Below are 56,783 nucleotides of genomic sequence, written 5' to 3'. Positions count from 1 at the left end.
CGTGATGTCCAGCTCCTCGCTGGCGATGTGGATGTAGCTGTAGCCCAGGTCGAAGGTGAAGCGCTCGCTGCTGGCGTAGCTGGCACCGAAGGAGAACCAGGTGCGGTCGCCATCCGGGGTGCGCGTGCTGCGCCCGTCGGTCTGCGTCGGGGTCTGGTCGTACTGGATGCCGCCACGCAGGGTCCAGCGCGAGTTCATCGCGTACTCGGCCCCCACCGCCAGGGCATAGCTGTTGCGGTAGTTCTGTTCCAGCACCTGTTCGTTGCCCTGGGGCAACTGGATCCGGATCTCGTCGAAGTTCGACCAGTTGAACCAGGTGTACTGGGCCAGGCCGGTCCAGCGGTCATTGAAGCGATGACGAATGCCAATCGAGGCGATATTGGGCAGCTTCAGGTCGGCCTGGCCACCTTGAACGATGGTGTCGCCTACTTGGGCGCGTAGGGGGTCGTTTGTCGATAGCGTTGCGGTGGCTGTGCCCTGGAGGGTATGCGTGACGCCTTCACGGTAATGGATGCCCAGGCGGGTCGCATCGCTCAGGTCGAACAGCATCCCGATGTTGAAGCCGACATCCCAGTTGTCGCCCTCGAGTTCGAATGTCCCGTCGGTGTCCGGATTGAGACCGGCCGGGTCTGGTGTCGCGCTGCGCAGGGTGGCATCGGCGTACTGCAGGTCGAGGCCGCCGCCGATGGAGATCCGGTCGGTCAGCTCGAACGCGATGCTCGGTTGCAGATTGAGCACGCGCAGGTCGGATTCCAGTGAGTCGTAGCGGGCGAAGAAGTCGTCGTTGTACTCATTCTTCAGGCCGAACGGGGCGCTGAGGCCGAAGCCCAGCCAGACTCGGTCGGAGTACTGCTGTGCCCAGTACAGGTTGGGCACCGGGGTCGGATCGTAGGGGTTGCTGCTGTCGCGCCCGGGGATCTGGGTGCTGCGCTGATTGACCTCGGAGTTGGGCATCAGCAGATGCACACCGGCCTGGAGTTCGTTGCCCTTCAGGCGGGTCATGCCGGCCGGGTTGAAGTAGATGGTGGAGGCATTTGAGGCGACGGCGACATCCCCCGCATGGGCCCGGCCGAGGCCGGACGCGCCCTGCGTCTGGATGTAGAAGCCGGCGGCCATCAGGGTTGCGGGGGCGGCAAACAGGGCGGAGCTAACGGCGATCGAGAGCGCCAGGCGGCGAGACGGTGTCAGAGTCATGCGGTCTCCCCTCGTTTTTTGTTCCAAGGGGGGCCGCAGCGATGCCGCGTCCGGTGTCGGTCGCAGGCTCCCCCGAGGCGGACCCTACCGCCTCGGGAAGATCACGCCAACCGCATCACATTTTCGAGGTCATCAGGATCAGGCCGATCAGCGCGGCCACGCCGCCACCGATAAGCAGCGCGAGGGTGCGCCGGGTGAAGCGGCCAAGGAACAGCCGCGCCGCGCGCTCGCGCATGCCGAAGGCGTCCTGAACACCGACCAGGGCGGCGATCAGGCCGCCAACCAGCAGGATGATGCCGAGGATCTGGATCATGAGAACTCCTTGGATCGGGTGGATCAGGCCTTTCGGATCAAGCCAAGCAGACCGAGCAGCAGCACGGCGCCCACGGTGGCGGCGGCAAGGCTGCCGATCAGTCCGGCTGCCTGCACCCCGAGCTGGGTGAACAGCCAGCCGCCGAGGAAGGCGCCGATCACGCCAACCACGATATTCAGCAGGATACCCTGCCCGGACCCGTGTACCAGCAGGCCTGCGAGCCAGCCGGCAATGCCGCCGATGAGCAGGAGGAGGAGAAGGGATTCCACGGGCATGTTGTCGCGCTCCTGGCAAGTGACGGGCGATTGGATCGCGCGGATGTCGAGGCGTTCCCCCAGGGAGGCACTGATCAACTCGAGCACGGGCGTGCGAATTGATCAGTGCCTCCCAGGCCTCAAGGATGCCCGCTGGGTTTGGCGGAGCCTTTGGCCTTGTTCCTGGCCGCGGTCGTTCGCTCGGCGATGGGCCGGACTTCGACTGTACAGGGCGTGTCTCCCTTGTGCCCACCGGCACGGGTGAGCCGAACATCCGTGAACGGATACTTGGTGATTCTGCAACCCCGCGAGTGTGGGTATTTTTGAGAACCATTCCGCAAAACCCTAGTCTCTGTATCGGACATTCATGGATCCGTCATGGAATCGGTTGGCGTTTGACGCCGGCTGCCGACGGGAAGGAAACCGGTATGACCGAACAATCGAAGCGCACGGGACGGGTCACTCGCTCCGCGCGCTGTGGGCGAGCCTTCCGGGCATTGATCCCGGCGGCCCTGCTGGCGTTACTGGCCGGGTGTGGTTCGGAGAACGGGCAATCCGGAACGATGGTTTCCAACGCGGCTGCGGGCGATCGCCTGGCCTCCGTGGATGAGACCGGCACGCTGCGCGTGGTGACCCGCAACGCACCCACCACCTGGTACTTTGACCAGCATCTGGAGACGTCCGGCACCGAGCACGACCTGGTCGAAGGCTTTGCCCTGGCGCATGGCTGGAAGGTGGAATGGGTCATGGCCGACTCGGTTTCCGGTGTCCTCGAGGCGCTCGAATCCGGCGCGGCGCACATGGCGGCAGCGGGTCTGACCCATCTGCCGTCGCGTGACGAGCGCTTTCGCCGCGGTCCGCACTACATGGAGGTGAGCGAGCAGGTCGTCTGCCATCGCGACTTGTCCGGCATGCCGGGTTCGACGGACGAGCTGGAGGGCGTCGATCTGGTCGTCTCGGCCGGCAGCAGCTACGTCGAAACCCTGGAGGAGGCGCTTCCGGAATCGGTCGATTTCGAGGTGCGCGAGATCGGCACCGAGCGCCTGATGGCGCAGGTCGCCCGGCAGGAGATCGGCTGCACCGTGGCTGATTCGCACATCGTGCGTTACAACCGCCGCTCCTTCCCGCATCTCGACATCGCCTTCGATCTGTCCGCGCCGCGCGCGCTGGGGTGGTATGTCGATCCGGAACACGCCGAGCTCGCCGAGCTGGCTGCGACCTGGATGCAGGGCGCCGGTGGCCGCGAGCTGCGCGACCTCGTGGACGAGCGCTATTACGCCTACATCAACCAGTTCGACTTCGTCGACCTGCGCGCACTGAACCGGCGCATAGAGGATCGCCTGCCCCAGTACCATCCCCACTTCGAGGAGGCGGCCGAGCGCACGGATTTGCCCGCGGATCTGCTGGCTGCACTGGCCTATCAGGAGTCGCACTGGGATCCGGAGGCGCGCAGCCCGACGGGCGTGCGCGGGCTGATGATGCTGACCCGTCGCACCGCCGAGTCGCTGGGCGTGGATCGCCTGGACCCGGTGGAGAGCATCGACGGCGGGGCCCGCTACCTGCAGCGTCAGCACGGGTTGCTGCCGGATGACATCGTCGAGCCGGATCGTACCTACCTGGCGCTGGCGGCCTACAACATCGGCCGGGGTCACTTGCTGGATGCGCGCCGCCTGGCGCGCGAGCTGGGACGGGACCCGGATCGCTGGGCCGACATGCGCGAGATCCTGCCGCTACTGACCGAGGAGCGTTACTACAAGGATCTGCGTTACGGCTATGCGCGCGGGTATCAGCCGGTGTACTACGTGCAGCGCATCCGCAATTACCGCGACGTGATCCGCCCGGTGTTCGTGGCCGAGGACGAGATGTCGGATCGGGTCGTCGTCAGCCGCGATTGACCCGTGATCCCTTGCGGTCGCCCATAACGAGGTCGTCCAGCATCCGTTTCCAGTCCGGCTCCAATCGCCCCGACGTCCACGCGCGGACGTCGGGTGCGGGCGGGGCGCCTTGTTGCAGCCATGCCTGCAGGCGCTGCGTCAGCGTGTCGACATCGCCTTGCGGGTAGCGACAGGCATCGGGGTATTGTTCGCGGTAGGCCAGGGCATCCGGGACCAGCGGTGTGGCACCAGCGGCGCTGGCCTCCAGCACTGCCAGGCCCTGGAACTCGTGCCGGGCGGTACTGACGACGATACCTGCGCGGCCCAGTAACGCGTCGTATTCACTGCGGGGCAGCTTGCCATCGGCGATGATCCGGTTCCCCAGGGCCTCGCGCAGCTTTTGCAGGGGTTCGGGGGCGTTCGCCGGCCGCGGTCCCAGCAGGGCAAGACGGAAATCCACGCCCGACCCGGCCAGCGTCAGCATGGCCTCGGCAAAGGCCTCCGGGGCCTTGTCGTATTCCCAACGGTGATTCCAGAGGATCAGGCCCGGATCGCGAGTGCCGCCGGCCACGGCCGTTGGCTGGATCGGCACCGGGAGGATCGCGCTGCGCTGCGTCAGTCGGTCCCGTATCCCGGGAGGTACCGCATCCGGCATGCGTCCGAGCAGGGTCGCCATCCCTTCCAGGAACGAGTCGCGGTTGAACGCCGAGTTGAAGGCGATGCGGTCCGCGGCCAGCGCCGCATAGATCTGCACCATCTGCGGGTCCACCGAATCCACCTGTTGCGGGCCCAGCGGATAGGCAAACTGGTTCTCGTGCACGTAGTAGAGCGTCGGCAGGGCGGCGAGATGCGGATGGAGTCCGCGCAGGGTGGCGAGATCCACCATCGAGGTGGCGATGACTGCGTCGGCTTCCGTGGTCGCCAGTTCGTCCAGCCAGGAGATCGGGTTGCCACGGATGCGCCAACGGAAGTGGCGCCCCGGCAGTTCCAGTAGCTGCCAGTCGAACGCATCGAAGGTGCTGGTTAACCAGTCCGCCCAGGCCGCGTGGCTGTCGGCGCGATAGGCAGACAGCAGGAGGATGCGCTTGCGATGGTCCGGCACGCCCCTGTACGCCTCCGGTCGGAGAGGGGCCACCGGTGCGGCCCCTCGGGTGATTACCAGGTCAGGACTTTGCCGGCCGACCCCAGCGAAGGCAAGGCCTGCGAGGGCGTAAGCAAGGGGAGGTCCGGGTAGGCCAGATCCGATTCATCCATTCCGTTCAGCTCAAGCGATTGCCGGCAGCCCATCATCTGGACGCCGTTGTCCATGGCGTTCTTCATGAAGTCGGCGATGCTCTTGCCGCCCTCCATGGGATGGATGTTCTCGGCGACGCCGGTTTTCAGCAGTTCCGTGGCCGGCCCGGTGAAGTACATGATGACGTTCTGTTCGCTTGCGGCGGCGGTGGCCGCCAGAAAGAAGGCCGACGGCAGACGGCGCTTGTTCTCCGGCCCGGTGATCATGATGACAACAAGATCGGCGGTTTCTTCGCTCATGTTGGTTTCTCCTTCGGGGACGTTGGGACGGCGCGGTTATGCGCCCGGTGCCGTCCAGCGCTCGCCGGCCATGGGCTCGTCGACCGGGGTGCCGGCGATGTGGTTGGTGTAGTTGGACAGGGTCTTCAGGCCGATCGCCAGGATCACCTCCAGCATCTGCGGGTGCGTGTAGCCGGCGTCCAGGAAGGCCTGCTGGGTGGCCTCGTTGACCCAGCCACGCTGTTCGATCATGGCGCGGGTGAACTGGCGCAGCGCCTCCAGCTTCGGGTCGTCGATCGGTCGGTCCTCGCGCAGCGCATCGACCACGCCGTCCGGAACGCCGGTCATGCGGCCGGTCATGCTGTGCGCGGCCATGCAGTAGTCGCATTCGTGATAGCGGCTGACCGTCAGCAGCAGGGTGCACTGCTCGGTCGGGCTCATGGAGGTCTGCTGCAGCAGGGTATTGAGGGACAGATAGGCCTCCGCCAGGGCTGGCGCGCTGGCCATCTTGCGGATCAGGTTGGGGACCATGCCGAAGGTCTGCTCGGCCTGCTCGAAGGCCGGCTTCGCGTCGGGGGCGCTGGCGGCGTCATGCAGGGGGAAGTGTTCATCGCTCATGGTGGACCTCCGGGGTCGGGTTGAGCAGGAGCGCCCCGAGCGCGGGGCCCAGGCGCAGGATCGTGGTCGGATCCTGATCGGCCTTGGCCATCACCAGGATCCCTTCCATCAGCGCCAGCCACTGTTCGGCGGCGGCCGCGGTGTCGGTTTCGGGCGGAAGCTCGCCGTTCTGTACGGCCGCGTCCAGCACGGCGCGAAAATGTGCGGTGACCGCATCCAGGTGCTTCCGGATCGCCTGGCGCAGGGCCGGGTTGTGGGTACCCATCTCCACCGCCAGGTTGCCGAAGGGGCAGCCGGGCAGCTGTCCGGATTCCGTCTGCATCCGCGCCTCGAAGGCATGGATCGCGTGGACGAACGCGTCGATGCGAGCGCGGAGCCCGTTGGCGCCCGACAGCCCGGGGATCAGCACGTCGCGCTCGAAGTCCGCGTAGAGCGCGTCCAGCATCGCCAGGGTGAGCGCCTCCTTCCCGGGGAAGAAGTGGTACAGACTGCCCTTGCGCACGCCCGCCTGCGCACAGATCTCGGCAATGCCGACGGAGGCGTAGCTGCGCGTGACAATGAGGTCGCGGGCGGCCTGCAGCAGGGCTTCGCGGCTTGCACCGCGGGTGTCGTTGGGTGTGATGGCTTCCATGTCTTTGCACACTAGTTGACCGGTCGGTAAAGTGCAAGAACGACACCTTGTACGGAGACGAGCCAATGACGCGCGAACGGGGTATACAGGATGGGGACGAGGGTGGCGTGGCCATCCCGGCGCACTACGCCGAATCCTGGGCGGATGGCTTTGGGGTGCGTGGCTGGAAGCTGGATCTGCCAGGACGCGGCGCGGACGTGATCGCGGCGACGCCCTTTGCCGGCGAGCGCATCCCGACGTCGGTGTTCGTGCACGACATCGTGGATCATCACTTGTGCGGGTTTGCCCTGTCCGGTTATCGCGACGAGGCCGGGGCATTGATCCAGCTGGCGCAGCGCACGGGTTCCGATCCGGTCCCGGACTTCGTTCAGATTATCGACGAGGATTTGATGCCGGGCGCTTTCGAGAGCGATGACTGGCGCGAGCTGTTGCCCGCATCGCTGGTCGCGACGGTGGAGGCCGCCGCGGATACGCGTTCCGGGATGGCGCAGTTGCGCCAGCAGTGGGGTGACGGGGTGCTGCGCGCGCTGTGGATTGCCGGGTTCGTCGAGACCGGCTGGAGACTGGCGGATGCGGCCCGTGCCGGATGGGAGTGCCACGGCCTGGAATACGCGGCCCGGGGTGCCACTGCGTTGGCGCTGCAGCGGCTGTTCGAGCGGGTCGACGCGAGCGTCCTGGAACAGGGCTGGATACAGGCGGAAGGCGAGTTCCGGGTCGCGACGGATGCCGTCGGCTTTCGTTTCGAGGGGGGTGGGGCGGAGCTCGTTGAGCGTGTCGAAGTGATGGACTGAGCCGCTTTCCGGAAAGGAACGCCGGTTCTATTCCGTGTCGCTCCGTTCGCGGGGGATCTCCAGGGATGGCCGGTGCAGGTGATAGCCCTGCGCCATGTCCACGCCCAGTTCGGCCAGCATCGTGAGGGTCGGGCCGTCTTCCACGCACTCGGCGACGGTGCGTTTGTCGAGACCGCGGGCGACATCGACCATCGCGCGGATGAAGGCCTGGTTGTCGCGGTTGTTGGGCAGATCGCGCACGAACATGCCGTCGATCTTGAGGATCTGCACGCCCAGGTACTTGAGATAGGCGAAGGTGGAGAAGCCGGAGCCGAAGTCGTCCAGGCACACCGTGCAGCCGGTGTGCTGCAGCGCCTCGATGAAGCGCTGGGCGTCCTGCATCTCGGACACCGCGGCGGTCTCGGTCAGCTCGATGATCAGCCGGCGGGGCTCGACCGCATGCTGTGCCAGCTGCTGGGCGATGTACTGCGGAAGGCTGGGTTCGTCGAAGCTGCGCCCGGAGATGTTGATCGCGATGCCGGCGATCGCCGGGTCGCCGGCCAGGCGGGCGATGCTCTCGCGGATCACCCAGCGGTCGATATCCAGGATCTGGCCGGTCTTCTCCGCGATCGGGATGAACTGGCCGGGCATGGCGATCTCGTCGGGTTTGGTCGGGTCGCGCATGCGCACCAGGGCCTCCAGGTGGTGCAGGTGGCCGTCATCGATGGCGTAGATCCCCTGGTAGTGCAGCTCCAGATGGCCCAGTTCCAGGGCCGAGGCGATGCGCTGGCTCCAGGACATCCGCTCCAGCATGTGCTCGGCGGTGTTGCGGCTGCGGTCGAATACCGCCCAGGTGTTCTTGCCCAGGTCCTTGGCCTGGTACATCGCGGTGTCCGCGTGGGCCACCAGGTCCTCCACGTTGTCACCGTGCTCGGGGTAGTGGGCGATGCCGATGCTGGCGGTGAGCCGGTAGTTCTGGCCGCGGAAGCGGAACGGGATCGAGGCGATCGCGCGGCCAACGCGTTCGGCCAGCTCGATCGGCTCGTGCTCCGAGTCGCGATCGACCAGGATGGCGAACTCGTCGCCGCCCAGGCGGGCGAAGATATCCTGGCTGCGAACCAGCGCGGCGATCTCGCCGGCCGCGCGTACCAGCACGGTGTCTCCGGCGCGGTGGCCGAAGGTGTCATTGATGGTCTTGAATTCGTCGAGATCGAAATACAGCAGGGCAAAGCGGCCGCTGCGGCGGCGTTCGCTGTGGATCATGTGTTCCAGGTGCTTCTGGAAGTGATGGCGGTTGTAGAGCCCGGTCAGGGCATCATGCTCGGCCAGATAGACCAGCTGCTGGGCGGTCTGGCGCTCGTGGGTCACGTCCTCGTACAGCCAAAGGCGGCCGATGGTGCGCTCGTCGGTATCGTGCACCGGGTAGGAGACCTGGGTCAGGATGCGCCCGTCGTACAGGTCGACCTCGAAGCGTTCGCTGATCTCGTGGGTATCCAGCACGTGCAGCACATGGCGCGAGGCGTGGTCCGGCCGGGCGAAGCGGTGGGTGGAGTGCTCCAGCACCTCGCGTGAGGCCCGTCCCACCAATTCCAGTTGGTTGTCGATGGCCCACATCCGGCGGAAGGCCGGGTTCACGTATTCCACGCGGCCGTCGCGGTCCTCGAACAGGATGCCGATGCTCATCGCGGAGAGCAGGGCGGCCATGCGCCCCTGTTCGCGCTGGGTCAGTTCCAGCAGGCGGGATTGTTCGTCGCGCGAGGTCTCCAGCTCGGCCAGGGCCTGCAGCAGCGCCTCTTCGTTGCGCTTGCGCTGGGTGATGTCGTGCGAGATCGCCACATACCGGGCCGTCTCGCCGCGGGGCGCCACCATCTGCAGGGAGATCTCGACCGGCACATCGAAGCCGTCGCGATTCCGGTGGCTGGTATCGAAGCGGAGCTGGTCGCGTACGCCCCGGCGCAGCGGCTCGATCAGCTGACGAAAGCGGCCTTCCGGGAAGTCCGGCTTGATATCAAAGGGGTGCAGGGTCAGCAGGTCCTCGCGCGCGATGCCGGTCTGGTCCACTGCTCCCTGGTTCACGTAGATGAAGCGCAGGGTCTCGACGTCGAACAGGAAGACCGCGTCCAGGGTCAGATCGAGGGTGGAGCGAAAGGCCTCCAGTTCGTCGGTCTTGGCGCGCAGGCTCTCGCTGGTGGTGACCAGTTCGTCGGCATCGATCACGTGGCCCTGGATGTACCGAAGCCGGCCCCGGTCGTCGTAGGTGCCGGCCCCGCGTTCGAATACCCAGCATACGCCCCCATCCTGCCGCATCATGCGCCACTGGATCTGAAACTGACCGGAGCGCTGAAGGCCCTCCGAGACCTCGCGCCATACCCGTTCGCGATCATCCGGGTGGATCAGGTCGCCGAACGTCATGCCGCCCTCGACAAAATCCCCGCGCGGGTACCCGGTGAATTCCTCGATTCCGCCCTCGGCATTGATCACGTCCCAGCTCGGGTTGTTGCGGCAGCGATAGACGAAGCCGTTGAGGGTGTCGAGGATGCGCAGCAGGTCGTCGCCCTGCTGGGTGCCCAGGGTGCGGGTCAGGCTCATCAGTGCGATGCCGGCGAGGAGGGCCGTGAACATGCGCAACATCTGTACTGGCAGCCCGGTCGCCTCGAGGAAGTCGCCATAGGTTGGCAGCCAGCCGGGCAGCCCCGGATCGACGGTCCCCGGGAACGGGGTCAGCAAGGCATAGCCGAGGAAGGCCAGTGCCAGGGTGGCTACGGCCGGATAGTGGCGGCCATGATCGCCGGGTTGCGGGGCGCGCAGGGCGGGGCGCCGCAACAGGAACCAGAAGGCCAGGCCGACGAGCAGCGCGCCGGGGAAGCCGACCAGGTAGCGCCCGCCATTGGCGAGGCCGCGGCCCGGATCCTCCGCCATCCCGATGACGAGCAGCAGTCCGGCGACGATGACCGGGTACAGCCACAGGGCATCCAGGCGGATGCGTGCGTGGCTGACGATCAGGGCGCGCCGTCCGAACTCCAGCAGCGGCACATAGGAGAGCAGTTGCCAGGTGGCGTTGAGCCACAGGTCCCGGGCGGGCGGATAGTGGAGGCCTGCGGCCTGCAGGAACTCGTAGGTGCCATGGACCAGACCGAACAGGGCCAGGAGCCAGAAATGCCGGGCAAATGGCAGCGTGCCATCGCCCCGCGGCAGGACCAGGGCGACCACACCCAGAGAGAAGAACGCCAGGCCGTAGACCAGGTAGAGGATGGTGAAAGCGGCGGGCGAGAGGTCCATCAGCGGCCGACTCGCGAGTCGGGGCGTGGGTCGCCGGAGGCGATGCGGCGAGACGGCCGGGATGAGTGGTCAGGCACGCACATTCCTTTCGGCCACGTTCGGCAAGGGTGAGGCCGGTTTACGGAATTGAGGGTCTAGCTTGCGGGGAGGTGTGGCGGGGATGCAAGTCGCAGCGGGGGAGCGCTGCGGGAGGCCAGTGTCCGGCCCGGACACCCGGACCGGACGGAGGTGTCAGGATCAGGCCCCGACGTACTCGTCACACCAGCCAGCGGCGTTCACCTGAACACCCTGGAAGTCGGCGTGGAAGCACTGGCCCCATTCGGCGTCACCGCTGCCCCAGAAGGCGCAGTTCTTGCACTTCTCGCCTTCCGAGTAGTCCTCGTGACCGGCAGCGTCTGCTGCATTGTTCACGTAGTCGTGGCGATGGCCGTCCTCGGCCTTGGGGTTGTCGGCCTTGGCCGTGGACATCCCAGCCATGCTGATCACCGGGATGGCCGCCACGGCCGCGGATGCCTGACGCAGGAACTTTCGACGATTTGCATTCGGTTGGTCGGACATGAGGTCCTCCGTTTGCTTCTGAGTGGATGGTTCTTCTTGTTGCTTGGAAGAGCGAACTTCGCCTTTTCGGGTTGGGCGGGTTCACCCCCTTCGAGGCCTTCGGCCGCCGAGGGTTCCCCTGAATTTTTCAGGGATCAGGAAAACCCGTCCGGGGTCGAGCTTCGGCTGAGAGATGCAACTGCGGGGAGGAAAATTCCATTCCGGGCCACGCGTTCCGTGAGCGCGTGATGAAGATCACGCCATGCTGGTCTACCATTAGCGTCTGCTTATTCATGTTGATCAGGAGGTGTGCGATGCAGCACAAGAAGACGATGTCGATGTTGGCCCTGGGTGCATTCGTGCTGGTGCCGTTCGCGCAGGCCAGCGCGGTCGAGCGCGGCATGGAGCCCAGTGTGGCCCTGCTGGGCGGGGTGGTTGCGCCGGATCTCTCCGATGCCAGTTCGGATGCGGCCTATGGAGTCGAGATCGGTGCCAACTGCCAGTTGTTTCAGCCGGCCACCGGGGTGCTGCGTCATCACTTCAGCGTGAGCCGCTACAGCGACGACCCACTGAAGATGACCAGCGCCGAGATCAACAGCCACTGGATGTTCGAACCGAACGAACGTCTGTCGCTGGGCTTCGGTCCGGGCATCGGTTACGTGCGGGCCGAACTGGACGACGAGACGAACGGCCTGTGGGCGGCCCAGGTGGGCGGCAGCCTGAAGTACCAGCTGGATCGCCAGTGGTTCCTGGGGCTGGAGGCGCGCTACCAGTTCACCGAGAACGACCGTTTCGACGGCCGCCGCGCGGATGCCGACAACATGCGCGTGATGGGCAAGGTCGGGATGCAGTTCTGATCCTTTCGCCGATGCGGCAGGCAGGCATCCAGGGATACACCGATCAGGGTTTCCCTGGGGCTTGCCGTTCCCCGGGTGCCGGGGGACGATAGGGCAGCGCTGACATGCGAATGGGTTGCCCATGGCCGAACTTTCCGACCCCCAGTCCCCCCGCACGGATCGCGATGTCCCGGCATGGCACAGCCAGAACGCGGATGCCGCGTTCGAACATTGGGGGACCTCGCGCGAGGGGCTGACGGCAGAACAGGCCGAGGAGCGCCTGGCGCACTACGGCCCCAATCAGTTGCGTCCGCCCGAACGGGCGGGTGTTCTCCGGCGCTTCCTGCGCCATTTCCACAATGTCCTGATCTACATCCTGCTGGTAGCCGCGCTGGGGACGGCGCTGCTGGGTCACTGGGTGGATACCGGTGTGATCCTGGCCGTGGTCCTGATCAACACGCTGATTGGGTTCGTCCAGGAGGGCAAGGCGGAGAAGGCCCTGGATGCCATCCGCCGCATGCTCTCCCCGCGCGCGCTGGTGGCGCGCGGCGGCGAGCGGCGCGAGATCCCCGCGGAGCAGCTGGTCCCGGGGGACATCGTGTACCTGCAGGCCGGGGACCGGGTACCTGCGGACCTGCGCCTGTTCGAGACCAAGAATCTGCGCCTGGAGGAGGCCGTGCTGACGGGCGAGTCAGTGGCGGTGGAGAAGGACACCGCCGCGGTAGAGTCGGAGGCGGATCTGGGGGATCGCCGCGGGATGGCCTTCTCCGGCACGCTGGTCGCCTTTGGCCGCGGTATGGGCGTAGTGGTGGCGTCCGGCGAGCACACCGAGATCGGGCGTATCTCCACCATGCTCGGCGAGGTCGAGGGGCTGGAGACGCCGCTGGTGCGCCAGATGGAGCAGTTCGGCCACTGGCTGGCCGCGGTGATCGTGGTGCTTGCGCTGGCCACCTTTGCCTTCGGCTACTGGGTGCGCAGCTATCCGCTGGACGAGATGTTTCTGGCTGCGGCCAGCCTGGCGGTGTCCACCATCCCCGAGGGATTGCCAGCGATCATGACCATTGCCCTGGCCATCGGGGTGCAGAAGATGGCGCGGTGCAATGCCATTATCCGCCGCCTGCCGGCGGTGGAGACCCTGGGTGCGGTCTCCGCGATCTGTTCCGACAAGACCGGCACGCTTACACGCAATGAGATGACCGCCCAGACCCTGCGTACGGCCACCCGCGAGATCCGCGTCAGTGGCGTGGGTTACGCGCCGGAGGGCCAGTTCTCCGAGGACGAGCGGGACATCGACCCGGACGACGACCCGCTCTTGAGCGAGGTGCTGCGCGCGGGTCTGTTATGCAACGACGCCCAGCTGTACGAAAAGGATGGCGACTGGGTGATGGAAGGCGACCCGACCGAGGGCGCGCTGGTGACGCTTGCGCGCAAGGCCGGGTTGGACGTGCCCCTAGAGAGCAAACGCCACCCGCGCATCGATGTGATCCCCTTCGAGTCGGATCACCGCTACATGGCCACCCTGCACCACGACCACGAGGGGCACGCGCGGATCTTCCTGAAGGGCGCGCCCGAGCGCGTGCTGGAGCTTTGCGACCAGCAGCAGGTGGATGGCGAGACCCGCGAGGCGCTGGATCCGGAACACTGGCACGCGGCGATGGAGGCGGTGGCGGCCCGTGGCCAGCGCCTGCTGGCGGTCGCGGTGCGCGAGGCCGAAGCGGACGGTGGCGAGCTGCGTTTCGACGATGTCGAGGCCGGTGGCTTCACCCTGCTGGCGCTGGTGGGCATCATCGACCCGCCGCGCGAGGAGGCCATCCGCGCGGTGGCTGACTGTCGCGCGGCGGGGATCGACGTGAAGATGATCACCGGGGACCACCTGGCCACTGCGCGGGCGATCGGTGAGCAGCTGGGGCTGGGGCGGGATGCCGAGGCGCGTGCCGGCCACGAGCTGGATGCGCTGGACGATGCCGCGCTGGCGGAGATCGCGGAGCGCACGGATGTCTTTGCGCGGACCTCGCCGGAGCACAAGCTGAGGCTGGTGAAGGCGCTGCAGACGGGCGGACGGATCGTCGCCATGACCGGCGATGGGGTGAACGACGCCCCGGCGTTGAAGCGCGCGGATGTGGGCGTGGCCATGGGCGGGAAGGGTACCGAAGCGGCCAAGGAGGCCTCGGAGATGGTGCTGGCGGACGACAACTTCGCGTCCATCGCCCATGCGGTCGAGGAGGGCCGCACGGTCTACGACAACATCCGCAAGGCGATCCTGCACATGCTGCCGACCAACGCCGGGCAGTCGCTGACCATCATGATGGCCATCCTGATGGGCCTGGCCCTGCCACTGACCCCGGTGCAGGTGCTGTGGGTCAACATGGTGACCTCGGTCACGCTGGCGATGGCGCTGGCCTTCGAGCGCGCCGAGCCGGGGGTGATGCAGCGCCCGCCCCGCGCGCCGAATGCCCCGCTGCTGTCCGGCTTCCTGCTGTGGCGCATCCCGTTCGTTGCCTTGCTGCTGTGGGCCGGCACCTTCGGGCACTTCGTCTACATGGAGAGTCTTGCCGGGGTCGCCGACGAGGTCGCGCGCACGGTGGCGATCAACACCCTGGTGGCCGGACAGGCGTTCTACCTGCTGAATCTGCGGCTGATTCACCAGCCGGTGCTACCGGGCGGGGAGCTGTTCCGCTCGCGCGCGATGTGGCTGGCGATCGGGGTGCTGGTGGTGCTGCAGCTGGCGTTCACCTATGTCCCGCTGATGCACACGCTGTTCGGGACTACCGCCATCGGTGCGGACGACTGGGCGCGCATCCTGGCTTTCGGGCTGGCGGTGTTCGTGATCGTGGAGCTGGAAAAGCTGGTGGTGCGTCAAGTGATCGCGCGCCGGCGCGGGGTGGCACCGCAGGCCGTGTGACACGCACCCCCATGCTTTTCCGAGTTCATGCAGCCGTCGGTCGTTCTACCGACAGCCCACCAGGACATCGCCGGAAAGCAGGGCCGTGGCGTTGGCGGCGTCCACCGGTGGGGAATAGTAGTAACCCTGGGCCAGGGTGCAGCCGAGGGCGCGCAGCGTCGCGGCGTGGGTATGGCTTTCGACGCCCTCGGCCACGGCCTCCAGACCCAGGTTGCGGGCCATGTGGATTACGGTCTGAACCAGGCGCTGGCTGTATTCGTCGTGGTCCAGCCCGGAGACGAAGCTGCGATCGATCTTGAGAATGTCCAGCGGTAGCCGGTGCAGGTAGCTGAGTGACGAGTAGCCGGTGCCGAAGTCGTCCATTGCCAGGCTGATGCCCAGGGCCTTGAGCTGGTGCAGGGTCTCGATCAGCTCGTCGAGATTGCCGAGCGTCGCGGTCTCGGTGATCTCCAGGCGCACCTGGGAGGCCGGCACCCCGGTGCCGGCAAGAATGGTCTGCACCTCGTCGACCAGTCCCGGGCGCGTGAGCTGCCGGGCGGAGAGGTTGGTGCTGATGGTCAGCGGCATCTCGGGGTGGTCGATCCCCCATTGCACCAGCTGACAGCAGGCCGTGTAGAGCACCTGCATATCGATCAGGTGGATTTGCCCGGTGTCCTCGGCGATGGGGATGAAGTCGTCCGGCGCGACCAGCGCGCCGTTGCGCTGCCAGCGCACCAGGCCCTCGAAGCCGGTGATGCAGTCCTCGCCGAGTGACACGATGGGCTGGAAGTGGACGATGAAGTCGCCGCGCTCCACCGCATGGCGCAGGTCGGTCTCGAGGGCCAGGCTTTGCAGCGCCTGGGTCTGCATGCCGGGGTCGCAGAATTCGCAGCGGGCCTTGCCCAGTGACTTCGCGCGGTACATCGCCATGTCTGCCTCGCGCATCAGGTCGTCCGGCGTGGCCGGGCGCGCGGGGTCGTCCGCCGCGTTGGTCTCGCGGGCGGGGCAGCTCTGGCCGTAAGGGCGGGTGGCAATGCCGATGCTGACGGTGACGTAGATATCCTGCCCGGCGATGGTGAACGGCTCGTGCAGCACGGCCTGCAGGCGTTCGGCCACGCGCAGGGCGTCCACCGGCTCGTGCAGGCCTTCCAGCAGGATGGTGAATTCGTCGCCGCCCAGGCGCGCGAGGGTGTCGTCCGGGCGGTTGGCCTCGTCCCCCTTGGGCCGCGAGACGGTGTCGTTCTGGCGCAGGGCGTTCAGCAGGCGCCGCCCGACCCGCACCAGCAGTTCGTCGCCGGCCGGGTGCCCGAGGCTGTCGTTGACGACCTTGAAACGGTCGATATCCACGAACAGCACGGCGAACAGGTTGAAGGGTTCGCGGGTGGCCCGGGCAATGGCATGGGCCAGGCGGTCGTGGAACAGGCGGCGGTTGGGGAGCCCGGTCAGCTGGTCATGGGAGGCGTTGTGGAGCAGGTGTTCTTCGTGGCGGTTGCGTTCGATCACGCGGCCCAGTTGCACGCCGATCTGCCACATCAGCCACAGCAAGTCGGGGTCGGTGGCGGTGGGTTCGGCGGCGAAGAACTCGAGGACGCAGGCGACCTCCTGGCCGACCATGACCGGGAACGCGAATCCGGACCGCAGGCCGCTGGCGGCGGCCTGCGGTGCCCGCGGGAAATTGTCGTCCGCGGCCAGGTCTTCGATCCATGCCGGTTCGCCGTGCGCCAGTACCCGGCCGGGTAGCCCGTGGCCACTGGCAAAGGGCATGTTGTCGGTGTTCTCGCGGAACTCGGTGAATGGCTCGGTGGCGGCGAGGTGCCAGATGCCGGTGGGGTTCAGCTCTCTGTAGTCGCTGTTTTCGTCGTGTCGGGTCAGATAGGCATGCCCCACCGGCCAGTCGAGGTACTGCCCGATGGCCGCGAGGGCCGAGCGCAGAACATGCGCGATGGAGTCCGACTGGTTGGCCGTCGAGGCAATGGTGTTGAGCAGCTCGATCTGTTTCTGCTTGGCGTAGACGTCCTGCAGCCGGGTCTCGGCCAGGGTCTCGGCGCGACGCCTTGCCTGGCGTTCCTGCTCGACCAGGCCTTGCAGACGGGCTTGTTCGCTAACCGCCGCGAAGTCGTTGGCGCGTCGATTCACGCGCACCCCCGGTGCTCGCTGTCACACGCGCGCTGTTTGGCATCATGCATGGGCCCCTCCCGGCCGTCCTTGTTTTACTGCATTCCCTGCCATGCGGTGACCGCGCAGCGTCTCATTCGAATGACGCCGGTACAGGCCGACTCATTCCGTGTGCATTGTATCGGGGCTGCGCGGCGGTGTGCGTATGGCTCGGCGTCGGGTTAGCCGTCGGGGTGGGTCACCCAGGGTTCGCCCATGGCCTCTTCCCAGTCGGCCTGGGTGGGGTGGTTGCGGTCGTAGCGTGTCCAGGCCTCGAAGATCTCGTCCGGCCAGTGCGACTGCAGCCAGGCGATGATCGCCTCGGCATCCGCCTCCGAGAGCGTGTCTTCGAAGCTGGGCATGGCGCCGCCACGCGCCTCGGCGCCAAAACGGATCATGTCCTTCAGTTGCCAGTACGGGTGGTGCCAGGTATGGGCGCTGCCATCCAGCGGCGGCGGGGGCAGGGTGCCGTCGGGGTTGCGCTGGCGCCAGTCCTCGGCGCCCTCGCGCTGCGCCCCGTGGCAGGCGACGCAGTGCTGCTGGTAGAGGCGCTCACCGCGCTGGAGGACCTCCGGATCGGTGGTACGCTCCAGGTGGTCGGGGGTCCCGGACGCGCCGCCGAACCCGTCGCAACCGGTCAGGCTGGCGGATGCGAGGATCAGCGCCGCGCTGCCGATCCAGGGGGTGAGCGATGGGTGTCGCCGCATCAGTCCTGAACGTCCGGCTCGCCCGCATTCCCGGCCGGTTCGTCGTCGCCGCGGAAGGCGTCACGCACCGAGCCCCAGGCCTTGCGCGAGCCGTCGCGCACGCCGCCCCAGGCGTCCTTTGCCCCGTCGCGAATACCGCCCCAGGCGCCGGAGGAGCGCTCGCGCATCTCGCTCGACCATTCGGCCAGGCGGTCACGTTCCTCGACCAGTCCGTCGTAGGCGCGTTCGCGGCGCTCGCGAGTCGCGTCGCTCAGGTCATCCCAGCCCTCGCGGAGGTTGTCGCCCAGGCGGCCGAGTTCGCGGTCCATCGCGTCCAGGGTCTCGCGGGTGCGCGAGCGGGTGGCCTCACCGGCCTCGGTGCTTTCTTCCTGGATCTCCTCGCGGGTCTCGGCCCAGGATTCGCGCAGTTCTTCCATCTCGCTGGCGGTGGTGTCGTCCTCTGCGGCGGGCGCATGCTCGTCGGAGTGGAGCGGGCTTGCGGCCAGCAACAGGGCGCAAAGGCTCGTCATCAGGATGTGGCGCAGCTTGAGCAGTTTCATGGTGTCTTCCTCCCGGTCCGCGCAGGGCGGCGGACTGATCTGGTCTTTCTGCCATGGTAGGACGTTTGGCGGTCCGGTATGTTCGAGCGCAGGGAAATTTTTGCGAGAGGAACCACGGGATGCGATGGGGATGGCGGGTTGCATGGGGGTGTCTGACGGTACTGCTGGCGGGCTGTGCCACGTCCGCTTCGGGCCCGGAGACGGGCACTGCGCCGGACGGCTGGGAGTCGGCGCCTACCGCCTTCGAGGCGCAGGCGGTGCCTTCGCAGGCGCCCACGGTGATGCCCGGTGCCGCGGTGATGGCGTGGCTGGCGGCCAGCCCCTGGCATTCTGGGCTGGCGGTTGACTACGCCGGGCTGGAGATCGACCAGCCGCGTCCGGAGCGCGCCGAGGTCCGCCTGACCGGGTTGCGCGACGATGCCGTCAGTGCCTACGAATTCCGCCTGGAGCTGGAAGAGGCCGAGGCGGGCTGGGTGGTGCAGTCAGTGGAGCGCCGTGCCATATGCCGCCGTGGCCTTGGCGACAGCGGCCTTTGCCGGTAAGGCTTCGTGGAGGATTCGCCCTTGACCAGGTCCTTCTCGATGCGCTCCGGAGGCTTTGTGGTGAATCCAGAGCAGCCTCTGCTTCAGCGGCGGCGGGCCAGGGTCAGGCCGTCGCCGATGGGGACCAGCGAGAGGTCGATGCGTTCGTCGTGATGCAGGGCGTCATTGAAGGCGCGGATCGCGCGGGTGTCGTCGCGCTGGTCGTCCGGGTCGGCGACGGTTCCGTGCCACAGGGTGTTGTCGGTCAGGATGAGGCCGCCGGGGCGTACCAGGCGCAGGCAGTGTTCGAAATAGTCGGGATAGCCGGTCTTGTCGGCATCGATGAAGGCCAGATCGAAGCGACCGGTCTCGCCGGCGGCCTCCAGCGCCTGCAGCGTGTTGCGCGCCTCGCCCAGCTCGAGCCGGATGCGTCCGGCGACCCCGGCGCGCTCCCAGTGACGCCGGGCCGTGGCGGTCCAATCCGCGCTCTTGTCCAGGGTGACGACCTCGCCGTCCTCTGGCAGGACGAGGGCGATGGCCAGCGCGCTGTAGCCGGTGAAGGTGCCGATCTCCAGATAGCGCTGTGCGCCCATGAGCTTCGCCAGCAGCGCCATGAACTGTCCCTGCTCCGGGGCGATCTGCATGTTCGCCTCGGGCAGGCTGGCCGTTTCGGCGCGCAGCTGCGCCAGCACGTCGGGCTCGCGCAGCGAGTGCTCCAGGAGGTAGTGGTACAGCGGTTCATCGAGTCCGATGGAACGATTGGACATTCACGCGCTCCGCGGGTGTGGGTGAGGGATCAGGCGGTCCAGCCACCGGCGCAGGACCGGTGTGGCCAGGACGATCAGGATGGCCAGGGCGCTCCACTCGAGCCAGGCGGGCAGCAACTCGCCGGCGGCGCCCATCTGGGTTGTGATGTCGACCCCGGTACGGGCCAGTCCGGCGTCCAGGGCGAGCCCCAGCGCGATGGTGGTGGCCGCGATTCCGGCCAGGTAGAGCACTAGCGCCGGGGTGCCGAGTTCGCGGCGGAATACGCCCAGCGTCGCCAGGCTGGTGATCGGCGCGGCCAGCAGGAACACCAGCACGGTGCCGGGCGAAACGCCGGCAGCGATCAGACCCACGGCGATGGGTGTGGCGGCGGTCGCGCAGAGGTACATCGGGATGCCGATGACGGCCATCACCAGCATCGCCGCCAGGCCCGAGCCCCAGGCGGCCAGAGTGGCCGGCGGGACCAGGGCGAGCAGGGCGCCGGCGACCAGCAGGCCGATCACCAGCCACAGGCGGATATCGTCGAGGACGTCGTGGAAGGCGTAGTGCAGTCCGCTGCGGAGCCGTGCGGAGAGGCGTTTTGGGGCTTCGGGCGTGGCGCAGTCCGTGTCGTTCGCGCAACATCCGCCGCAGGTGTCGGGTTCGGCCCCGGTCGCCTCCGGGTGGTCCGTCGCGGCGCGCGTGCGCCCCACCAGTAAACCTGTCGTGATGGCCGTGACGATGGCGCCAAGGGCGCGGGCCACGGCCATTACGGGGCCCAGCAGGGCGTAGCTGATGGCCAGCGAGTCCACGCCGACACCCGGCGTTCCGATCAGGAAGGCGGTGGTGGGCCCGCGTCCGGCACCGCCGCGATGCAGGGCCAGGGCGGTGGGGATGGCCCCGCAGGAACAAAGCGGCAACGGGGCCCCGACGACGGCGGCGCGCGCCGTGGCCGCCAGGCCGGCGCCGCCGAGCCAGCGTTGCAGGGCGGCCTCCGGGATCAGGGCCTTGACCGCGCCGGCGGCCAGCAGACCCAGCAACAACCAGGGCGCCGCGGTGAGCGCGACGCTTAGTGTTTCGTTGAGGATGTCGGCGATCATGCCTCGATCTTCCGTTGCGCACGGGGCGCCTGCAAGAAGCCCGCCCGGGGTGGCGGATCAGCGGGGGCGTTGCTGTCAGCCGCGCTGGCGCGAGATGCGCAGGACGTCGGACAGCCGCCGCAGGCCGCGCATGATCTGGGCCAGGTGCTGGCGGTCACGTACGGTCAGCAGGAAGGTCATCGCGGTGGAGTGGCCGTCCTGCTCGTTGAACGAGATGTGCTCGATGTTGGAGCCGTGATCCGCGATGACCGCGGCCATGTCGGCCAGCGCCCCGCGGCGGTTGGCGGTGCGGGTGCGTACGGCGGCGGTGAATTGCAGCTGGGGCTCATGCGACCACTCCAGCGCGATGGTGCGGTCGGACCGGTCGCGGCTCTCGTGCAGGACGTTGCGGCAGTTCTCGCGGTGAACCACCAGGCCGCGCCCGGCGCTCAACTGGCCAATGATCGGGTCGCCCGGGATCGGGTGGCAGCAACGGGCGTAATTCAGCACCAGCCCTTCGGTGCCGTTGACCGCGAGCGTGGTCGTAGTGGCGGGCTCTGTGGCGGTCGGGTCGGGGCTTTCCTTGCCGACCATCTGGCGGGCCACCAGCGAGGCCATGCGATTGCCCAGGCCGATATCGATCAACAGCGCGTCCAGGTCTTCCAGCTGCATTGCGTCCAGCATCTGGTCCAGGCGGGCCGGCGAGATGCGGGGCAGGCTGGTATCCATGGATTCCAGCGCCTTTTCCAGCATGCGCTCGCCGAGGGTGCGGGCCTCCTCGGACTGCATGGACTTGAGGCAGTGGCGGATGCCGGTGCGCGCCTTGCCGGTGACCACGAAGGACAGCCAGGCCGGGTTGGGGCGGGCGCCGGGCGAGGTGACGATCTCCACCGTCTGGCCGCTTTGCAGGCGTACTGACAACGGGGCGAGCTGGCGATCGATCTTGGCGGCCACGCAGCGGTTGCCGACGTCCGAGTGCACGGCGTAGGCGAAGTCGATCGGGGTGGCGTCGCGCGGGAGCACGAGGATGTCGCCCTCGGGGGTGAAGGTGTAGACCTCGTCGGGGAACAGGTCGACCTTGACGTTCTCCAGGAACTCGATGGAGTTGCCGACGCTGTTCTGGATCTCGAGGACATCCTTCAGCCATTCGCGTGCCCGGCTCTGGGCCGTGCGGCTGGATTCGCTGCCGGCCTTGTACTGCCAGTGTGCGGCGATCCCGCTCTCGGCCACGCGATCCATCTCGGTGGAACGGACTTGCACCTCGATCGGGGCGCCCTGCGGGCCGAACAGGATGGTGTGCAGCGACTGGTAGCCGTTGGACTTGGGGATCGCGATGTAGTCCTTGAAACGCCCCGGAACCGGCTTGTAGAGGTTGTGCACCACGCCCAGCGAACGGTAGCAGGTGTCCACGTCGTCGACGATGATGCGGATGGCAAAGACGTCGAACACGTCTTCGAACGAGTGGTGCTTGTCGCGCATCTTGCGGTAGATGCTGTACAGGCTCTTCTCGCGCCCGGAGATGCGCCCGATGATCCCGGAAGCCTCCATGCGCGAGCAGATCGCCTGTTCGATGTTCTTCATTGGCTCGCGGCGGTTGCCGCCGGCCCGGTGTACTGCGCGTTCCAGTACCGCGGCGCGCCAGGGGTGCTTGGCCGAGAAACCGAGTTCCTCCAGCTCGCGGCGCATGGCATTCATGCCCAGGCGCTGTGCGATCGGGGCATAGATCTCGAGGGTTTCCTTGGCGATGCGGCGGCGCTTGTCCGGGCGCATCACACCGAGGGTGCGCATGTTGTGCAGGCGGTCGGCCAGCTTGATCAGAATCACCCGGATGTCGCGGGTGATCGCCAGCATCATCTTGCGGAAGTTTTCCGCCTGCGCCTCGGCCTTGGACTGGAACTGCAGGTGGGTCAGTTTGGACACGCCGTCCACCAGCTCTGCGACCTCCTCGCCGAACTCGGCGCGGATACGGTCCTTGCTGGTGGCGGTGTCCTCCATCACGTCATGCAGGATGGCGGCGCTGATCGCCTGGTGGTCCATCCGCATCTCGGCCATGGTGCGAGCCACGGCGAGCGGGTGATAGATGTAGGGCTCCCCGGTCTTGCGGGTCTGGCCCTCGTGCGATTCCGCGCCCAGGAGATAGGCGCGATAGACCTCCTCGACCTCTTCCGGCTCGAGGTAGGACTCGAGCTCGGAACATAAATCGCTGATCAGGAATCGGGTCGAGTCGCCCGGTACCGAGGAGGGGGCCCCGGGCGAAGCTGGCTGCCCAGCGGCCATTCAGAAAATCTCCTAGCGCTCGTCGGCTTCCAGCTGTTCCAGATGACGGATGGTGCTGAAGTCCAGCATCTGGTTCTGGGGCCGTTCGTCGTGTTCGTCGAACACCTCGATACCCACCACGCCGGCGGCGATTTCGCGCAGGGCGATCACCGTGGGCTTGTCGTTGTCCTCGGGTACGCGGGCTTCCTTCCCGTGGGCAATGTGGCGGGCCCGGCGGGCAGCCATCAGCACCAGCTGGAAACGGTTTTCGACATTTTCGAGGCAGTCCTCGACGGTGACGCGTGCCATCGGATACTCCGGTCAGTAAATTCTTGAAACTTGCATGTTACGCCGACCCATGCGCGCCCGCCAACAGATTCCCGATCGTGGATGCGGATCGGATCTCCTGTTCCACGGTGCGCAGGCGGTTGGCGCGGAAGATACAGGCCAGATCGTGCACGGCCTGGTCGAAGTCGGCATTGACCACGGTGTAGTCGTACTCGCGGAAATGCGTGCAGTCGGATTCGGCATCCCGCAGACGGCGCTGGATCACGTCTTCCTCGTCCTGCCCGCGGCCGCGCAGGCGGCGTTCCAGCTCGTCGCGCGAGGGCGGCAGGATGAAGATGGAATGCGCATCCGGCACGGCGGCGCGCACCTGGCGCGCACCTTGCCAGTCGATCTCCAGGATCACGTCCACCCCGGCGTCCAGGCGCTCGTCGACACTGGCGAGCGCGGTGCCGTAGAAGTTGTCGAACACCTTGGCGTGTTCCAGCAGCTGGCCGTCCTCGATCATCCCGAGGAAGGTCTCGGCGCTGACGAAGTGGTAGTGCTGTCCGTCGACCTCGCTGGCGCGCGGCGTCCGTGTGGTATGCGAAACCGAGACCTCCACCGCCGTCACCGATTCAAGCAGGGCGGCGACCAGGCTGGTCTTGCCGGCACCCGAGGGCGCGGAAACGATATAGAGGGTGCCGCGAACGGCCGGGGTATTGGCGGTCATGGACGTGTCCGCAGGGCCTGAACGTGATCGGGATCTGGCCGCTTCCGGATGGGCCGCTTGAATCGGGCCACAGGCCGGAAGACCAGGGTCAAGAAGAAGGTTGGTCGGAGTGAAAGGATTCGAACCTTCGACCCCTGCCTCCCGAAGGCAGTGCTCTACCAAGCTGAGCTACACTCCGAACCGAGCCCGCTATTATGCCGAGCCTCCCGGGGCGTGTCCATGCCCCGGGCGCTGAAAATCCTATCGGTAACGGTCGACCCGCCATGCGGCGTGGGTCGCGCCGCGTCAGTGGTTGCGCCCGACGGCGAAACGGGCGAGATCGATCAGGGCCTGACGCTGGGGCGAATCGGGCAACGTGGAGATTGCCTCGATCGCGGCGTTGGTTTCGGCCTCGGCGCGAGAGCGGGTGTAGGCCAGTCCGTCGGTTCCGTGCACGGCCTGCAGCACGGCGACGACCTGATCGCGGCCGCCTTCTTCGATCGCCCGGCGCACGACGGCCTGCTGATCGGGGGAGCCCACGCGCAGCGCATGGATCAGCGGCAGCGTGGGCTTGCCCTCGGCGAGGTCGTCGCCCATGCGCTTGCCGGTCACCTCGTCATCGGAGGAGTAGTCCAGGACGTCGTCGATCAGCTGGAAGGCGGTGCCCAGGTGCATGCCGTAGCGGGCCAGCGCCTGCTCGTCGTGTTCCGGGCGTTCGCCCAGGATGGCGCCCAGCTGGCAGGCGGCCTCGAACAGCTTGGCGGTCTTCGACTGGATCACGTGCATGTAGCGCTGCTCGTCGACGTCGGCGTCGTGGCAGTTCATCAGCTGCATTACCTCGCCCTCGGCGATCACGTTGGTCGCGTGGGAGAGGATCTCCATGACCCGCATGGAGCCGACCTCGACCATCATCTCGAACGCGCGCGAGTAGAGGAAGTCGCCGACCAGGACGGCGGCCTCGTTGCCGAAGATGTGGTTGGCGGTCTCGTTGCCGCGGCGCAGCTCCGAGGCATCCACGACGTCGTCGTGCAGCAGGGTCGCGGTATGGATGAACTCCACCACCGCCGCCAGGGTCACCGGATCCTGGCCCTGCACATGGCAGGCCCGCGCTGACAGGGTGGCCAGCAGCGGTCGCAGGCGCTTGCCGCCCGAATGGATGATGTAGTGTCCGAGCTGGTTGATCAGCACCACCGGCGAGCTGAGGCGCTCGCGGATGCACTGGTCGACGGCCTGCATGTCGTCGGCCGCCAGTTCTCGGATTGCTTCAATGGGCATGGGGGTAGGCAAGCCGGGTCGTGAGGGGCGAAGGCATGCTAGGGAAACGCTGCCTAATGTACAAGTCCGGGCGCGCGCCGGAGCGGTTTGCGGGCCGGATGGGTCAAGGGCCGTTGTCGCGCGCCCCGGATCGAAAAACGGAGTGTTCGCGTGTGCCCGTCCATGAGCGTTCCCGCGGCCTGGCCGCTTCCCGGCATTGACCCGAGCGAGAAGCGCTGCTAGCATTTCCGCCCTTTCGCGAGACCAGCTCCCAGTCAGCTGGTCCACACAAGGTATCGCAACGGAGTCCCAGGGAAATGTACGCGATCATCGCAACAGGTGGTAAACAGTACCGCGTCGCCGAAGGCGACGTGATTCGCATCGAGAAGCTCGAGGCCGAGGCCGGTTCCGAGGTCGAGTTCGACCAGGTGCTGATGGTCGGTGCGGGTGACGATGTCCGCGTCGGGGCCCCGCTGGTGGACGGTGGCAAGGTCACCGCCAAGGTCGAAGACCATGGCCGCGCCAAGAAGATCCACATCATGAAATTCCGGCGGCGCAAGCACTCCCAGAAGCAGATGGGACACCGCCAGCATTACACCACCGTGCGCATCACCGGCATCGCCGGTTGATCGCCGCAGGCATTCAGGAGAGCTGAACCATGGCACATAAAAAGGCAGGCGGCAGTACCCGCAACGGGCGCGATTCCGAGAGCAAACGCCTGGGCGTGAAGCGCTTTGGCGGTCAGGTCGTGCGCGCCGGCAACATCCTCGTTCGTCAGCGCGGGACGCAGTATCATCCCGGCGAGGGCGTGGGTTGTGGCAAGGACCATACGCTGTTCGCCAAGGTTGACGGCCAGGTCGTCTTCAAGGTGGGTGGCCCGCACAACCGTCGTTTCGTGAGCATCCAGCCGCAGCAGTAAGCCGGCCGGACAGCGAAGCGTTCGCGAAAAGCCCCGTTCGACGGGGCTTTTTTTGTTCTGTACTTCGGGAAGCAAGCAATGAAGTTCATCGACGAGGCCACCATTACCGTAAAGGCCGGCGACGGCGGGAATGGCTGTGTCAGCTTCCGCCGCGAGAAATACATCCCCTTTGGCGGGCCCGACGGGGGTGACGGCGGAGATGGCGGCTCCGTATGGCTGGTGGGCGACGAAGGCCTTAACACCCTGGCTGATTTTCGCTACCAGCGCCGGTTTGATGCCGAGCGTGGCGAGAACGGCAAGGGGCGCAATCGTACGGGGTCTTCCGGCGAGGATCTGGAGATCGCAGTGCCGATCGGCACTCAGGTGCGCGATGCCGAGACCGACGAGATCCTGGGTGATGTGACCCACGAGGGTCAGCGTCTGCTGGTCGCTCAGGGTGGTTTCCACGGGCTCGGCAATACCCGGTACAAGTCCTCCACCAACCAGGCGCCCCGTCAGAGCAAGCCGGGCACCCCGGGCGACCTGCGCAAGCTGTCGCTGGAGCTGATGGTGCTGGCCGACGTCGGTTTGCTGGGCCTGCCGAATGCCGGCAAGTCCACGCTGCTGGCGCGGGCCTCGGCCGCGCGCCCGAAGATCGCCGACTACCCGTTCACCACCCTGATCCCGCAACTGGGCGTGGTGCGCATCGGGGTCAACCAGAGCTTCGTGATCGCCGACATCCCCGGGCTGATCGAGGGCGCGGCCGAGGGCGCGGGTCTGGGTACGCGTTTCCTCAAGCATCTGGCCCGCACCCGCTTGCTGCTGCACGTGGTGGACGTGTCCCCGCCGGACCCGGAGGCCGATCCGCTGGTGGACCTGCGCACCGCGATCACCGAACTGGAGCACCACAGCGACAAGCTGGCGGCCCTTCCGCGCTGGATCGTGCTGAACAAGAAGGAGCTGCTGGATGCCGACGAACTCGCGGCGCTGGTCGAGCGCGTGCGTGCGGACCAGGGCGAGGCGCATCCGGTGTTTACCATCTCCGCGGTGACCGGCGAGGGCGTGGACGCCCTGCTGCAGGCGGTGATGCGCCATGTCGAGGAGGCCGCGCAGGCGGCGGCCGAGGCCGATCGGCGGGGTGCGACAGGGACGCCGGAGGACAAGCCGGAGGACCCCGCGTGACAGCGTCTGCCACACGGGCGCTCCCCGCCATTCGCCGGGTCGTCGTCAAGATTGGCAGCGCGCTGATCACCGCCGATGGCGCCGGGCTCGACCGCCCGGCGCTGGAGTCCTGGGCGCACCAGATCGCGGCGCTGCGCCGGCGCGGGCTGGAGGTGATCCTGGTCTCCAGTGGCGCAGTGGCCGAAGGCATGCGCCGACTGGGCATGACCGAGCGCCCGCACCAGTTGCATCACGTGCAGGCCGCCGCCGCGGTCGGGCAGATGGGCCTGGTTCAGGCCTACGAGCGCGAGTTCGCCAGCCACGATCTGCATGCGGCGCAGGTCCTGCTGACCCACGATGACCTGGCCGACCGCTCGCGCTACCTGAATGCCCGCAGCACCATGCTGGCCCTGCTCGAGATGGGGACGATCCCGGTGGTCAACGAGAACGACACCGTGGCCTACGAAGAGATCCGGCTCGGCGACAACGACACCCTGGCCGCGCTGGTGGCCAACCTGGTGGTGGCCGACCTGCTGCTGATCCTGACCGACCAGGATGGCCTGTTCGACCGCGATCCGCGCAAGCATGCGGATGCCCGCTTGATCCAGGAGGGCCGGGCTTCGGATGCCGGGCTTCACCGCTATGTGGCAGCCGATTTCGGTCGCCTGGGGCGGGGTGGCATGGCAACCAAGCTGCTGGCTGCCGAACGCGCGGCCCGTTCCGGCACGCATACCGTGATTGCCTCCGGACGCGAAGCGCAGGTGATGGGGCGGGTACTGAAGGGCGAAGCACTGGGCACCTGGCTAAAGCCGGACCGCGAACCGCTGGCGGCGCGCAAGCGCTGGCTGGCGGACCAGCTGCACTCGCGCGGGCAGTTGCAGCTGGACGCCGGGGCCGCACGCGTGCTGCGCGAATCGGGCAGCAGCCTGCTACCGGTAGGTGTGGTCAGCGTCGAGGGGGATTTTCGCCGCGGCGAGGTCGTGACCTGCGTGGATCCGGACGGGACCGCCGTGGCACGGGGGCTTACGAACTACGCGGCCAGCGAGATTCAGCGTATCCGCGGCCAGCGTGCCGATCGCATCGAGGCCGAGCTCGGCTACCTGCTCGAGCCGGAGCTGATCCATCGGGACAATCTCGTCCTGCTCTCCTGACCGCCACCGGATGCTGCTGTCCTGCGTGGGTCTGTGGAACCACAGCTGTGGGAGCGTGCAAGCACGCTCCTACGGGATTTGGGGTGTGCTGACCAGGTATCCGGGTTCCCGGCGGTGGGGGCGGGCACGTTGGTGGGGGTGTGCGTGACGGAGGCCATCCCGGCTCTCCGCCGCGCTGCGGCCGGGATGGCCTTGCAGGTGCTGACCCCAGGCTACCCACTTCCTTCTTACCCCTTCGCGCGATTCCCGTCTTCCTGTTACACGCGATTGTCTGTGTGCCGTCGGTGGTTAAAGGCCGGGAGACCGCGGCTCAGTTGTCGCCGTGTGTGGCGGTGACTTCCAGGTCCAGGCGCCCGCGCGCCAGACGTGCATGCACGCATTCGCCGCTGGCGGTCTGATCCGCGGCGCGCAGGACTTCGCCCTCTGTGGTCTGCAGGATCGCGTAGCCGCGTTCCAGCACTGCCTCCGGGCCCAGTGAACGCAGCTGGCGCGCGGTGGCGTCAAGCTGCCGCTGGCGGGCGACGAGGGCCTGGTGGGTGGCCGTTTGCAGTTGGCGTTGCAGGCGGGCGAGGGCCTCGCGCCGCTGCAGGATGTCGTGGTCCGGGCGTACCCGCACCAGGCGCTGGCGCAGGTGATCCAGGCGCATGCGGGCGGATGCCAGGCGGGTGCCGGGCGAGGCGCCGGCCAGACGCAACCGGGCGTGTTGCAACCGCACCCGGGCGCGTTCCTCGAGGCGCGACCAGGCGCGCTGCAGGCGTTCGCGCTGGTCGTCCAGGCGTTGGGCATCGCGTTCCAGCATTTGCCGCGGGTGGCGGCGTTCCAGGCGCGTATGCAGGGCGGTCAGGGTCTGCTGGTGGCGCGCCACGCGCTGGCCTAGTAGCCCGCTCAGGCGTTCGCGGGCCCGCGCTAGCTGGTGGCGCAGGGTCGCGGCATCCGGGCTGACAGCCTCCGCCGCGGCGGTGGGCGTGGAGGCGCGCAGATCGGCGACGAAATCGGCGATGGTGGTGTCGGTCTCGTGCCCCACGCCGCTGACCACCGGGATCGGGCAGGCGGCGATGGCGCGCGCGACGCTCTCCTCGTTAAAGGCCTGTAGATCTTCCAGGGAGCCGCCGCCGCGGGCGAGGATGAGTACGTCGACCCGGCCCTCGGCCGCAGCCTGTTCCAGGGCTGCGACAATCTGGCCGGCGGCCTGGGCACCCTGCACCGCGGTGGGGTAAAGCGTGACCGGTAGCAACAGCGGGAAGCGCCGCGCCAGGGTGCGTTCGATGTCGTGGCGCACATCGCCCTGGGTGGAGGTGATCACGCCCAGGCGGTGGGTCCAGGCGGGCAGTGGCTGCTTGCGCTCGGCGTCGAACAGGCCCTCGGCGGCGAGCTTTTCCTTCAGGCGCTGGAAGGCGGCCAGCAGGCGGCCCTCGCCGGCCGGTTGCAGGGCCTCGACGATCAGCTGGAACTGCCCGCGGGCGCCGTAGATTCCGGCTCGCCCCTGGATCTGTACGGCGTCGCCGTCGGCAAAGCGGGCGGCCTGGCGGGAGCGCCCGCGGAACAGCACGCAGCTCACCGAGGCGTTCTCGTCCTTCAGCGAAAAGTACTGGTGCCCGGACGCGTATTGACGCAGGTTCGATACCTCGCCCTCCACGCGCACGAGGCCAAGCCCGTCACGCAGCAGGCCGTCGGCACACTGGTTGAGTTCGGTTACGGAAAAGACGGGGGCGTCGCTCATGGGGGGCTCGATGGTTACAGACGGGTGAAGACGCGCTGGAAGACATCGGTGCCGCGCCCGACGGGGTCGACCCGCAGGCGGGCCTCTTCTTCCGCGAGGGCGTGGAACAGGCCGTCCATGGTGTGGTCCAGCACATGCTCGGCCAGGTCCAGGCGGACGTTTGCCAGAAACGGGATGTCGCGCATCCGCGACTCCAGCTCGCGGTGGGTCGTCATGGCCTCCACGGCGTCCAGGCTGTGCTCGATCGCGGGACGCATGGCCTCAGTCAGGCGCGGCCGCATCTGTGTTTCCAGATGGCGGGTGGCGGCGTCCTCGGGCCCCAGCAGGATGCCGCGGGCATCGTCGAGATCGAGCGCGAAGATCGCCCGGATGAAGGGTTCCCGGGCCTGCCATACCGCATCCTCGGCCGCGCGGTTCATGCGCTCCTCCAGGGTGTCCAGCGGCGCGGCCATGCCGAGTCGGCCCAGCGATCGCCGTGTGGTGGCGAGCACCTCGGGCAGGGGGATGCGCACGTCCGGGTTGCCGTAGAAGCCGTTGCGCCGGCTGAGGGTCTCGGAGGCGGCGTGGGTCGCGATGACCAGGGCCTCGTGCACCGCCTCGATCAGCTCGGCGGTCGACAACCCGGCGAATTCCGGTGGCCGGGCGATCAGCGAGCGGAACATGTCCTGACCGAAGCGCCACCAGTCGGCGCGAGCGCTGGACGCAGTGGCCAGGCCGAGGCCGGGGGCCAGCAACAGGGCCAGCGCGGTGCGTCGGGTGATGCGGGCCGTAGGCGCGCGCTCGGGCATGGGTCTCGCCTGGCAGGGGGCTCGGGATGGATTCGCATCCTATCAGGGTGCTGTCCGGGCGTCTGCGCACGGCCCTTGCATGTGTGTCTGTGCTTGTCCCGGAAGGGCCCGAATTCTATACTGAACGGCTATTTATCCGCCCCCGGGATTTTCTCCCTTGCGTCCCGGCGGGCCTGGCCTGGAGTGGTGCATGCGGATACTCGGTGAAGCCCTTACCTTTGATGATGTACTGCTGATCCCGGGGCATTCGAATGTCGTTCCGCGTGATGTCGACCTGAGTACCCGGATTACCCGCGAGATCACGCTGTCCGCCCCGGTGGTGTCGGCCGCGATGGACACGGTCACCGAGGCCAATCTGGCGATCGCGATGGCCCAGGAGGGCGGGCTCGGGATCGTGCACAAGAACATGTCGGCGGAGGCCCAGGCCGCCGAGGTCCGGCAGGTCAAGAAATACGAAAGCGGTGTGATCAGCGAGCCGATCACCATCGGCCCGGATGCGAGCATCGGCGACGTGGTCGCGCTGACCGACGCCAATCACATCTCCGGCGTGCCGATCGTTTCCGGCAACGACCTGATGGGCATCGTGACCTCCCGCGATCTGCGCTTCGAGACCCGCATGAACGCCCCGGTCTCGGAGATCATGACCCCGCGCGAGCGCCTGGTTACCGTGCCCGAGGGGGCCGACCGCGAGCTGGTGCTGGAGCTGCTGCACAAGCACCGGATCGAAAAGGTGCTGGTCGTCAACGACGACTTCCAGCTGCGCGGGATGATCACGGTCAAGGACATCCAGAAGTCCACCGAGCACCCGCATGCCTCCAAGGACGAGCGGGGCCGTCTGCGCGTGGGTGCCGCGGTGGGTGTGGGTGAGGGCACCGATGAGCGCGTGGCCGCGCTGGTCGAGGCCGGGGTGGACGTGCTGGTGGTGGATACCGCGCACGGGCATTCCCAGGGCGTGCTGGATCGCGTCGCCTGGGTCAAGAAGCACTACCCGGACGTGCAGGTGATCGGTGGCAACATCGCCACCGCCGATGCGGCCAAGGCGCTGGTCGCGGCCGGGGCCGACGGCGTGAAGGTCGGAATCGGGCCGGGCTCGATCTGCACCACCCGCATCGTGGCCGGCGTCGGTGTGCCGCAGATCACGGCGATCTCCGATGTGTCCGAGGCGCTGAAGGGCACAGGTGTGCCGATGATCGCCGACGGGGGCGTGCGCTTTTCCGGGGACCTGGCCAAGGCGATCGCCGCGGGCGCCGATTGCGTGATGCTGGGCTCGATGTTCGCCGGGACCGAAGAGGCCCCGGGCGAGGTCGAGTTGTACCAGGGCCGCTCCTACAAGATCTATCGCGGCATGGGCTCTTTGGGCGCGATGCAGCAGGGCTCCTCGGATCGCTACTTCCAGGATCCGAACAGCTCGGCCGACAAGTTCGTGCCCGAGGGGATCGAGGGCCGGGTGCCGTACAAGGGCTCGATCGTCGCCATCATCTACCAGCTGATGGGCGGGCTGCGCTCGTCCATGGGCTATGTCGGCGCACACAACATCGAAGAGATGCGGACCAAGCCGCATTTCGTCCGCGTGACCGCCGCCGGCATGCGCGAGAGCCATGTGCACGACGTGGCGATCACCAAGGAAGCCCCGAACTACCGCATGGACTGACCCGGCCACGATGGCCGGGTATCCCTACCTGACATACTCCCGGCCCGCAGGCCGGGATACCGGATGACCTCATGACCCAGGATCTTCACGCCCACCGCATTCTGGTGCTGGACTTCGGTTCCCAGTACACCCAGCTGATCGCCCGCCGCGTGCGCGAGGCCAGGGTCTACTCCGAGGTGCATGCCTGGGACATGCCGGCGGCCGACATCCGTGCGTTCAATCCCACTGCGATCATCCTCTCCGGCGGCCCCGAGTCGGTGAATGTCGACCAGCCCCCGCGCGCCGAGGACGCGGTGTTCGAGCTGGGGGTTCCGGTACTGGGCATCTGCTACGGCATGCAGACCATGGCCGCGCAGTTGGGTGGTCGGGTCGAGCCGTCGGAGCGGCGCGAGTTTGGCTATGCCCAGGTGCGCGCCCGTGGCCATACGCCGCTGTTGCGTGACATCGAGGATCACACTACGCCGGAGGGCTATGGTCTGCTGGACGTGTGGATGTCGCACGGCGACCACGTGACCGAGCTGCCGCAGGGCTTCCGCTTGATGGCCTCCACCGATTCCGCACCGATCGCCGGCATGGCCGATCCGGATCGCGGCTTCTATGGCGTGCAGTTCCACCCCGAGGTGACCCACACCACCCAGGGCCAGCGCATCATCGAGCGCTTCCTGCACGATATCTGCGGCTGCGCGGCGTTGTGGACGGCCGACAACATCATCGACGACATGGCCGCGCGGGTGCGCGAGCAGGTCGGCGACGATCACGTGGTACTGGGCCTGTCCGGCGGGGTGGACTCCTCGGTGGTGGGCGCGCTGCTGCACAAGGCGATCGGCGACCAGCTGACCTGCGTGTTCGTGGATACCGGGCTGCTGCGCGAGGGCGAGGGTGACCAGGTCATGGCGACCTTCGCTCGCCACATGGGTGTGCAGGTGATCCGTGTGGATGCCGAGGAGCGCTTCATGAGCGCCCTGGCGGGCATCCAGGACCCGGAGGCCAAGCGCAAGATCATCGGCGGGCTGTTCATCGACGTGTTCGACGAACAGGCTGCAAAGCTCGACAACGTGCAGTGGCTGGCCCAGGGCACGATTTACCCGGACGTGATCGAGTCGGCCGACTCCAAGACCGGCAAGGCCCACGTGATCAAGTCGCACCACAACGTGGGCGGCCTGCCGGAGAACATGAAGCTGGGGCTGGTCGAGCCGCTGCGTGAGCTGTTCAAGGACGAGGTGCGCAAGATCGGTGTCGAGCTGGGCCTGCCCACCGAGATGGTCTATCGCCATCCGTTCCCCGGGCCGGGCCTGGGCGTGCGCATCCTCGGCGAGGTGAAGAAGGAATACGCCGACCTGCTGCGCCGCGCCGACGCGATCTTCATCGAGGAGCTGCGCAAGGCCGATCTCTATGACAAGACCTCGCAGGCGTTCGCGGTCTTCCTGCCGGTGAAGTCGGTGGGGGTGATGGGCGACGGCCGGCGCTACGACTACGTGGTGGCCCTGCGCGCGGTGGAGACCATCGACTTCATGACCGCCCGCTGGGCCCACCTGCCGTACGACTTCCTCGACCATGTCTCGCGGCGGATCATCAACGAGATCCCCGGCATCTCCCGCGTAACCTACGACATCTCCGGCAAGCCCCCCGCCACCATCGAGTGGGAGTGAGTGGAAAGACCCGCAATGGCGGGTGCTGACCGGCGTCATAGCGGAGGCTTCAGGATCCTGCTTAGCCCACGGCCGGTAGCACGACTACCGGCCGTGGGGCTACGCCTTGCCTCGGAAGACACGGTGCACTAACGCGAGCGTGTGCATTGATCGGCGGTTACCTAGACTGTGCCGAGGTGGACTTCCTGGAATAAACGGATCCCATGTTCAGACGCATCAGAGCGGGTGACTGGATTGTCGTGGTGTTGCTGCTGCTGCCGGTGCTGGTGGCGTGGCCGCGTTGGTGGCCGCGGCCGGGCGCCGGCGCGGCCGAGGTGCTCTCGGCGCTTGGTCACCTGGCCGGGGTGCTGGGTCTGAGCGCGCTGCTGGTCGGGGCAATGCTGAGCGTGCGCCTGCCGGCCCTGGATCGCTGGTTCGGCGGTTTGCCGCGTATCTGGGCCCTGCACCGGATACTGGGTTTCACGGCGTTCATCCTGATCATGCTGCACGTGGTGTGGCTGGCCTTCGGGGCGCTGCCCATTTCTCCGGCAGCGGCCGTCCGGGTGATCTTTCCGCCCCTTGAACACGGGGCGGTATGGATGGGCTGGGGCGCACTGGCGCTGATGGTGATCTTTCTCGCGCCCACCTTTCAGTTTTTCGGCAGGCCGCATTACCAGCGCTGGAAGCGTCTGCACCTGTTGTCGGTGCCCGCGTTCCTGCTGGCGTTCGCGCACGCGGTCATGCTCGTGGAGCATGCGCTGCTCTGGTGGGGGCTCGCGGCCCTGGCGGTTGCCGCAGTGCTCTGGCGCAAGGTGCTGTCGCCCCGGCTGGGGCGCCATGATTATACCGTCGATGCCGTGACCGCCCTTGCGTCCAACGTGGTGGAGATCACCCTCGCCCCGAGGGGCCGGGCCATGTCGCATGCCGCGGGACAGTTCATGTACCTCACCCCCCACGACCCGGGCCTGGAAGCCGGCCGGGGGGAAGAGCACCCCTACACCATCTCTTCGGCGCCAGGCGAGGACGTTGTCCGGGTGGGCATCAAGGCCCTGGGCGACGCCAGCCGGGCATTGCAGACGGTGACACCGGGAACCGCCGTGCAGATCGAGGGCCCCTACGGGCAGTTCTTCGAGCGATGCGAGCCGCAACGCCGGCAGCTCTGGTTCGGTGGCGGCATCGGCATTACGCCCCTCGTGTCCGGCGCCCGGGCCCTCCAGCGGGAGCCCGGGGCCGGGCCGGAGGTCACCCTGATCTACCTGGCCAATCGACCGGACCGCGCCTATTACATGGACGAGCTTCGGGAGATCGCGCAGGGGCACCCGCATTTCGATGCACAGATCCATTATTTCCAGGATCGCGGCCCCGTGGACGAAGCGTTCATCCGCTCGCATTGCCCGGACCTGGAGGAACGGGAGATCTACATCTGCGGGCCGCCCGGCATGGTGCATCACCTGATGGGGCTTCTAAGCCGCGCCGGTGTACCCAGGGGCCGCATTCATACGGAGGCGTTTGATTTCCTATGACCGTGAACAAGATTGCCTACACCGCGTTCGTGGCCTTCTGCACCGTGATCGTCACCCTTTGGGCCGTCAGCGCGCTGGTCGCGGAGACCCGCGAGACCCACGACGATCAGCGCCTGGTGACGGAACCCGAACTCGCGGCCCACGACAGTGCCGAGAGCTGCTGGAAGGCCATTGATGGCCAGGTGTACGAAGTGACGGACTATATTCCGCGTCACCCCACCTCCGAGGACGTGATACTGGAGTGGTGCGGCCGTGATGCCACCGAAGGCTGGTACAACAAGACGCCCGGGCGTCCGCACAGCCCCAGGGCCGCCGTCATGCTGGAACAGTACCGGGTAGGGCAACTGGCCGATGCACCGGCACCCCAGGCACGGCCCGAGGCTTCAGCGCCCACGCGGGAACCCGCCACCCATCCGCCGGGCCGGGTGCTGCTCGGCCTGTCGCCCGGGACGTACCTGGACGGGCGCTATCGAGGCGTGTTTTCGGACCGGGGCGCGATGCAGGTCAATATCCAGTTCGATCTGCGGGACCATCATTTCCACAACGTCCGGTTCCGGTACCTGAGCTACCAGGGAGTGGATTATCTGGCGCTTGAGGAGCACGAGGAACTTCATGCCGTGATGCGCCAGCACCGTCAGGCCATCGATTACCTCGAAGGGCGGCCGCTATCGGCCCTATTCGATCTCTACGCGCCGGAGGAGGTGGTGGACGACATTGACGCCTTTACCGGCGCGACGCTGAGAGGCAACAAGCTGATCTCGGCCATTCGTGATGCGCTCAACCGCGGCGTCTATCAGTGGCCGTGACATGGCCGAGCGGGTCCGCGAGCTGGGTGGCGATGGCCCTGTGGTGCTAGGTCTGCCCACCGGGAGGGTTTATCGCCACCGGTTCCCCGGGCCGGGCCTGGGCGTGCGCATCCGCGGCGAGGTCAAGAAGGCATACGCTGACCTGCTGCGCCGGGCCGATGCGACCTTCATCAGGGGGGCTCCGCAAGGCGGACCTGTACGACAAGACCTTGCAGGCCTTTGCGGTCTTCCTGCCGGTGAAGTCGGTGGGCGTGATAGGCGATGGCCCACGCTACGACTACGTGGTCGCACTGCGTGCGTCGAGACCATCGACTTCATGACCGCGCGCTGGGCGCACCTGCCGTATGACTTCCTCGACCACGTCTCGCGCCGCACCATCAACAAGATCCCCGGCATCTCGCGCGTCACCTACGACACCTCCGGCAAGCCCCCCGCCACCATCGAGTGGGAGTAAACATCCGCCTGGACACGAATGCAGTGTTTCCCTGGAAGTACCCAGTAGGGTGGCACATTACACCTGTTGGGATGGGGGGTGAGACGTGGCAGTATCGTGGTCTATCGACCCCTAACCACGGAAAACCCGGTTGAAAACGCCTCCCCGCCCCGGAAACGAACAGGAACGGTTGCGAGCGCTGTGGGCAAAGGGGCTCCTGGATACCCCGGACGAGGAGCGGTTTGATCGACTCACGCGTCTGGCCAGGCGGATGTTCGGGGTGTCGATCGCGTTGGTTTCGCTGGTCGACGAGGACCGGCAGTGGTTCAAGTCCCGGCAGGGGCTCGAGGCCCCGGAGACCGGGCGTGACATCTCCTTTTGCGGTCACGCGATTCTCGGGGACGATATCCTCGAAATCCGCGACGCGCGCGCGGACTCCCGGTTTGCCGACAACCCGCTGGTTACCGGGGAGCCGCAGATCCGGTTCTATGCCGGCGCGCCGCTTGTCACCTCTGATGGTTACCGCGTGGGCACCCTTTGCCTGATTGACGGCCAGCCGCGGCAGTTGAGCGAGGACGAGCGCCGATCCCTGCGTGACCTCGCCGATGCGGTCGAGGCGGAAATCGACTCCACTGAACAGCAGGCGCTAAGCGATGCCCTGGAAGGCCTGCGGCGGCTCGGCGAGGCCATCACCCGTGCCCAGTCGGAGTTCATTCGTGATACCGACGAGGACCGCAGGCAGGCCTTCGACGGACTGCTTGCGGACATCCTCGAGCTGACCCACAGCGAATACGGCTTTATCGGGGAAGTGCTGTACCACCCGGAAGGGCTTCCTTATCTCAAAACCTATGCCATCAGCAATATCGCCTGGGATGATGCGACCCGGGCCTTCTACGCGGCCAATGCGCCCCGGGGGATGGAGTTCCACAACCTGGAGACCCTGTTCGGTGCAGCCCTCACCAGCGGCGGGCCGGTGATCGCCAACGACCCCGCCCGCGACCGGCGCAGCGGGGGGCTGCCCGAGGGACATCCACCGCTCGAGGCCTTTCTCGGCATCCCGATCGAGCATGGCGGCGAGCGGGTCGCCATGCTGGGGATTGCCAACCGCCCCGGTGGCTACGACCAGAGCCTGGTGGCGTTTCTGCAGCCGCTGCTGGTCACTCTGGGGCAGTTGACCGATGCGGCCCGCATCCGGCGCCGGCACCGCGCCGACCAGGAAGAGCTGGCGCGGCTGTCGCGGGTGGCCAGCGAGGCCACCAATGGCGTGATCATCACCGATGCCGAGGGCCGGGTCGAATGGGTCAATGACGGTTTTACGCGGCTGAGCGGTTACACCCTGGACGAACTGCGCGGGCGCAAGCCGGGCAAGCTGCTGCAGGGCGAGGGGACGGATCCGCAGGTAGCGGCGCGGATCGGGGCGGCAGTGGCGCGGGGCGATCCCTTTCAGGTCGACATGCTGAACTACCATCGGGATAACCGACCGTACTGGGTTCGCATCCAGGGCAATCCGTTGCGCGACGAGCACGGCAGGTTGCAGGGCTTCATGGCGATCGAGTCCGATGTGACCCGAGAAAAGGAGGACGCGGAGCGCATTCGCGAAAGCGAGCAACAGTTTCGCTCGCTGGTCGACAATATCCCCGGCATTACCTATCGCTGCCTGCCGGACGACGACTGGACCATGCTCTACATGAGCGACCAGGTGGACCCGCTGTCAGGCTATCCCGCGAGTGAGTTCATCGACAACGCTGTTCGTAGCTACGCCAGCGTGATCCATGGCGACGACCTGGCACGGGTGAAGGGGGCGGTCGACCAGGCGCTGCGGGCCGGGACCGACTGGGTCGTCGAATACCGGATCCGGCATCGTGACGGCGGTATCCGCTGGGCCCAGGAGCGCGGCTCGGCGGTTCGCGACGACGCGGGGCGGGTGTGTTATCTCGATGGCTTCATCCTGGATGTGACCCGGGATCGGGAAAACCGCGAGCAGCGCCAGCGCCAGCTGGAGGCCTTTGCGGCCCTCAACGACATCGCGTCGATGACCACGCTGGGGCTCGGCGAACAGCTCGAGCGGGCATTGCAGCTGGGAACGGATTTCCTTGGGCTGGAACTGGGTATCGTCAGCCGCATCCGGGGTGACGATTACGAGGTGCACGCCTGTGTCGCACCTCCCGGTACCGCTCTGGAGCCTGGACAGCACTTTTCCCGGAGCAGGACCTATTGCGACCTGATCTTCGCAAAAGGGGAACTGGTGGCCATCGACCACATGGCGGCCTCCGGGCATCGTGGGCATCCGTGTTACGAGCAATTCGGGCTGGAGGCCTACATTGGCGTGATTGTGGAGGTGCAGGGTGAACGCTATGGCACCCTGAATTTCTCGTCGGTGCAGCCGCGTCCGGTTGGGTTCAGTGATGGCGAGCGCATGTTCGTGCGTCTGCTGGCGCGCTGGATCGGTTCGGCGATCGAACGCGACGCGGCGGCGCGCGCGCTGAGACTCAGCGAGACCCGTCTGCGCGGGTTGTTCGAGCTATCGCCGGTCGGCATTGCCCTGAACGATTACGCGACCGGGGCCTTCGTGGACCTCAACCAAGCCCTGTTGCACCCGACCGGTTATACCCGCGAGGAATTTATTGCCCTGAGCTACTGGGACGTCACCCCGCTGGAGTACGAGCCAATGGAGCGCCAGCAATTGGAGCGCATGGAGGCGACCGGTCGTTACGGCCCGTTCGAAAAGGAATACATCCGCAAGGATGGCAGCCGCTATCCGGTGGTCCTCAACGGGATGGTGGTCCACGACAACACCGGGCGCAAACTGATCTGGTCGATCATCGAGGATATCTCGGAGCGCAAGCGCATCGAGCGCATGAAAAACGAGTTCATCTCCACGGTCAGCCATGAGTTGCGCACGCCGCTCACCTCGATCTCCGGTTCCCTGGGCCTTGTGACGGGTGGAGCGGCAGGGGCGTTGCCGGAGCGGATGCAGGCGATGCTGGAGATCGCTCACAAGAACAGCAAGCGCCTGGAACTGCTGATCAACGATCTGCTGGACATGGAAAAGCTGGTGGCCGGCAAGATGCGCTTCGAGAGGCGCGAGCAGCCGCTGTTCCCGTTGCTGGAGCAAGGCGTGCGCGACAACCAGGGATATGCCGAGCGTTACCAGGTGCGCCTGGTGCTGGACGCGGAGGACGATGGGGCCCGGGTGGTGGTGGACGCCGACCGTCTGCAGCAGGTACTGGCCAATCTCCTCTCCAATGCGGCCAAGTTCTCGCCGGAGGGCAGCGAGGTGAGGCTGGCGGTGGATCGGGACGGGGAGCGGGTGCGTGTCTCGGTGAGCGATCACGGCCCGGGGATTCCGGAGGCGTTCCGCGAACGCATCTTCCAGAAGTTTTCCCAGGCCGATTCCTCCGACAGCCGCCAGAAGGGCGGCAGTGGTCTGGGGCTCGCGATTACCCGGGAACTGGTGGAGCGCATGGACGGCGAGGTCGGGTTCGACTCCGTCCCTGACGAGGGGGCGACCTTCTGGTTCGAGCTGGGATGCCACCTTGATGAGGCCCGCGGATGAGGCCTTTGTGGTCAGAGCCGGTGGGCCGTGGGCTTGCGACGTTGGCGCTGGCCCTGCTGGCGGTGGCCGGCAATTACTTCCATCTGCCGCTGCTGTTCGGTCTGGACTTCATCTTCGGTTCGATCGCTGTGATGCTAGCGGTGCTGCTGCTGGGGACGCTGCCAGCGGTGATTGTCGCGATCGCCGGGGGGCTCTACACCCTGGTCCTGTGGGGCGTTCCGTATCCGATGGTGGTGTTTGTGATCGAGGCGTTGGTGGTGGGCCTCGTTTACCGGCGCTGGCTGCACAATGTGGTTGTGGCGGACCTGCTGTACTGGCTGGTGATCGGCGTTCCACTGGTATTGCTGTCCTATCGCGGCCTGATCGGGATGGACTGGGAACCCACCACCATGATCGCCCTGAAGCAGGCGGTGAATGCGCTGTTCAACACACTGATCGCCAGCTTGCTGGTGATGCTGTGGCGGTTGTCGGGTCGCGGCGCGCAGGCCTCCCGGCTGGGCAGGCCGTCGCTCGCGAGTCTGTTGTTCCACGCGATGCTGCCGGTCACCCTGCTGGCGGGCCTGGTCCCTATCCTGCACGAGGGCTATCAGCAGCGCGACGGGCACGAGGCCTTCATGGTCGAGCGCCTGCAGGAACGCGCCGAGAATCTGTCCGAGCGGCTCGCAACCGATTACCGCGAGGGACGGGTCCGCTATGACTACCATCTGGGGCGGGTGCAGACGCGCGAGGACCTGGGGCTTGCGATTGTGTCCCCGGAAGGTCGGGTGCTGGCCAGTCGGGGCGACGTCCGCAGCGTGCTGGAGGCGTCGGACGGCCAGGTGGAGCCCCGGGACCGGGAGCTTTCGATCTGGTTGCCGGGCGGTTCGATGTCGGCCGTGGGTCGCTGGGGACAGGGTTCCTACTTCGTTGACGCGCCGGTGGGCCCAGTGCCGGATGTCGGGCAGGTGTATGCGGAGATGCCGGCGGCGCCGGTGGTCCGGGCGCTGGAGCAGCAGCGCGTCGAGCTGTTTGCTCTGCTGACGATAATCGTGGCCCTGGCCATCCTGGTCTCGGCCGCCTTGAGTTATGCCATCAGCCGTCCATTGCGCAAGCTGGATGCGGTCAGTGCAGGACTGAGTTCGGACATTGCCGCGGGGCGTTCGCCGGTACTGCCGGAAAGCCGGATTCTCGAATACGACGGCCTGGCCGGGACCCTGCGGGAGATGTCGCGGCAGCTGGTGGCCAGTTTCCGCCAGCAGGCACAGGCACGTAGTGAACTCGAGTCCGAGGTGTGCGCGCGCACCTCGGAGCTTGCGCAGACAGCCGATCAGTTGCAGGCGGTTCTGGCGGCCGCGTCGGAATTCGCCATTGTGGTGACCGACCGCGATGGTCTGATCACCCTGTTCAATCCGGGTGCGGAGAAGATGACGGGCTATGCTGCCGACGAAATGGTTGGCAAGCAGTCACCCGCCCTGTTCCATGTGCCCGAGGAAATCGCCGCGCGCGTGGCGCAACTGAGCGCCGCCAGTGAACGGCCGATCGAAGGCTTCCGGGTCTTTACCGAGGTCGCGGATCGCGACGGTGCAGAAACCCGGGAGTGGACCTTTGTGCGCAAGGACGGCGTGCGCATCCCTGTTTCCCTGACGGTGACACCCCAGACCGACAAAAAGGGAAATATCAACGGCTACCTGGGTATCGCCGAGGACATCACCGAGCGCAAGGCGGCCGAACAGGCCCTGCGCGAGAGCGAAAAACGTTTCCGGGATGCCACTCAGCAGTTGACGCTGGCCACCGAGGCGGCGCATCTGGGTGTGTGGGATTTGAACCTCACCACTGGACGACTTGACTGGGATTCCGGAATGTTCCGTCTTTACGGCGTGTTACCCCGCGATTTCGGTCACCATGCCGATGACTGGAGGCGCGCATTGCTGCCCGAAGACATGGGGCACGCAGAAGCCAGCCTCGAAACGATCCTTACCCGTCCCGGGACACCCCGCGAGTTCACGTTCCGAATTCGTCGGGGCGATGGGGCGATACGTCATATTCGCGTTATGGCACAGGCGGTAACCGATGCGGCAGGTGTTGTCGTGCGGGCGATTGGCGTGAATGAAGACGTTACCGAGCGTATGGAGGCGGAGCGGGCCCTGGCGGAGCAGGCGCTTCGTACCCAGACGATTATCGATAACATCGTGGACGGGATCATCACGATCGATCGCGATGGGTTGATCCAGTCGTTCAACCCGGGTGCAAGTCGAATCTTCGGCTATGCGCCCCTTGAGGTTGTCGGACGCAATGTGAGCGTGTTGATGCCCGAGTCTGATCATGAGCGTCATGACTCTTACCTGCGTAATTACCAGGCCACGGGGAACCGGCGGGTGATTGACACCACCAGGGAACTGCAGGGGCGCCGCAAGGATGGGACCGTGTTCCCGATGGAACTCGCCGTATCGGAGGTCACGCAACACGGTGAGCCCCTTTATGTCGGTATGGTGCGTGACATCACCGAACGCAAGCGGGTGGAGCGCATGAAGAACGAATTTGTCTCCACCGTCAGCCATGAACTGCGTACCCCCCTGACATCGATTTCGGGGTCGCTGGGTATGCTGGCCAGCGGCGCCCTCGGCGAACTGTCGGGAAAAGCAAACGAAATGGTGACGATTGCCCAGCGCAACAGCCAGCGTCTGACGCTGTTGATCAACGATCTTCTCGATATGGAGAAGATCGCGGCGGGCAAGCTGCACTTCGAGATGCGCGCACAGCCGCTCCAGCCGCTGCTCGAGCAGGCGCTCGAGAGTCATCGGGGCCATGGTGCGCAGCACGACGTTAAACTGGTGCTCGATGGTGACGCGTCCGGGGGCGCGGTTCGGGTGGATGACCAGCGCCTGCTGCAGGTGATCGCTAATCTGCTGTCGAACGCGGTGAAGTTCTCGCCCCCGGGCGGGACCGTGCGGGTGTCGGCGCAGTCAGTGAGCGCGCCGACCGAAGGCGTCCGGGTCAGTGTGGCGGATGACGGGCCGGGTGTTCCGGACGATTTTCGCGAGCGCATCTTCGGGAAATTCGCGCAGGCGGATGCCTCCGACAGCCGAGCGAAGGGCGGGACGGGGCTTGGCCTCGCGATTAGCCGGGAACTGGTAGAGCATATGGGCGGGCGTATAGGCTTTGACTCCGTGGAGGGCGCGGGAGCGACGTTCTGGGTCGAGTTGCCGCTTGCCCGCGACGCGAATGTCAATCCATCCGGTTCAGAACCAGGGTCTGCCGCCGGCCGTTACGCCACGGGCCCGTAGCGGTTCACCCCAGGGGAGTAGAAAGTGTCCGAGTTGCAACGCATTCTCTATGTCGAAGACGAGCCGGATATTCAGGCGGTTGCCGAACTGGCCCTGGAGACGGTGGGTGGTTACACCGTGAAGACCTGTGCTTCGGGCGAGGAGGCTGTACGCGATGCCGAGGCCTTTGCACCGGACCTGATCCTGCTGGATGTGATGATGCCCGGGATGGATGGTCCCACGACCCTGGAGGCCCTGCGCGGGATTCCGGCGCTGGCCGGGGTGCCGGTGGCCTTCATGACCGCCAAGGTGCAGCCCTCCGAGATCGAACACTACAAGTCACTGGGGGCGCGTGACGTGATTGCCAAGCCGTTCGACCCCATGACGCTCTCCGATGAGGTGCGGCGGATATGGCAGGGGGCGGCATGACGCCGGATACCACCGAGCAGGCCCTTCAGGCCCGTCTGGAACAGCTGCGTGCCCGGTACCTGGAGCGGCTTCCGGAGGAGCTGGCCGGGCTGAACACGCTTCAGGGCAGCCTGACCGGACAGGAACAGGATCGCGAGGTGCTCGACGAGCTGCAGCAGCGTCTGCACAAACTGGCGGGGTCCGGGGGGAGCTTCGGCTGCGCGTCGCTGAGCACGGCGGCCCGTGTGCTGGAGCAGCGGATCGGGGGCTGGCTGCAGGCGAAGGGTTCGTCGCTGGATGCGCCGACCCGGCGGTCCCTGGCGGACGAGCTGGCGGCCCTCGCGCGTACGGTGCCCGAAAGCCCGGAGCGCTCGGCGGTCCGGCGGATGCCGGATGCACGGAGTGCCTCCGACAACGCCATGGCCATCTGGCTCGTCGAGGACGACGCGGAACTGGCCCGCCAACTCAAGCAGCAGCTGGATTCCTTCAACTACGAGGTTCGGGTGTTCAAGGGCATCGACGCGCTCCGGCGTGCGGTGGAAGATCAGCAGCCGGATCTGCTGCTCGTGGACGTGATGCTGGAAGATGGTCGCGAAAATGCGACCGAGCGACTGGTGGACTGTCCGCAGGTCCAGGCGCTGGATTGCCCGCTGATCTTCCTCTCCGCGAATGATGACTTCCCGTCGCGTGTGCGCGCGGTACAACTGGGCGCGCAGGGGTATTTCCTGAAACCGTTGGATGTACCCCGCCTGGTAAGCCGCATCTCGCAGATCTTCCAGGAGCGCCACGCGCCGGCGCAGCGAGTGCTGATCGTGGACGATGATGCCGATCTTGCCGAGCATATGCGGCTGGTACTGACCGCGGCCGGGATGGAGGCCTGGGTGCTGGACGCGCCGCGCGAGATCATGGAGACGATCGCCGCGTTCCGGCCGGAACTGGTGCTGATGGATCTGTACATGCCCGAATACGCGGGCACCGACCTGGCGGGGGTGATCCGCCAGCACGAGGCCTACACCCATCTGCCGATTGTCTATTTGTCCGCGGAAACCGATATCGAGCGCCAGATCGACGCCATGGGCCGGGGCGCGGACGACTTTCTGACCAAGCCGATCTCCGACCTGCAGCTGGTGGCGGCCGCGCGTGCGCGGGTCGCGCGGGCTCGCCAGCTGGAGGAGCGGATCAACAAGGACAGCCTGACCGGGTTGCTCAAGCACGCCAGTATCAAGGAGGCCGCCAACCGGGAGGTGCTGCGCGCCCGCCGGATCGGTCGGCCGGTCACGCTGGCGATGCTCGATATTGACCACTTCAAGGTGGTTAATGACACATACGGGCACGCCGTAGGGGACGTGGTGATCAGCTCGATCGCAACCTTGCTGCGTCAGCGCCTGCGTCAGTCCGATATCATCGGCCGCTACGGCGGGGAAGAGTTCGTCGCGGTGCTGCCGGAATGCGAAGCGGAGCATGCCCGGCGGGTGCTGGAGGATATCCGCCGGAACTTTGCGTCACTGGATTTCGGCCGCAAGGGCGAGCGCTTCGGTTGCACCATCTCCATCGGCATGGTGTGTTCGGCCGACTACCCAGACCAGGACGGCCCCGAACTGCTGGTCGCCGCCGACGAGGCGCTCTACAAGGCCAAGCGCGGTGGTCGTAATCAGGTCCAGCAGGCGTTCCCGGGGTCCGCACCCGACGTCACGGATTGTTGAAGGCGGCGGGCCGGGCTGCCGGTATGTCCCGAGGTCTCTACGACGTGACGAGCAGGTAGGTCGCGGCTCCGGTCACGCCGAGCACGATCGCCACCGTGACCAGGCCGACCCCGAGCAGGGCACGGCTTGCGCCAGGGGTGGCATCTCCCGGGTTGGAAGCGGTGGAGCTCGCAGCTACGCCGTGGGCGGTATCGCGGCCCTGGCGCAGCAGGTCCAGCATCGCGTCGATGCGGTCGTTGTCGAAGGCGAAGGGGTCGAACTGGCGCTGGCCGAAACGTTGCAGCAGCTGCCGGACGTCCACGGCCGCTGGAACGTATTTCATCGACCATTCCCCGAAGCCGGGGTCGTCCAGTGACTGTTCGCGCAGCACACGGACCTCCTCGTGGCGTTCGTCGCGGCGGATGCGGTCGAGGGTTTCCCGTACCGCATCCGGCTCGCCCTCCAGGCACTGGAAGAAGTGGCCATCCCCGTAATACAGCGCGCCGACGATGCCTTTGCGCGGGTTGTTCTGGCGCGACTGCATCAGGATGCGACCGACCTCGGGTTCGATGCCCTGATTGGACGTGTTTTCGCGAAACGTGGCGCGCGAGGCGTAGACGAGCTGGAGAATGGCGGGCATCGGGCGTCCTTCCTCGGGAGGTAAGGAGAAGACCGCCCTCACCGCGCGGGGTTCATTCAATCATCTGGTTGACGTGTTCCAGACCGATCGCGTCGTCTTCCCAGTTCAGGCGGGTGGTGCCGGGCTTGGCGGCCAGGCGGCGGATGGCCGCGACCGAACTGCGGTCGATATGGGCCAGTCGATGTCGGGTGGCGCTGTGGCTCTCGATGTTGGCGGCCTGCAGGATGTCGCTGTAGTTGACCGGTTCGCCTTCCTCGGGCTCGCGCTTGAGGTTCTCGTGGTCGGCCACCGCACGGATGATCTCCGGCTCGAAGTTCCAGTTCTTCAGCATGGCGCGGCCAATGGCCACGTGCGCGGCGTCGGCCGCGGCCTGCAGGGCGCGCGGGTCCTCGTAGATCTCCGGGGTCTTTTCCGCGCGGCGCAGGATCGGGATCATGCCGATGTCGTGGACGAGGCCGGCGAGCAGGGCGGTGTCGGGGTCCAGGTGCGGGTGGCGGCGGGCCAGCAGGTAGCTGATGATCGCCACCTCCAGGCTGTGGTTCCACAGCTCCTCCATACGCACGCGGATCATCTCGTTCCCGCTCTGGAAGACCTCCTTCATGGACAGCGCAATGATCGTCTGGCGGGCGCGTTCCATACCCAGGCGCGTGACCGCGGAGCGGATGGTCGCGCAACGGGTCAAACCACGGTAGGCCGGGCTGTTGGCATGGCGCACCAGGCGCGAGGCCAGGGCCGTGTCGCGCGAGATCAGGTTGACCAGATCCGCGATGGAGCTGGATTCGTCCTGGGTGATGAACAGGGCCTGCACCGAGACATCGGGCAGGGTCGGGATCTCGATCTGGTGACGTTCGAGATCCTCGCGCAGGCGTTCCAGGAATTTTTCGACTTCCGCTCGGGTGGCCAAGGGCAATCCGTGTCCGGCTGGGAAATGACGCTCCGATTATGCCATACCGCGCCCTCGCGGACGGGGGATCCGCGCCGGTTGACGGGCCGCTGGCCCCTGCCGATGATGAAGGGAGCCGACAGGAGGTCGTGATGCGCCGATTCGTGCTGGATACCAGTGTCTTTACCAACCCGCATGTGGCCGGGCAGTTCGGCGAGGATGCCGAAGACATCCTGCGGACCTTCCTCACCCTGGCGCGCCATTGCCCCGCCGAGTTCTACATGCCGTTGTCGGTGTACGAGGAGTTTCGTGGCATGCGCGACCTCGAGGCCATGGCGGCCGATTTCGAGACCGTGGTCTGGGTGCGCTCGCCGCGACGCTTCGCCCTGATGCTGCCGAGCGACATCCTCTACGAATTCATCGACGAGGTGCGTACGCGGATTGACCGCGGCCTGCGCATTGCCGAGGAGCATACCCGCCAGGCGGGGGCGGCCGAATCGCTCAAGCCCGAGCTGATCACCCAGCTACGCGAGCGTTTCCGCGAGGCGATGCGCAAGGGGCTGGTGGATTCGCGCGAGGACGTCGATGCCGTGCTGCTGGCGATGGAGCTGGACGCCGAGCTGGCCAGCGCCGACGAGGGCATGCGCAAGCTGGGCAACCGTATGGGCATCAAGCTGGTCACCGCCGACTACCTGCGTCGGGTGATGGAGAACCTGGCCGAGTCCGGCGGCCACTCGCGCGAGCTCTGAGCGCTTCCCGGGTTCAGTCGTACTGCCGGTCACCGGCCAGGGCCGAGGCCAGGGTGCCGGTGATCCGGTCGAACAGGCGCTCGAACTCCAGCAGCCAGTAGCCGTTCGCCTCCTGGCGCGGCGTGTCCGGCAGGAAGCGCACATGGCGTCCGCCGGTGGCCTGCATGTGATCGATGAAGCGCTGGGCCCCGGCACGCTCGCGGAACCGACAGCGGTAGGTGTGGCCGACGCGTCCCTCGCGGCGGCTCTTGTCCACCGCGGACGCGAGCCCGGACAGCAGGGCCGCGCCCAACTCTCGTTCCACGGCGACGCGATCCTTGGGCGGATGTTCGGCGAGGAAGATGGCCAGGCGGGTCAGACGGTTGGTGAAGTACTCCGGCGGCAGGTCCAGTAGCTGCTCGGAACACACGCGGATGTCGTTGATGCAGGAACCCCCGGCCACGTACTTGGCGCGGTGCTCGCCATCCGCGGTCTTCAGTACTAGGCCCTCGGCACCCTCGGCATCCAGTTGCCGGATCAAGCGGCCCAGGGCCTCGGTGTCTGCGGGCGTGAACCGTCCATGCAGCGGCGCCGGTGGCAGGTCATGGCGCTCCATCAGTGCAAACTTTTCGTCCTGCGGCACAAAGCCCGGCTGGCCGAGCCGCATCAGGTCGAACACGAACAAGCCGACGTCGTCCGCGACGCGCGGGGTGGAGCCCTCCAGATAGGGCGTGTCCGGCCCGGCGATTTCCGTGCAGAGCACCAGATCGGGTTCCGCCTCGAACACCGCGAGGTCCACGAAATCCGGCACCCGGTCGGTACTGAATGCACAGACAAACCCGCCCCGGCTGAAGGCGACGACCCGGCCTTCCCAGCGCAGGATGCGCACGTTGAAGCCGTCGATCTTCTCCTCCGCCCAGAACGGCTGATCGAACTGGCGCGGCAGGCCAGCCTCCAGCGACTGGATGCGCCCGATGGCCGGGTAGCCGGGGACCACCGAGCCATCCGGAAGCACCACGGAACCGCGCGGGTAGTGATTCACCGGCTCCAGCAGCCGGGCGTATTCCAGCCCGTCGAACGTCAGGGCCTCGGCCCGGTGGTTCGCGATGGCGTCCTGCAGGGTTTCGCCGTCGATCATGCGTTCTCCGGTTCCAGCGTCTTGCGCAGCCCCTGGATCTGGTCCTCCAGGGCCTCGGTGTGGCGGCGGGCCTTGTCGGCCTGGGTGACCAGGCGTCGCGCCATACTGATGATGCGGAGTTGGCGTTCCATCTCGGTCATGCTCAGCGAGCCGAAGGTGCCTTCGCGCAGCAGGGCTGCCTTCAGTTCGGCATAGGCCGTCTCCACCGTGCTTACGGCCTCGGTGGCCGCCAGGTCTCTGCCGTTCTCGCTTTCCAGGTTGGCGAGATCCAGGGCGCGGATCGCTTGCTCCTGCCAGGCGCGGCGCTGTTCGCTGACGATCGGGCGTTCCTCGCCGGTCGAGTGGCGGCGAAGCTCGGCGATCTGGTCGGCCAGCACCGCAGTCTCGCGATGATAGCGGGCGATACGTACCGCCTCGGCGATGCCGTGCCCGACCGCCTCGGGCATCGGGTGGTTGGCCGTGCGGGCGGCGAAATCGCTGATGGCAGTGGTCAGCTGTTCCACGGCGGCGCGCCGTGCGTCCAGGGTGCCCGCGGCCGGCGGGTCCGGGCGCAGGGCCTCGCGCGCCATGGAGTGGCTGATGTCGGCCAGGCGCTCGGTTTCCTGCAACAACGACTGCAGCGCCAGATCGGGGACGCCCCCGCTGTGCTTGTCGAGAAAGCGCGGCTGGGCGATGTCTTCCTCCCGGGTACGGAAGCGCGTCTGCAGAAAGCGGATCATCGGCGGGGCGACCGGAACCATCAGCGCCACGCCCAGCAGGTTAAAGGCGGTGTGGAACAGCGCCAGCAGCACCGCGGGGGCCGGGGCCTCGCCGGTGCTGCCCCAGATCCAGGCGATCGCGGCCAGGAACCACGGCAGGATCAGCAGCGCAACGAGCGCGGTCAGGCCGTTGAACATCACGTGCGCGGCGGCCACGCGTTTGGCGTTCGGGGTGGCACCGATGACCACCAGCAGGGCCTTCACCGTGGTGCCGAGGTTGGCGCCGATCACTGCGGCGGCCGCGGCTTCCAGCGGTACCGCGCCGCTCATCGCGGCGGTCAGGGCCATCGCCATTGACGCGGACGAGCTCTGCATCAGCACGGTCAGCAGCGCACCGATGCCGACCATGATCAACAGCCCGACAAAGCCCGGTCGCGCCAGGGCGGAGAGGTCGAAGGTCGCGCTCAGGCCCTCGAAGGCCTCGCGCAGCACGTCGATCCCGAAGAACAGCAGGCCGAAACCGGCCAGGGCCAGACCCAGGTAGCGCGGGCGTGCGGCCTTCATGAACAGGTAGAGCAGGGCGCCGATGCCGATGGCCGGCAGGGCGAAGGCCTCGATCCGGATATTGAAGCCAATCAGGGCGACCAGCCAGCCGGTCATGGTGGTGCCGACGTTGGAGCCGAAGATCACCCAGACCGACTGGCCGAGGGTCAAAAGCCCCGCGTTGGCGAAGCCGATGGTGGCGACGGTGACCGCGCTGGAGGACTGGACCAGCGCGGTCACGCCCATGCCGGAAGCGAGCGCGCGCGGGCGAGTCCGCGTCCAGACGCCAAGAATATGCTGCAGGGCCTTGCCGCCGGCGGTCTTCAGGCCGTCGGTCAGCAGCGTCATGCCGAGCAGGAACAGCCCGAGACCGCCGAGGAAGCCGGCGATCAGGGCGTAGGTGCTGACGGCTTCGGCCTCCGGCATGCGAGCGGATTACAGCGTGATGGTCTCGCCAAAGGCCGGCACATGGGCCTCGGCGCCCAGCTCGTCGCGCAGGCCGGCGGCCAGCGCCTCGCGGGCCTCCGGCTCGCCGTGAACCAGGTGGAACACCGGCTGATCGCGAAAGCCACGTGCCCAGTCCAGTAGCTGAGTGCGCCCGGCATGGGCGGAGAAGCCGCCCAGAGTGTGGACCTTCGCGTTGACCGCGACCTCGTCGCCCAGCAGCTTGACCCGCTCGGCGCCATCGACCAGCCGCCGTCCCAGCGTCCCCGAGGCCTGGAAGCCGACGATGACCAGGTGCGCCTCGCGCCGCCACAGGTTGTATTTCATGTGATGACGGATGCGCCCGCCGTTGCACATGCCGGCCCCGGCGATGATGATCGCGCCGCCAGTGATGCGGTTGATCGCCATGGATTCCTCGACCGTGCGACAGACCTGCAGCCCGGGAAGGTAGCCACTCGGGTCGCCGTTTGCGGCCTTGTGCAGGCGCTCCATATCCTCGCTTTTCAGGGACTTGTGAAGCCGGGCGTAGAGTTCGGTCACCTTGATCGCCATCGGGCTGTCGAGGAATACCTTTTGCTGCGGCAGACGCCCGGCGTGGTGCAGCATGCCCAGGTGGTAGAGGATCTCCTGGGTGCGCCCGACCGCGAAGGCCGGGATCATCACGTTGCCACCGCTGGCGGCGGCCTCCGCGAGGATCTGCGCGAATTCCTCGATGGTCTCGTCCATGGGCCGGTGGTCGCGATCGCCGTAGGTGCTTTCCAGCAGCACGTGATCCGCGTGTTCCATCCGCGCGGGTTCGTGCATCAGCACGGCGTCGGGGTTGCCGAGGTCGCCGGAGAAGACCAGGTGCCGGTCGCGCCCGCCGGACGGCACGATCAGGTCGACGATCGCGGAGCCGAGGATGTGCCCGGCATCCCGGAAGGTCAGCCGGATGTCGCCGGCAATGGTTTGCGTGTCACCGTAGGGCACGGCCTTGCAGAGTCCCAGAGTGGTCGCGACGTCGTCGATGTCGTAGACCGGCTCGACCAGGGGCTTGTCCGCGCGCCGGCGCCACTTGTTCTCCCACTCGATGTCCTTGCTCATCACGAAGGCGGCGTCCTCGAGCATGATCTCGAGCAGCTCCTCGGTCCCCGGTGTGCAGTAGATCGGGCCGCGGTAGCCGTCGCGAACCAGCTTGGGCAGGAGCCCCGAGTGATCCAGGTGGCCGTGGGACAGGACGACGGCGTCGAGTTGCCCGGCGAGTTCCGCGAGCGATTCGCGGTTGGCCTCGTCGGCGTCATTGCCGCCCTGATGCAGGCCGCATTCCAGCAGGATGCGGGCGTCGTCGGTCTCGAGGAGATAGCGCGACCCGGTGACCTCGCCGGTCGCGCCCTTGAAGGTGAGCTGTGCCATGTCTCGAAGTGTACGCACGGAGCGGGCTCTGTGTGCAACCGTGCGGGGGTGGTTCGTTGACCGGGATCAATTCCGGTTGCGATCCGGTCTCGCGGCGGTTGACCCGCTGGCGGCGGCGGGGGAGGCTGAGGATCTGTGGATACAGGAGACGAGGGGATGCGGCTGATCAGTCCTGCCTTCCGTGACGGCGAAGTGATGCCGGTCGAGGTGTCGGCCCGCGATGCCAACGAGCTGCCACCACTGGAGATTCATGAGGTTCCGGATGGCGCACAGAGCCTCGCGCTGATCCTCGAGGACCTGGATTCGCCGCTGGGCGAGGTGACGCACTGGCTGGTCTGGAACCTGCCGCCAGACACGCATCGGGTGGACTCGCTGCATCTGCCGAGTCAGGGGCGCGTGGGCCTGGATGCCTTCGGCAAGGCCGGGTATCTGGGCCCGATCCCGCCGGAGGGCTGCCACCACTATCGTTTCCGCCTGCTCGCCCTGGATGAGGCGCTGGATCTGGCGCCGGGTGCGACGCGCACGCAGTTCGACGTCGCGGCCGAGGGGCATGTGCTGGCCAAGGCCGATCTGACCGGCGGGCTTTGTGCGGGCACCCCGGACTCCGACGCGTCGAACTGATGCCCATCCCCGGACTGAAGCCAGGCCGTTCATCATGAGCCAGTACCGCCCGGAAGCCTTCTTCTCCACGGTCAACCCCACCGTGTTTACCGCCTCCGCGATCATGGTGGTGGTGTTCGTTGCCTTCGGGGTGGCCTTGCCGTCCACCGCCAGCATGGTGTTCGATGGCATCCACGGATTCATTACCGAATACCTCGGCTGGGGCTACCTGCTGGTGGTCACGTTCTTCCTCGGGTTCCTGGTCTGGCTGGGGTTCAGCCGCTACGGCGCGATCCGGCTGGGGCAGCCGGACGACCGGCCGGAATTCGGGTTTGCCGCCTGGTTCGCGATGCTGTTCTCGGCCGGCATGGGCATTGGCCTGGTGTTCTGGAGCGTGGCCGAGCCGGTCCTGCACTATCAGAACCCGCCGATCGGTGATGGCGAGACCGCTGAGGCCGCGCGCCAGGCGATGGTCTACACCTTCTTCCACTGGGGGCTGCATGCCTGGGCGGTGTACGTGGTACTGGGGCTGTCGGTGGCGTATTTCAGCTTTCGCCACCGCCTGCCGCTGACCATCCGCTCGATCTTCTACCCGCTGCTGGGGGATCGCATCTACGGCCCGATCGGGCACGTGATCGACATCCTCGCGGTGTTCGGCACACTGTTCGGGCTGGCCACCTCGCTGGGTTTCGGGGCGATGCAGCTCAACACCGGGCTCAACGTGCTCGTCGACATGCCGGTCTCGCACTGGTACCAGGTCGGCATCATCACCGCGATCACGGCGGTGGCCGTCTTGTCGGTGCTCTCCGGACTGGATCGCGGGCTCAAGTGGGTCAGTGTGTTCAACCTGGTGCTGGCGATCAGCTTCATGCTGTTCGTGCTGTTCGCCGGCCCGACGCTGTTCATCCTGCGCTTCCTGCTCGACTCCACCGGCGGCTACTTCCAGCAGCTGATCGAGCTGAGCCTGCATACCGACGCGATCGGCGGCTCCGAGTGGCAGAAGGACTGGACCATGTTCTACTGGGCCTGGTGGATCGCCTGGTCGCCGTTTGTGGGCATATTCATCGCGCGCATCTCGCGCGGGCGTACCATCCGCGAGTTCATCGTCGGCGTGCTCGCGCTGCCCACACTGTTCGTGTTCGCCTGGATGGCGATCTTCGGCGGCACCGCGCTGCACATGGAGCTATTCGACGAGGGCGCGGGCATCGCCGCTGCGGTCGCCGAGGACACCACCGTGGCCCTCTACGCGACCCTGGCCCAGCTGCCGTGGACGACCTTCGCCTCCGGGATCGCCACGCTGCTGATCGCGACCTACTTCATCACCTCCTCGGCTTCGGGCACCTACGTGGTGGATGCGCTGATCTCGCGCGGGTCGAAGCACTCGCCGAAGCGCCAGCGCGTGATCTGGGGCATCACCGAGGGGGCGGTGGCCGCCACGCTGCTGATCGTCGGCGGCGAACGCGCGCTGGACAGCCTGCAGACCGGCTCGCTGACCGCCGGGCTGCCGGTCGCGATCATCCTGGTCTTCTGCTGCTTCAGCCTGATGCGCGCCCTGCGCCGCGAATACCGCGTCGAGGGCGTGGAGCCGCCCTGGCGCTGAAGGCTACGCGTGGCCGTCCGGGAGCGTGCGGAGCAGGTGTTCGATCTGCTCCGGCTTGATCCCGGCGATGTCCTTGATGGGCAGAGTGACGGCAAAGCCGTTGCCCAACTGGCTCAAGTCCAGTTCCGTGTCCAGCTGCTCCAGCATGCGTCGGGCCAGTCCGGCCTCCAGGACCATCAGTAACACCTTGCGGCCGGACGAGTCTTTCAGGTCCATCACCGGGTTGCGCCGCAGCTGGGCGATGCCCTGACCGTCCAGCAGGGTCAGTCCGGCGGCTCCGACACGCTGAACAATCTCGATGGCGCGATCGGCCTGACTGCGAGGGACTACGGCGACGAGCAGAACGAATTGCATGGCGAAGTCTCCGGCGTTCGGAACGTGTCAGGGCGTATGCGTCAGGTGGCCGACGAATTCCATGCCCTGCAGCGCGGCGGTATCCAGGGTAAAGGCCAGTCCGTTGTAGGGCTGAAACAAGTCCATCTCCAGGTTCAGACGGCGGGCGATGCGTTCGGCCTGCTCGGTCTCCAGTTGCCATACACAGACCGATTCGTTGCCCTGGTAGGTCACACCGAGGAAGGTCATATGCTCGGGGAAGCCGAGGCCCGAGCCGTGCAACACCGTGCCGTCCGCGCCGCCTTCTTCGTTGGCGATGGCCAGGGCCTGTTCTTCGCGGTCCTGGTCGATGATGGCCACCAGAAAGGTCTCCGCCATGAGGCGTCTCTCCCTGCTGCGGTTCGCGTCAATTACCGAGGTAGCGGCGCAGCACCCGCTGCCACTCGTCGGATTCCAGAATCTCGAGGATAGCCACGTTCATCGGGGCGCGCAGCGGCGAGCCCTGGGGCAGGGCCAGGGCATAGTCCTGGCGCAGGAACTCGACGGGTAGCACCTCCAGTTGACCGGCGAAGTGTTCGCGCACCTGGTAACGAAGCAGCGGGGCGTCATAGACCATCGCGTCGGCGTGCCCGTTGGCGACCGCGTCGAGGGCGGACCTCAGGTCCGCGTGGTCGCGGTAGGCGAAGCCCTGGTCGTCCAGCCAGGCGGCGGCACTGGAGCCGCCGATGGTGGCGATGCGCTGGCCCTCCAGGTCGGAGACATTCTGGATGCCGGTATCCAGTGAGCTGACGGTCAAGGTGGTGGCGATTGCGGCGGTGAAGGTGGAAACCAGGATCAGGGCCGCGAACATCCAGACCAGCGCGATCGCGCGGCCGGGCAGGGTGCGCGGGGCCTTGTCGCCGTAGCCGACCGTGGTCATGGTGACGGCGGCCCACCAGAAGGCCGAGCCCAGCCCCTGTGCGGAGCTGCCGCCGAACTCGTCGGCGTTGCGGTGACGCTCGAACAGCCATAGCAGTGCGCCGACCAGCAGGAGCAGGCCGGCGAGCGCCAGTATGATCATCAGGAATGGCACCGAGATGAATGCCCGCAGGGCGCCGGCGACCGGGTTGCCCTGCTGGGGCACGGCAATGGACAGCCCGGTGCTGTAGTACGGATGGGTGAAGTCGACGCGCTCGGCGCGCTCGGCGGTCGCGGTGAGGGCCGCGACCGAGACATCGATGCGGTCGTCCCCCAGGCCTGTGATCAATTCCTCGAGGCTGACCTCCTGGTACCCGTAGTCCAGTTCCAGGCGTTCCGCTACCCGTTCCCAAAGCTCGATCGCGATACCGGTCGGGGTCGCGTCGGCCGCGTCCGGGGCGATCACGAACGGCGACACAAAGCGGGTGCCCACGCGCACGCTGGAATCGAGGTCTGCGGCGCTGGCCCCCGTCTCCTGGGCCTGGGCGGCGGGGATTGCCAGCAAGGCGGCGAGCAACCAAAGGGCCGTGGCGAGCAGTGCGGAGGGCGCGATCAGGGAGCGGGGCATGCGAGCTTCCGGTGGGGGCTTGGTCGTACCATAACCGGTACGCTGTCACCGTGGCAGTCCGCGTTGCCGCGTCAGGAGATAAGCCCATGCGGGACCCGTTTGCCAACTGGATCGAGGCGCCATCCCGGTCGAATCCGGGCGACGCAGCGGATATCGGGTTCATGCTGGACTGGGCGAGTGCCGAGGCCCGTCACCGCGAATGTCTGTTTCTGCCGAGGCTGTTGCCGGAACGGGACCACTGGCCGGGTGATCTGGGCACAGCCCTGCACGCGCTGGGAGTGGGGGCGGTACACGAGGCCTCGCGGGCGTCAGCCGCGGTCCTGGTCCCGCCGTCCGAGATGGATCGGGTGCGGGAGCTCCCGGGGTCGGCGTTCAATCGCGGCCTGCGCAGGCATCGCCGGGTGGAGCCCCGTGCGGGTCGTTTTTATCCGAGGGCGTTCATTGCCGGCCATGCGGGCGTCGAGGCCGGCGATCGCGAGCTGTTCCGGGTCGGGGCGCTGGAGGAGGACCGCCTGGTGGCGGATCTGAACCATCCACTGGCGGACCATGAGCTGCGGTTGCAGGCGCGGGTCATGGCCCGCCACGCCCACGGGCGTGATGACGACCACTCGGTGGATGTGGCCCGGCTGCTGACGGCCCGCGGGCCGGGCATGCAGGCGCGCTGGCGCGGACGGCCGACCGAC

Annotated in this window: 49 protein-coding genes, 1 tRNA gene and 1 pseudogene (2 of these 51 cut by a window edge); 22 read left to right on the top strand and 29 right to left on the bottom strand. The window is 66.9% G+C overall.

The genetic code is table 11. From position 1 onward, the window contains the following. The 3 genes from D579_RS0105535 to D579_RS0105525 all read right to left on the bottom strand — a co-directional run. A protein-coding gene (locus D579_RS0105535; protein ID WP_018951339.1) for an OmpP1/FadL family transporter crosses the window boundary here: on the bottom strand, positions 1-1,194 show its 5' portion. 78 nt of this gene lie to the left of the window's left edge; only the first 1,194 of its 1,272 coding nucleotides appear in the window; the start codon lies at positions 1,192-1,194; its stop codon lies beyond the left edge, outside the window. 115 nt (positions 1,195-1,309) lie between these two features. After that, positions 1,310-1,507 carry a DUF3185 family protein gene (locus D579_RS0105530; protein WP_018146324.1) on the bottom strand — a complete coding sequence of 66 codons (198 nt, stop codon included), beginning with the start codon at positions 1,505-1,507 and terminating at the stop codon, positions 1,310-1,312. Positions 1,508-1,530: 23 nt separating this feature from the next. After that, complete coding sequence (locus D579_RS0105525) at positions 1,531-1,782, bottom strand: GlsB/YeaQ/YmgE family stress response membrane protein (protein ID WP_018938007.1); 252 nt, start codon at positions 1,780-1,782, stop codon at positions 1,531-1,533. Between the two features lie 407 nt (positions 1,783-2,189). On the opposite strand from D579_RS0105525, the gene mltF reads away from it, so the two are divergent. Beyond that, positions 2,190-3,656: a membrane-bound lytic murein transglycosylase MltF gene (gene mltF / locus D579_RS0105520; RefSeq protein WP_018951337.1), complete on the top strand. Its 1,467-nt coding sequence runs from the start codon at positions 2,190-2,192 to the stop codon at positions 3,654-3,656. Here the strand turns inward: mltF and D579_RS0105515 are convergent. Genes D579_RS0105515 through D579_RS0105500 form a run of 4 tightly spaced genes read right to left on the bottom strand, consistent with a single transcriptional unit; the run spans position 3,643 to position 6,396 of the window. Beyond that, entirely contained in the window at positions 3,643-4,737 is a 1,095-nt protein-coding gene (locus D579_RS0105515) for a DUF3524 domain-containing protein (RefSeq protein WP_018951336.1), read from the bottom strand. The genes mltF and D579_RS0105515 overlap by 14 nt on opposite strands. Positions 4,738-4,790: 53 nt before the next feature. Continuing rightward, on the bottom strand, positions 4,791-5,168 hold the full coding sequence (locus D579_RS0105510; RefSeq protein WP_018176524.1) for a DsrE family protein: 378 nt from the start codon (positions 5,166-5,168) through the stop codon (positions 4,791-4,793). Positions 5,169-5,204: 36 nt separating this feature from the next. Then, positions 5,205-5,765 (bottom strand): carboxymuconolactone decarboxylase family protein, encoded by a 561-nt coding sequence (locus D579_RS0105505; RefSeq protein ID WP_018938004.1) that lies wholly within the window; start codon positions 5,763-5,765, stop codon positions 5,205-5,207. Further along, positions 5,755-6,396, bottom strand: coding sequence for a TetR/AcrR family transcriptional regulator (locus D579_RS0105500; RefSeq protein ID WP_018938003.1), 642 nt, complete (start codon positions 6,394-6,396; stop codon positions 5,755-5,757). Before D579_RS0105500 ends, D579_RS0105505 begins: the two co-directional genes overlap by 11 nt. 65 nt (positions 6,397-6,461) lie before the next feature. Between D579_RS0105500 and D579_RS0105495 the strand changes: the two genes are divergently transcribed. Beyond that, positions 6,462-7,187: a hypothetical protein gene (locus tag D579_RS0105495; protein WP_018938002.1), complete on the top strand. Its 726-nt coding sequence runs from the start codon at positions 6,462-6,464 to the stop codon at positions 7,185-7,187. A 27-nt stretch (positions 7,188-7,214) separates the two neighbouring features. On the opposite strand, the gene D579_RS0105490 is transcribed toward D579_RS0105495, so the two are convergent. After that, positions 7,215-10,445, bottom strand: coding sequence for an EAL domain-containing protein (locus tag D579_RS0105490; RefSeq protein WP_018951335.1), 3,231 nt, complete (start codon positions 10,443-10,445; stop codon positions 7,215-7,217). A 237-nt stretch (positions 10,446-10,682) separates the two neighbouring features. After that, on the bottom strand, positions 10,683-11,003 hold the full coding sequence (locus D579_RS0105485; RefSeq protein ID WP_018938000.1) for a high-potential iron-sulfur protein: 321 nt from the start codon (positions 11,001-11,003) through the stop codon (positions 10,683-10,685). 293 nt (positions 11,004-11,296) lie between these two features. Here D579_RS0105485 and D579_RS0105480 point away from each other — a divergent pair, with 293 nt between their 5' ends. Beyond that, positions 11,297-11,839, top strand: a complete 543-nt coding sequence (locus tag D579_RS0105480; RefSeq protein WP_018937999.1) for a hypothetical protein — start codon at positions 11,297-11,299, stop codon at positions 11,837-11,839. A 121-nt stretch (positions 11,840-11,960) separates the two neighbouring features. Beyond that, positions 11,961-14,720: a cation-transporting P-type ATPase gene (locus D579_RS0105475; RefSeq protein ID WP_018951334.1), complete on the top strand. Its 2,760-nt coding sequence runs from the start codon at positions 11,961-11,963 to the stop codon at positions 14,718-14,720. A 45-nt stretch (positions 14,721-14,765) separates the two neighbouring features. Here D579_RS0105475 and D579_RS0105470 read toward each other — a convergent pair whose 3' ends face one another. The 3 genes from D579_RS0105470 to D579_RS0105460 form a co-directional block, all read right to left on the bottom strand. Further along, positions 14,766-16,841 carry a bifunctional diguanylate cyclase/phosphodiesterase gene (locus D579_RS0105470; RefSeq protein WP_018951333.1) on the bottom strand — a complete coding sequence of 692 codons (2,076 nt, stop codon included), beginning with the start codon at positions 16,839-16,841 and terminating at the stop codon, positions 14,766-14,768. A gap of 194 nt (positions 16,842-17,035) precedes the next feature. Continuing rightward, a complete protein-coding gene (locus tag D579_RS0105465; protein WP_018951332.1) occupies positions 17,036-17,560 on the bottom strand; it encodes a cytochrome c in 525 nt (174 codons plus the stop codon). Next, positions 17,560-18,099 (bottom strand): hypothetical protein, encoded by a 540-nt coding sequence (locus tag D579_RS0105460; RefSeq protein ID WP_018951331.1) that lies wholly within the window; start codon positions 18,097-18,099, stop codon positions 17,560-17,562. The genes D579_RS0105465 and D579_RS0105460 overlap by 1 nt, the downstream gene beginning before the upstream one ends. 281 nt (positions 18,100-18,380) lie before the next feature. On the opposite strand from D579_RS0105460, the gene D579_RS0105455 reads away from it, so the two are divergent. Continuing rightward, positions 18,381-18,641 carry a hypothetical protein gene (locus tag D579_RS0105455; protein ID WP_018951330.1) on the top strand — a complete coding sequence of 87 codons (261 nt, stop codon included), beginning with the start codon at positions 18,381-18,383 and terminating at the stop codon, positions 18,639-18,641. An 83-nt stretch (positions 18,642-18,724) separates the two neighbouring features. On the opposite strand, the gene D579_RS0105450 is transcribed toward D579_RS0105455, so the two are convergent. The 7 genes from D579_RS0105450 to ispB all read right to left on the bottom strand — a co-directional run bounded on the left by D579_RS0105450 (position 18,725) and on the right by ispB (position 24,950). Beyond that, complete coding sequence (locus D579_RS0105450; protein WP_018951329.1) at positions 18,725-19,387, bottom strand: O-methyltransferase; 663 nt, start codon at positions 19,385-19,387, stop codon at positions 18,725-18,727. After that, positions 19,388-20,464: an SO_0444 family Cu/Zn efflux transporter gene (locus D579_RS0105445; protein ID WP_018951328.1), complete on the bottom strand. Its 1,077-nt coding sequence runs from the start codon at positions 20,462-20,464 to the stop codon at positions 19,388-19,390. Positions 20,465-20,539: 75 nt separating this feature from the next. Continuing rightward, complete coding sequence (spoT, locus tag D579_RS0105440; protein WP_018146306.1) at positions 20,540-22,720, bottom strand: bifunctional GTP diphosphokinase/guanosine-3',5'-bis pyrophosphate 3'-pyrophosphohydrolase; 2,181 nt, start codon at positions 22,718-22,720, stop codon at positions 20,540-20,542. Between the two features lie 12 nt (positions 22,721-22,732). Continuing rightward, entirely contained in the window at positions 22,733-23,008 is a 276-nt protein-coding gene (rpoZ, locus tag D579_RS0105435) for a DNA-directed RNA polymerase subunit omega (RefSeq protein WP_018146305.1), read from the bottom strand. Positions 23,009-23,045: 37 nt separating this feature from the next. Continuing rightward, complete coding sequence (gene gmk / locus D579_RS0105430) at positions 23,046-23,696, bottom strand: guanylate kinase (RefSeq protein WP_018951327.1); 651 nt, start codon at positions 23,694-23,696, stop codon at positions 23,046-23,048. 101 nt (positions 23,697-23,797) lie between these two features. After that, a tRNA-Pro gene (locus D579_RS0105425) sits at positions 23,798-23,874 on the bottom strand. A gap of 107 nt (positions 23,875-23,981) precedes the next feature. Beyond that, positions 23,982-24,950, bottom strand: a complete 969-nt coding sequence (ispB, locus tag D579_RS0105420; protein ID WP_018951326.1) for an octaprenyl diphosphate synthase — start codon at positions 24,948-24,950, stop codon at positions 23,982-23,984. 296 nt (positions 24,951-25,246) lie between these two features. Between ispB and rplU the strand changes: the two genes are divergently transcribed. The 4 genes from rplU (at position 25,247) to proB (ending at position 28,139) form a co-directional block, all read left to right on the top strand. Then, positions 25,247-25,558 (top strand): 50S ribosomal protein L21, encoded by a 312-nt coding sequence (rplU, locus tag D579_RS0105415; protein WP_018146302.1) that lies wholly within the window; start codon positions 25,247-25,249, stop codon positions 25,556-25,558. Positions 25,559-25,587: 29 nt separating this feature from the next. Continuing rightward, on the top strand, positions 25,588-25,848 hold the full coding sequence (rpmA, locus tag D579_RS0105410) for a 50S ribosomal protein L27 (protein WP_017941884.1): 261 nt from the start codon (positions 25,588-25,590) through the stop codon (positions 25,846-25,848). Positions 25,849-25,926: 78 nt separating this feature from the next. Then, positions 25,927-27,009: an Obg family GTPase CgtA gene (gene cgtA, locus D579_RS0105405; RefSeq protein ID WP_018650435.1), complete on the top strand. Its 1,083-nt coding sequence runs from the start codon at positions 25,927-25,929 to the stop codon at positions 27,007-27,009. Further along, complete coding sequence (gene proB / locus D579_RS0105400; protein ID WP_018176510.1) at positions 27,006-28,139, top strand: glutamate 5-kinase; 1,134 nt, start codon at positions 27,006-27,008, stop codon at positions 28,137-28,139. Before cgtA ends, proB begins: the two co-directional genes overlap by 4 nt. A 310-nt stretch (positions 28,140-28,449) precedes the next feature. On the opposite strand, the gene xseA is transcribed toward proB, so the two are convergent. Both xseA and D579_RS0105390 read right to left on the bottom strand, forming a co-directional pair. Next, positions 28,450-29,859 carry an exodeoxyribonuclease VII large subunit gene (gene xseA / locus D579_RS0105395; RefSeq protein ID WP_018951325.1) on the bottom strand — a complete coding sequence of 470 codons (1,410 nt, stop codon included), beginning with the start codon at positions 29,857-29,859 and terminating at the stop codon, positions 28,450-28,452. Between the two features lie 14 nt (positions 29,860-29,873). After that, positions 29,874-30,647, bottom strand: coding sequence for a DUF4197 domain-containing protein (locus D579_RS0105390; RefSeq protein WP_018951324.1), 774 nt, complete (start codon positions 30,645-30,647; stop codon positions 29,874-29,876). Between the two features lie 190 nt (positions 30,648-30,837). On the opposite strand from D579_RS0105390, the gene guaB reads away from it, so the two are divergent. The 9 genes and pseudogenes from guaB to D579_RS0105345 all read left to right on the top strand — a co-directional run bounded on the left by guaB (position 30,838) and on the right by D579_RS0105345 (position 45,597). Further along, entirely contained in the window at positions 30,838-32,298 is a 1,461-nt protein-coding gene (guaB, locus tag D579_RS0105385; RefSeq protein WP_018650432.1) for an IMP dehydrogenase, read from the top strand. A 71-nt stretch (positions 32,299-32,369) separates the two neighbouring features. Beyond that, positions 32,370-33,947 (top strand): glutamine-hydrolyzing GMP synthase, encoded by a 1,578-nt coding sequence (gene guaA, locus D579_RS0105380; protein WP_018650431.1) that lies wholly within the window; start codon positions 32,370-32,372, stop codon positions 33,945-33,947. Between the two features lie 203 nt (positions 33,948-34,150). After that, complete coding sequence (locus D579_RS0105375) at positions 34,151-35,449, top strand: ferric reductase-like transmembrane domain-containing protein (RefSeq protein ID WP_018650430.1); 1,299 nt, start codon at positions 34,151-34,153, stop codon at positions 35,447-35,449. Continuing rightward, positions 35,446-36,255, top strand: coding sequence for a cytochrome b5 domain-containing protein (locus tag D579_RS0105370; protein WP_018951323.1), 810 nt, complete (start codon positions 35,446-35,448; stop codon positions 36,253-36,255). Before D579_RS0105375 ends, D579_RS0105370 begins: the two co-directional genes overlap by 4 nt. 7 nt (positions 36,256-36,262) lie before the next feature. Beyond that, positions 36,263-36,709, top strand: a pseudogene (locus D579_RS14630) (GMP synthase (glutamine-hydrolyzing)); the annotation flags it as partial. Between the two features lie 196 nt (positions 36,710-36,905). Then, positions 36,906-40,244: a PAS domain S-box protein gene (locus tag D579_RS0105360; protein ID WP_081621391.1), complete on the top strand. Its 3,339-nt coding sequence runs from the start codon at positions 36,906-36,908 to the stop codon at positions 40,242-40,244. Between the two features lie 20 nt (positions 40,245-40,264). After that, positions 40,265-43,507 carry a PAS domain S-box protein gene (locus tag D579_RS0105355; protein WP_018951321.1) on the top strand — a complete coding sequence of 1,081 codons (3,243 nt, stop codon included), beginning with the start codon at positions 40,265-40,267 and terminating at the stop codon, positions 43,505-43,507. 24 nt (positions 43,508-43,531) lie between these two features. Beyond that, a complete protein-coding gene (locus D579_RS0105350) occupies positions 43,532-43,915 on the top strand; it encodes a response regulator (RefSeq protein WP_018951320.1) in 384 nt (127 codons plus the stop codon). Next, on the top strand, positions 43,912-45,597 hold the full coding sequence (locus D579_RS0105345; protein ID WP_018951319.1) for a diguanylate cyclase: 1,686 nt from the start codon (positions 43,912-43,914) through the stop codon (positions 45,595-45,597). The genes D579_RS0105350 and D579_RS0105345 overlap by 4 nt, the downstream gene beginning before the upstream one ends. A gap of 37 nt (positions 45,598-45,634) precedes the next feature. Here the strand turns inward: D579_RS0105345 and D579_RS0105340 are convergent, their stop codons facing one another. Both D579_RS0105340 and D579_RS0105335 read right to left on the bottom strand, forming a co-directional pair. Next, the gene (locus D579_RS0105340; protein ID WP_018937981.1) at positions 45,635-46,216 is read right to left on the bottom strand and encodes a BLUF domain-containing protein; all 582 of its coding nucleotides are present in this window, start codon (positions 46,214-46,216) and stop codon (positions 45,635-45,637) included. A 52-nt stretch (positions 46,217-46,268) separates the two neighbouring features. Continuing rightward, a complete protein-coding gene (locus D579_RS0105335) occupies positions 46,269-47,120 on the bottom strand; it encodes an HDOD domain-containing protein (protein WP_018937980.1) in 852 nt (283 codons plus the stop codon). Positions 47,121-47,251: 131 nt separating this feature from the next. Here D579_RS0105335 and D579_RS0105330 point away from each other — a divergent pair, with 131 nt between their 5' ends. Next, complete coding sequence (locus D579_RS0105330; protein ID WP_018937979.1) at positions 47,252-47,848, top strand: RNA ligase partner protein; 597 nt, start codon at positions 47,252-47,254, stop codon at positions 47,846-47,848. 13 nt (positions 47,849-47,861) lie between these two features. Here D579_RS0105330 and D579_RS0105325 read toward each other — a convergent pair whose 3' ends face one another. The 3 genes from D579_RS0105325 to D579_RS0105315 are packed head-to-tail and all read right to left on the bottom strand — an operon-like array spanning position 47,862 to position 52,042. Next, positions 47,862-48,965: an RNA ligase gene (locus tag D579_RS0105325; protein ID WP_018951318.1), complete on the bottom strand. Its 1,104-nt coding sequence runs from the start codon at positions 48,963-48,965 to the stop codon at positions 47,862-47,864. Continuing rightward, a complete protein-coding gene (locus tag D579_RS0105320) occupies positions 48,962-50,632 on the bottom strand; it encodes a Na/Pi cotransporter family protein (RefSeq protein ID WP_018951317.1) in 1,671 nt (556 codons plus the stop codon). Before D579_RS0105320 ends, D579_RS0105325 begins: the two co-directional genes overlap by 4 nt. A gap of 9 nt (positions 50,633-50,641) precedes the next feature. Next, positions 50,642-52,042 (bottom strand): MBL fold metallo-hydrolase RNA specificity domain-containing protein, encoded by a 1,401-nt coding sequence (locus D579_RS0105315; RefSeq protein WP_018951316.1) that lies wholly within the window; start codon positions 52,040-52,042, stop codon positions 50,642-50,644. Between the two features lie 156 nt (positions 52,043-52,198). On the opposite strand from D579_RS0105315, the gene D579_RS0105310 reads away from it, so the two are divergent. Together D579_RS0105310 and D579_RS0105305 are read left to right on the top strand one after the other, a co-directional pair. Next, entirely contained in the window at positions 52,199-52,663 is a 465-nt protein-coding gene (locus D579_RS0105310) for a YbhB/YbcL family Raf kinase inhibitor-like protein (protein ID WP_018650412.1), read from the top strand. 34 nt (positions 52,664-52,697) lie between these two features. Beyond that, a complete protein-coding gene (locus tag D579_RS0105305; protein ID WP_018937975.1) occupies positions 52,698-54,242 on the top strand; it encodes a BCCT family transporter in 1,545 nt (514 codons plus the stop codon). A 3-nt stretch (positions 54,243-54,245) separates the two neighbouring features. On the opposite strand, the gene D579_RS0105300 is transcribed toward D579_RS0105305, so the two are convergent. From D579_RS0105300 to D579_RS0105290, 3 genes are read right to left on the bottom strand one after another with little or no spacing between them, the layout of a single operon-like run. Then, positions 54,246-54,596, bottom strand: coding sequence for a hypothetical protein (locus tag D579_RS0105300; RefSeq protein WP_018937974.1), 351 nt, complete (start codon positions 54,594-54,596; stop codon positions 54,246-54,248). Between the two features lie 27 nt (positions 54,597-54,623). Continuing rightward, positions 54,624-54,953 (bottom strand): hypothetical protein, encoded by a 330-nt coding sequence (locus D579_RS0105295; RefSeq protein WP_018650411.1) that lies wholly within the window; start codon positions 54,951-54,953, stop codon positions 54,624-54,626. A gap of 28 nt (positions 54,954-54,981) precedes the next feature. Then, positions 54,982-56,100: a transporter substrate-binding domain-containing protein gene (locus tag D579_RS0105290; protein ID WP_018951315.1), complete on the bottom strand. Its 1,119-nt coding sequence runs from the start codon at positions 56,098-56,100 to the stop codon at positions 54,982-54,984. A gap of 86 nt (positions 56,101-56,186) precedes the next feature. Here D579_RS0105290 and D579_RS0105285 point away from each other — a divergent pair, with 86 nt between their 5' ends. Continuing rightward, on the top strand, positions 56,187-56,783 hold the start of the coding sequence (locus D579_RS0105285; RefSeq protein WP_018951314.1) for a methyltransferase domain-containing protein. 648 nt of this gene lie beyond the right edge of the window; the window shows 597 of its 1,245 coding nt (coding positions 1-597); the start codon lies at positions 56,187-56,189; its stop codon lies off the right edge, out of view.

This window comes from Thioalkalivibrio sp. AKL12, assembly GCF_000377925.1.
GTDB classification, from domain to species: Bacteria; Pseudomonadota; Gammaproteobacteria; order Ectothiorhodospirales; family Ectothiorhodospiraceae; genus Thioalkalivibrio; species Thioalkalivibrio versutus.
This window is presented reverse-complemented; position numbering and strand designations above follow the sequence as displayed.

Excerpts from the sequence above, each read along its gene's own strand:
- D579_RS0105375 (WP_018650430.1), top strand. The coding sequence starts at position 34,151 with ATGTTCAGACGCATCAGAGCGGGTGACTGGATTGTCGTGGTGTTGCTG.
- D579_RS0105455 (WP_018951330.1), top strand. The coding sequence starts at position 18,381 with ATGCCCGGTGCCGCGGTGATGGCGTGGCTGGCGGCCAGCCCCTGGCAT.
- D579_RS0105325 (WP_018951318.1), bottom strand. The coding sequence starts at position 48,965 with ATGATCGACGGCGAAACCCTGCAGGACGCCATCGCGAACCACCGGGCC.
- D579_RS0105460 (WP_018951331.1), bottom strand. The coding sequence starts at position 18,099 with ATGAAACTGCTCAAGCTGCGCCACATCCTGATGACGAGCCTTTGCGCC.
- guaA (WP_018650431.1), top strand. The coding sequence starts at position 32,370 with ATGACCCAGGATCTTCACGCCCACCGCATTCTGGTGCTGGACTTCGGT.
- D579_RS0105315 (WP_018951316.1), bottom strand. The coding sequence starts at position 52,042 with ATGGCACAGCTCACCTTCAAGGGCGCGACCGGCGAGGTCACCGGGTCG.
- D579_RS0105510 (WP_018176524.1), bottom strand. The coding sequence starts at position 5,168 with ATGAGCGAAGAAACCGCCGATCTTGTTGTCATCATGATCACCGGGCCG.
- guaB (WP_018650432.1), top strand. The coding sequence starts at position 30,838 with ATGCGGATACTCGGTGAAGCCCTTACCTTTGATGATGTACTGCTGATC.
- D579_RS0105320 (WP_018951317.1), bottom strand. The coding sequence starts at position 50,632 with ATGCCGGAGGCCGAAGCCGTCAGCACCTACGCCCTGATCGCCGGCTTC.
- D579_RS0105500 (WP_018938003.1), bottom strand. The coding sequence starts at position 6,396 with ATGGAAGCCATCACACCCAACGACACCCGCGGTGCAAGCCGCGAAGCC.
- cgtA (WP_018650435.1), top strand. The coding sequence starts at position 25,927 with ATGAAGTTCATCGACGAGGCCACCATTACCGTAAAGGCCGGCGACGGC.
- D579_RS0105345 (WP_018951319.1), top strand. The coding sequence starts at position 43,912 with ATGACGCCGGATACCACCGAGCAGGCCCTTCAGGCCCGTCTGGAACAG.
- D579_RS0105445 (WP_018951328.1), bottom strand. The coding sequence starts at position 20,464 with ATGATCGCCGACATCCTCAACGAAACACTAAGCGTCGCGCTCACCGCG.
- D579_RS0105330 (WP_018937979.1), top strand. The coding sequence starts at position 47,252 with ATGCGCCGATTCGTGCTGGATACCAGTGTCTTTACCAACCCGCATGTG.
- rplU (WP_018146302.1), top strand. The coding sequence starts at position 25,247 with ATGTACGCGATCATCGCAACAGGTGGTAAACAGTACCGCGTCGCCGAA.
- D579_RS0105290 (WP_018951315.1), bottom strand. The coding sequence starts at position 56,100 with ATGCCCCGCTCCCTGATCGCGCCCTCCGCACTGCTCGCCACGGCCCTT.
- gmk (WP_018951327.1), bottom strand. The coding sequence starts at position 23,696 with ATGACCGCCAATACCCCGGCCGTTCGCGGCACCCTCTATATCGTTTCC.
- rpmA (WP_017941884.1), top strand. The coding sequence starts at position 25,588 with ATGGCACATAAAAAGGCAGGCGGCAGTACCCGCAACGGGCGCGATTCC.
- D579_RS0105390 (WP_018951324.1), bottom strand. The coding sequence starts at position 30,647 with ATGCCCGAGCGCGCGCCTACGGCCCGCATCACCCGACGCACCGCGCTG.
- D579_RS0105295 (WP_018650411.1), bottom strand. The coding sequence starts at position 54,953 with ATGGCGGAGACCTTTCTGGTGGCCATCATCGACCAGGACCGCGAAGAA.
- D579_RS0105465 (WP_018951332.1), bottom strand. The coding sequence starts at position 17,560 with ATGCGGCGACACCCATCGCTCACCCCCTGGATCGGCAGCGCGGCGCTG.
- D579_RS0105495 (WP_018938002.1), top strand. The coding sequence starts at position 6,462 with ATGACGCGCGAACGGGGTATACAGGATGGGGACGAGGGTGGCGTGGCC.
- D579_RS0105310 (WP_018650412.1), top strand. The coding sequence starts at position 52,199 with ATGCGGCTGATCAGTCCTGCCTTCCGTGACGGCGAAGTGATGCCGGTC.
- D579_RS0105450 (WP_018951329.1), bottom strand. The coding sequence starts at position 19,387 with ATGTCCAATCGTTCCATCGGACTCGATGAACCGCTGTACCACTACCTC.
- D579_RS0105485 (WP_018938000.1), bottom strand. The coding sequence starts at position 11,003 with ATGTCCGACCAACCGAATGCAAATCGTCGAAAGTTCCTGCGTCAGGCA.
- D579_RS0105475 (WP_018951334.1), top strand. The coding sequence starts at position 11,961 with ATGGCCGAACTTTCCGACCCCCAGTCCCCCCGCACGGATCGCGATGTC.
- ispB (WP_018951326.1), bottom strand. The coding sequence starts at position 24,950 with ATGCCCATTGAAGCAATCCGAGAACTGGCGGCCGACGACATGCAGGCC.
- rpoZ (WP_018146305.1), bottom strand. The coding sequence starts at position 23,008 with ATGGCACGCGTCACCGTCGAGGACTGCCTCGAAAATGTCGAAAACCGT.
- xseA (WP_018951325.1), bottom strand. The coding sequence starts at position 29,859 with ATGAGCGACGCCCCCGTCTTTTCCGTAACCGAACTCAACCAGTGTGCC.
- mltF (WP_018951337.1), top strand. The coding sequence starts at position 2,190 with ATGACCGAACAATCGAAGCGCACGGGACGGGTCACTCGCTCCGCGCGC.
- D579_RS0105525 (WP_018938007.1), bottom strand. The coding sequence starts at position 1,782 with ATGCCCGTGGAATCCCTTCTCCTCCTCCTGCTCATCGGCGGCATTGCC.
- D579_RS0105505 (WP_018938004.1), bottom strand. The coding sequence starts at position 5,765 with ATGAGCGATGAACACTTCCCCCTGCATGACGCCGCCAGCGCCCCCGAC.
- D579_RS0105340 (WP_018937981.1), bottom strand. The coding sequence starts at position 46,216 with ATGCCCGCCATTCTCCAGCTCGTCTACGCCTCGCGCGCCACGTTTCGC.
- D579_RS0105370 (WP_018951323.1), top strand. The coding sequence starts at position 35,446 with ATGACCGTGAACAAGATTGCCTACACCGCGTTCGTGGCCTTCTGCACC.
- D579_RS0105490 (WP_018951335.1), bottom strand. The coding sequence starts at position 10,445 with ATGGACCTCTCGCCCGCCGCTTTCACCATCCTCTACCTGGTCTACGGC.
- D579_RS0105480 (WP_018937999.1), top strand. The coding sequence starts at position 11,297 with ATGCAGCACAAGAAGACGATGTCGATGTTGGCCCTGGGTGCATTCGTG.
- spoT (WP_018146306.1), bottom strand. The coding sequence starts at position 22,720 with ATGGCCGCTGGGCAGCCAGCTTCGCCCGGGGCCCCCTCCTCGGTACCG.
- D579_RS0105300 (WP_018937974.1), bottom strand. The coding sequence starts at position 54,596 with ATGCAATTCGTTCTGCTCGTCGCCGTAGTCCCTCGCAGTCAGGCCGAT.
- D579_RS0105305 (WP_018937975.1), top strand. The coding sequence starts at position 52,698 with ATGAGCCAGTACCGCCCGGAAGCCTTCTTCTCCACGGTCAACCCCACC.
- D579_RS0105530 (WP_018146324.1), bottom strand. The coding sequence starts at position 1,507 with ATGATCCAGATCCTCGGCATCATCCTGCTGGTTGGCGGCCTGATCGCC.